General features: G+C 29.3%; 56 protein-coding genes, 5 tRNA genes and 1 riboswitch (1 of these 62 running past the window's edge). Of the genes, 56 read left to right on the forward strand and 5 right to left on the reverse strand.

Annotation, left to right across the window (positions count from 1 at the left end):
* Nucleotides 1-865 carry the 5' portion of a glycosyltransferase family 1 protein gene (locus tag H2684_RS09025; RefSeq protein ID WP_182089080.1) on the reverse strand. The gene continues 260 nt to the left of window position 1, outside the view, so the window shows 865 of its 1125 coding nt (coding positions 1-865); the start codon lies at nt 863-865; its stop codon lies beyond the left edge, outside the window.
* A gap of 166 nt (nt 866-1031) precedes the next feature.
* Here H2684_RS09025 and H2684_RS09030 point away from each other — a divergent pair, with 166 nt between their 5' ends.
* Genes H2684_RS09030 through H2684_RS09045 form a run of 4 tightly spaced genes read left to right on the forward strand, consistent with a single transcriptional unit; the run spans nt 1032 to nt 4085 of the window.
* Nucleotides 1032-2039 (forward strand): CotS family spore coat protein, encoded by a 1008-nt coding sequence (locus H2684_RS09030; RefSeq protein ID WP_182089081.1) that lies wholly within the window; start codon nt 1032-1034, stop codon nt 2037-2039.
* Nucleotides 2040-2060: 21 nt separating this feature from the next.
* Nucleotides 2061-2252: a hypothetical protein gene (locus tag H2684_RS09035; RefSeq protein WP_182089082.1), complete on the forward strand. Its 192-nt coding sequence runs from the start codon at nt 2061-2063 to the stop codon at nt 2250-2252.
* 37 nt (nt 2253-2289) lie between these two features.
* Nucleotides 2290-3030 (forward strand): spore coat protein, encoded by a 741-nt coding sequence (locus H2684_RS09040; RefSeq protein ID WP_182089083.1) that lies wholly within the window; start codon nt 2290-2292, stop codon nt 3028-3030.
* 35 nt (nt 3031-3065) lie between these two features.
* Nucleotides 3066-4085 (forward strand): CotS family spore coat protein, encoded by a 1020-nt coding sequence (locus H2684_RS09045; RefSeq protein WP_182089084.1) that lies wholly within the window; start codon nt 3066-3068, stop codon nt 4083-4085.
* A gap of 51 nt (nt 4086-4136) precedes the next feature.
* Here H2684_RS09045 and H2684_RS09050 read toward each other — a convergent pair whose 3' ends face one another.
* Nucleotides 4137-5267 (reverse strand): glycosyltransferase family 1 protein, encoded by a 1131-nt coding sequence (locus H2684_RS09050; RefSeq protein WP_182089085.1) that lies wholly within the window; start codon nt 5265-5267, stop codon nt 4137-4139.
* A gap of 114 nt (nt 5268-5381) precedes the next feature.
* Here H2684_RS09050 and H2684_RS09055 point away from each other — a divergent pair, with 114 nt between their 5' ends.
* From H2684_RS09055 to spoIIR, 10 genes are all read left to right on the forward strand, one after another.
* Nucleotides 5382-6389 (forward strand): CotS family spore coat protein, encoded by a 1008-nt coding sequence (locus H2684_RS09055; RefSeq protein WP_182089086.1) that lies wholly within the window; start codon nt 5382-5384, stop codon nt 6387-6389.
* A gap of 146 nt (nt 6390-6535) precedes the next feature.
* On the forward strand, nt 6536-7417 hold the full coding sequence (yabG, locus tag H2684_RS09060; protein ID WP_182089087.1) for a sporulation peptidase YabG: 882 nt from the start codon (nt 6536-6538) through the stop codon (nt 7415-7417).
* A 202-nt stretch (nt 7418-7619) separates the two neighbouring features.
* Nucleotides 7620-7856, forward strand: coding sequence for a Veg family protein (locus H2684_RS09065; RefSeq protein ID WP_182089088.1), 237 nt, complete (start codon nt 7620-7622; stop codon nt 7854-7856).
* Between the two features lie 268 nt (nt 7857-8124).
* Nucleotides 8125-9678 (forward strand): SPOCS domain-containing protein, encoded by a 1554-nt coding sequence (locus H2684_RS09070; RefSeq protein WP_182089089.1) that lies wholly within the window; start codon nt 8125-8127, stop codon nt 9676-9678.
* 131 nt (nt 9679-9809) lie between these two features.
* Nucleotides 9810-10616: a cyanophycinase gene (locus H2684_RS09075; RefSeq protein WP_182089090.1), complete on the forward strand. Its 807-nt coding sequence runs from the start codon at nt 9810-9812 to the stop codon at nt 10614-10616.
* A gap of 15 nt (nt 10617-10631) precedes the next feature.
* Nucleotides 10632-13262, forward strand: a complete 2631-nt coding sequence (gene cphA / locus H2684_RS09080; protein WP_182089091.1) for a cyanophycin synthetase — start codon at nt 10632-10634, stop codon at nt 13260-13262.
* 173 nt (nt 13263-13435) lie between these two features.
* The gene (ispE, locus tag H2684_RS09085; protein WP_182089092.1) at nt 13436-14278 is read left to right on the forward strand and encodes a 4-(cytidine 5'-diphospho)-2-C-methyl-D-erythritol kinase; all 843 of its coding nucleotides are present in this window, start codon (nt 13436-13438) and stop codon (nt 14276-14278) included.
* Between the two features lie 173 nt (nt 14279-14451).
* Nucleotides 14452-15909: a spore germination protein gene (locus H2684_RS09090; RefSeq protein WP_182089093.1), complete on the forward strand. Its 1458-nt coding sequence runs from the start codon at nt 14452-14454 to the stop codon at nt 15907-15909.
* Between the two features lie 21 nt (nt 15910-15930).
* A complete protein-coding gene (locus tag H2684_RS09095) occupies nt 15931-18147 on the forward strand; it encodes a Ger(x)C family spore germination protein (protein WP_182089094.1) in 2217 nt (738 codons plus the stop codon).
* A 98-nt stretch (nt 18148-18245) separates the two neighbouring features.
* Nucleotides 18246-18920, forward strand: coding sequence for a stage II sporulation protein R (gene spoIIR / locus H2684_RS09100; protein ID WP_182089095.1), 675 nt, complete (start codon nt 18246-18248; stop codon nt 18918-18920).
* A gap of 36 nt (nt 18921-18956) precedes the next feature.
* Here spoIIR and H2684_RS09105 read toward each other — a convergent pair whose 3' ends face one another.
* On the reverse strand, nt 18957-20210 hold the full coding sequence (locus H2684_RS09105; RefSeq protein WP_182089096.1) for a glycosyltransferase: 1254 nt from the start codon (nt 20208-20210) through the stop codon (nt 18957-18959).
* 350 nt (nt 20211-20560) lie between these two features.
* Here H2684_RS09105 and ypeB point away from each other — a divergent pair, with 350 nt between their 5' ends.
* The 5 genes from ypeB (at nt 20561) to rho (ending at nt 26598) form a co-directional block, all read left to right on the forward strand.
* A complete protein-coding gene (gene ypeB / locus H2684_RS09110) occupies nt 20561-21925 on the forward strand; it encodes a germination protein YpeB (protein ID WP_182089097.1) in 1365 nt (454 codons plus the stop codon).
* 87 nt (nt 21926-22012) lie between these two features.
* A complete protein-coding gene (locus tag H2684_RS09115; RefSeq protein WP_182089098.1) occupies nt 22013-22429 on the forward strand; it encodes a DUF1934 domain-containing protein in 417 nt (138 codons plus the stop codon).
* A gap of 139 nt (nt 22430-22568) precedes the next feature.
* Nucleotides 22569-22877 (forward strand): ribose-5-phosphate isomerase, encoded by a 309-nt coding sequence (locus tag H2684_RS09120; RefSeq protein WP_182089099.1) that lies wholly within the window; start codon nt 22569-22571, stop codon nt 22875-22877.
* A 207-nt stretch (nt 22878-23084) separates the two neighbouring features.
* The gene (locus tag H2684_RS09125) at nt 23085-24692 is read left to right on the forward strand and encodes a CTP synthase (RefSeq protein ID WP_182089100.1); all 1608 of its coding nucleotides are present in this window, start codon (nt 23085-23087) and stop codon (nt 24690-24692) included.
* Nucleotides 24693-25050: 358 nt separating this feature from the next.
* Nucleotides 25051-26598: a transcription termination factor Rho gene (gene rho / locus H2684_RS09130; protein ID WP_182089101.1), complete on the forward strand. Its 1548-nt coding sequence runs from the start codon at nt 25051-25053 to the stop codon at nt 26596-26598.
* Nucleotides 26599-26655: 57 nt separating this feature from the next.
* On the opposite strand, the gene rpmE is transcribed toward rho, so the two are convergent.
* Nucleotides 26656-26868, reverse strand: a complete 213-nt coding sequence (gene rpmE / locus H2684_RS09135; RefSeq protein WP_182089102.1) for a 50S ribosomal protein L31 — start codon at nt 26866-26868, stop codon at nt 26656-26658.
* A gap of 232 nt (nt 26869-27100) precedes the next feature.
* On the opposite strand from rpmE, the gene H2684_RS09140 reads away from it, so the two are divergent.
* The 29 genes from H2684_RS09140 (at nt 27101) to H2684_RS09280 (ending at nt 51932) form a co-directional block, all read left to right on the forward strand.
* Nucleotides 27101-27724, forward strand: coding sequence for a thymidine kinase (locus H2684_RS09140; protein ID WP_182089103.1), 624 nt, complete (start codon nt 27101-27103; stop codon nt 27722-27724).
* Nucleotides 27724-28656 (forward strand): DUF1385 domain-containing protein, encoded by a 933-nt coding sequence (locus H2684_RS09145; RefSeq protein ID WP_182089104.1) that lies wholly within the window; start codon nt 27724-27726, stop codon nt 28654-28656. Before H2684_RS09140 ends, H2684_RS09145 begins: the two co-directional genes overlap by 1 nt.
* A 36-nt stretch (nt 28657-28692) precedes the next feature.
* Nucleotides 28693-29574 carry a peptide chain release factor N(5)-glutamine methyltransferase gene (gene prmC, locus H2684_RS09150; protein WP_182089105.1) on the forward strand — a complete coding sequence of 294 codons (882 nt, stop codon included), beginning with the start codon at nt 28693-28695 and terminating at the stop codon, nt 29572-29574.
* Between the two features lie 80 nt (nt 29575-29654).
* A complete protein-coding gene (gene prfA, locus H2684_RS09155) occupies nt 29655-30725 on the forward strand; it encodes a peptide chain release factor 1 (protein WP_182089106.1) in 1071 nt (356 codons plus the stop codon).
* Between the two features lie 42 nt (nt 30726-30767).
* Entirely contained in the window at nt 30768-31412 is a 645-nt protein-coding gene (locus tag H2684_RS09160) for a hypothetical protein (protein ID WP_182089107.1), read from the forward strand.
* 53 nt (nt 31413-31465) lie between these two features.
* Complete coding sequence (locus H2684_RS09165; RefSeq protein WP_243159309.1) at nt 31466-32188, forward strand: ZIP family metal transporter; 723 nt, start codon at nt 31466-31468, stop codon at nt 32186-32188.
* Nucleotides 32189-32221: 33 nt separating this feature from the next.
* On the forward strand, nt 32222-33274 hold the full coding sequence (locus H2684_RS09170) for an L-threonylcarbamoyladenylate synthase (protein WP_182089108.1): 1053 nt from the start codon (nt 32222-32224) through the stop codon (nt 33272-33274).
* Nucleotides 33275-33310: 36 nt separating this feature from the next.
* On the forward strand, nt 33311-33769 hold the full coding sequence (locus H2684_RS09175) for a low molecular weight protein arginine phosphatase (RefSeq protein ID WP_182089109.1): 459 nt from the start codon (nt 33311-33313) through the stop codon (nt 33767-33769).
* A gap of 84 nt (nt 33770-33853) precedes the next feature.
* Entirely contained in the window at nt 33854-34303 is a 450-nt protein-coding gene (gene rpiB / locus H2684_RS09180; RefSeq protein WP_182089110.1) for a ribose 5-phosphate isomerase B, read from the forward strand.
* A 46-nt stretch (nt 34304-34349) separates the two neighbouring features.
* A complete protein-coding gene (upp, locus tag H2684_RS09185; RefSeq protein WP_182089111.1) occupies nt 34350-34979 on the forward strand; it encodes a uracil phosphoribosyltransferase in 630 nt (209 codons plus the stop codon).
* Nucleotides 34980-35123: 144 nt separating this feature from the next.
* Nucleotides 35124-35537: a dCMP deaminase family protein gene (locus H2684_RS09190; RefSeq protein WP_182089112.1), complete on the forward strand. Its 414-nt coding sequence runs from the start codon at nt 35124-35126 to the stop codon at nt 35535-35537.
* 30 nt (nt 35538-35567) lie between these two features.
* Entirely contained in the window at nt 35568-36596 is a 1029-nt protein-coding gene (locus H2684_RS09195) for an MraY family glycosyltransferase (RefSeq protein ID WP_182089113.1), read from the forward strand.
* Nucleotides 36597-36637: 41 nt separating this feature from the next.
* Nucleotides 36638-37804: a UDP-N-acetylglucosamine 2-epimerase (non-hydrolyzing) gene (gene wecB, locus H2684_RS09200; RefSeq protein ID WP_182089114.1), complete on the forward strand. Its 1167-nt coding sequence runs from the start codon at nt 36638-36640 to the stop codon at nt 37802-37804.
* Between the two features lie 234 nt (nt 37805-38038).
* Complete coding sequence (locus tag H2684_RS09205; RefSeq protein WP_182089115.1) at nt 38039-39223, forward strand: acetyl-CoA C-acetyltransferase; 1185 nt, start codon at nt 38039-38041, stop codon at nt 39221-39223.
* Nucleotides 39224-39477: 254 nt separating this feature from the next.
* Nucleotides 39478-39843, forward strand: coding sequence for an ATP synthase subunit I (locus tag H2684_RS09210; protein WP_182089116.1), 366 nt, complete (start codon nt 39478-39480; stop codon nt 39841-39843).
* Nucleotides 39844-39869: 26 nt separating this feature from the next.
* Entirely contained in the window at nt 39870-40553 is a 684-nt protein-coding gene (locus H2684_RS09215; RefSeq protein WP_182089117.1) for a F0F1 ATP synthase subunit A, read from the forward strand.
* 41 nt (nt 40554-40594) lie between these two features.
* A complete protein-coding gene (gene atpE, locus H2684_RS09220; protein WP_182089118.1) occupies nt 40595-40840 on the forward strand; it encodes an ATP synthase F0 subunit C in 246 nt (81 codons plus the stop codon).
* A gap of 54 nt (nt 40841-40894) precedes the next feature.
* Nucleotides 40895-41374, forward strand: coding sequence for a F0F1 ATP synthase subunit B (locus tag H2684_RS09225; protein WP_182089119.1), 480 nt, complete (start codon nt 40895-40897; stop codon nt 41372-41374).
* Between the two features lies 1 nt (nt 41375).
* Nucleotides 41376-41915 carry a F0F1 ATP synthase subunit delta gene (locus H2684_RS09230; RefSeq protein WP_182089120.1) on the forward strand — a complete coding sequence of 180 codons (540 nt, stop codon included), beginning with the start codon at nt 41376-41378 and terminating at the stop codon, nt 41913-41915.
* A 10-nt stretch (nt 41916-41925) separates the two neighbouring features.
* Complete coding sequence (gene atpA / locus H2684_RS09235) at nt 41926-43440, forward strand: F0F1 ATP synthase subunit alpha (protein WP_182089121.1); 1515 nt, start codon at nt 41926-41928, stop codon at nt 43438-43440.
* A gap of 24 nt (nt 43441-43464) precedes the next feature.
* Nucleotides 43465-44316, forward strand: coding sequence for an ATP synthase F1 subunit gamma (gene atpG, locus H2684_RS09240; protein ID WP_182089122.1), 852 nt, complete (start codon nt 43465-43467; stop codon nt 44314-44316).
* 12 nt (nt 44317-44328) lie between these two features.
* Nucleotides 44329-45723 (forward strand): F0F1 ATP synthase subunit beta, encoded by a 1395-nt coding sequence (gene atpD, locus H2684_RS09245; protein ID WP_182089123.1) that lies wholly within the window; start codon nt 44329-44331, stop codon nt 45721-45723.
* A gap of 32 nt (nt 45724-45755) precedes the next feature.
* Nucleotides 45756-46154 (forward strand): F0F1 ATP synthase subunit epsilon, encoded by a 399-nt coding sequence (locus tag H2684_RS09250; RefSeq protein ID WP_182089124.1) that lies wholly within the window; start codon nt 45756-45758, stop codon nt 46152-46154.
* A 211-nt stretch (nt 46155-46365) separates the two neighbouring features.
* The gene (locus H2684_RS09255; protein WP_182089125.1) at nt 46366-47124 is read left to right on the forward strand and encodes a hypothetical protein; all 759 of its coding nucleotides are present in this window, start codon (nt 46366-46368) and stop codon (nt 47122-47124) included.
* 58 nt (nt 47125-47182) lie between these two features.
* Nucleotides 47183-48439 (forward strand): UDP-N-acetylglucosamine 1-carboxyvinyltransferase, encoded by a 1257-nt coding sequence (gene murA, locus H2684_RS09260; RefSeq protein ID WP_182089126.1) that lies wholly within the window; start codon nt 47183-47185, stop codon nt 48437-48439.
* 110 nt (nt 48440-48549) lie between these two features.
* Entirely contained in the window at nt 48550-49566 is a 1017-nt protein-coding gene (gene spoIID, locus H2684_RS09265; RefSeq protein ID WP_182089127.1) for a stage II sporulation protein D, read from the forward strand.
* A 103-nt stretch (nt 49567-49669) separates the two neighbouring features.
* Nucleotides 49670-50389: a M23 family metallopeptidase gene (locus H2684_RS09270; protein ID WP_182089128.1), complete on the forward strand. Its 720-nt coding sequence runs from the start codon at nt 49670-49672 to the stop codon at nt 50387-50389.
* A gap of 164 nt (nt 50390-50553) precedes the next feature.
* Nucleotides 50554-50808: a sporulation transcriptional regulator SpoIIID gene (spoIIID, locus tag H2684_RS09275; RefSeq protein WP_182089129.1), complete on the forward strand. Its 255-nt coding sequence runs from the start codon at nt 50554-50556 to the stop codon at nt 50806-50808.
* Nucleotides 50809-50903: 95 nt separating this feature from the next.
* Nucleotides 50904-51932, forward strand: coding sequence for a rod shape-determining protein (locus H2684_RS09280; protein WP_182089130.1), 1029 nt, complete (start codon nt 50904-50906; stop codon nt 51930-51932).
* A gap of 51 nt (nt 51933-51983) precedes the next feature.
* Here H2684_RS09280 and yyaC read toward each other — a convergent pair whose 3' ends face one another.
* Nucleotides 51984-52523: a spore protease YyaC gene (yyaC, locus tag H2684_RS09285; RefSeq protein WP_182089131.1), complete on the reverse strand. Its 540-nt coding sequence runs from the start codon at nt 52521-52523 to the stop codon at nt 51984-51986.
* Between the two features lie 311 nt (nt 52524-52834).
* On the opposite strand from yyaC, the gene H2684_RS09290 reads away from it, so the two are divergent.
* The 8 genes from H2684_RS09290 (at nt 52835) to H2684_RS09325 (ending at nt 57433) form a co-directional block, all read left to right on the forward strand.
* Nucleotides 52835-52910 (forward strand) — tRNA-Thr (locus H2684_RS09290).
* Between the two features lie 5 nt (nt 52911-52915).
* Nucleotides 52916-53000: transfer RNA gene (locus tag H2684_RS09295), tRNA-Tyr, on the forward strand.
* A 5-nt stretch (nt 53001-53005) separates the two neighbouring features.
* Nucleotides 53006-53081, forward strand: a tRNA-Val gene (locus H2684_RS09300).
* A gap of 30 nt (nt 53082-53111) precedes the next feature.
* Nucleotides 53112-53187 (forward strand) — tRNA-Thr (locus H2684_RS09305).
* A 5-nt stretch (nt 53188-53192) separates the two neighbouring features.
* Nucleotides 53193-53277: transfer RNA gene (locus tag H2684_RS09310), tRNA-Tyr, on the forward strand.
* 40 nt (nt 53278-53317) lie between these two features.
* Nucleotides 53318-53415: riboswitch (SAM riboswitch) on the forward strand.
* A gap of 68 nt (nt 53416-53483) precedes the next feature.
* A complete protein-coding gene (gene metK, locus H2684_RS09315) occupies nt 53484-54659 on the forward strand; it encodes a methionine adenosyltransferase (protein WP_182089132.1) in 1176 nt (391 codons plus the stop codon).
* Between the two features lie 112 nt (nt 54660-54771).
* Complete coding sequence (locus H2684_RS09320; RefSeq protein WP_182089133.1) at nt 54772-57018, forward strand: ATP-dependent RecD-like DNA helicase; 2247 nt, start codon at nt 54772-54774, stop codon at nt 57016-57018.
* Complete coding sequence (locus H2684_RS09325) at nt 56987-57433, forward strand: hypothetical protein (RefSeq protein WP_182089134.1); 447 nt, start codon at nt 56987-56989, stop codon at nt 57431-57433. Before H2684_RS09320 ends, H2684_RS09325 begins: the two co-directional genes overlap by 32 nt.
* The last annotated feature ends 72 nt before the right edge of the window (nt 57434-57505 follow it).

The raw sequence follows: 57505 nt of genomic DNA on the forward strand, positions 1-57505 counted from the left end.
GTGGTGGGAGTCCAAATCCTTCATAAAGAGATGGATAGACAAATAAATCAGATGCATTATAAAAAATTGGCATTAATGAATTTGATACAAATCCAGTAAATTTTATGTTTTTTTCTATATCTAGAGTTGAACAATATTCTTTTAATTTTTGAGAATCATCTTTATTTGATCCAACTATAACTAAATCATAATCTCTATCTAAATTTTTGTGAACTTTGGAAAATGCATCTATTAAAAAAGAAACATTTTTTCTAGGGCTAAAGCCTCCTATATACAGTATAAATGGCTTATCTATATTGTACTTGGATTTTATTTCATTTTTACACAGAGTTTTGTCTAAGGGTTTATATTTTTTATCCGCTGCTAGTGGAGTGACGAATATTTTGTTCTCATCTATGGGAAAAAATTTAAGTATATCTTTTTTTGAACATTCGGATACGGTTATTATTGCATCAGCTATATTCATAATTTTAGGCATTTCTTTAAGAAATTTTGTAAGATATCCTCTGCCAACAGTTTCAGGTAATATATATGGTATTAAATCATGGACAGTTATCACTTTTTTGCAATTTATATTTTCTGAAATACCTATCCCGTTTTGAGGTATATGATATATATCTACAGATTCTTTTTCTATATTCCTTGGAAAATAGTACTGTTCAAAAAATCTATGTTGTCTTTTAGACGCCATTATTATTTTAGTATTTTCTTTATTAAAATTTTCATATTTGTTTCCAGACCAATATATATGATAAAAGTTTTCACTATGATTTTTTAGCATATATGTCAATATTCTATTTGTATAAGTACCTATTCCAGTACCTTTATACCAGTTAATTCCCCTTGCATCAATGGCAATTTTCATTAATTTTACCTCCATAATAAAGCAGACTGAAAAGTAATTGAGCCTTTGGGTTAAGACACTATAATATATACTATTGTTTTATATATAAAAAGGTGAATTTTAAGATTTATCACATACATAAATATTTATTCATATACTACTATATAGTGATTTTGGAGGGAAAACTTTGGATATTTTAATGGTACAGAAAAGCGTTGAGAGAAATTATAATATCCACATTGAATATATTGAAAAAATAAAAAATGTATATAAAATTAATACACAGTATGGAAATTTTTGTTTAAAAGTAATAAATTATGACATTGGACATTTTTTGTTTATTATTTCTGCCATGGAGCATTTACAAATGACTGGATTTAAAAGTGTACCTAAAATAATAAAAACAAAATATGGAACAAAATATATAGAGCTTGAGAATAAGTTTGCTTATTTGACATTATGGATTGATTCAAGAATAGCTGATTATAATGATAAATCTGATATTTATATTGCAGCTTTAAAATTAGGACAGCTTCACAATAAAAGTTTAGGGTTTCAATTAACAGAAAAAATGAATCCTAGAGTGGGATGGTTTAAATGGATAGAAACATTTAATACAAGAAAAAATGAAATACTTGACTTTAAAAATAGAATTTTAAAGAAAGACAAGAGAACAGAATTTGATAATCGATATATTAAAAAAATAGATGATGAAATTGAAAAATGTAAGTATTCCATTAGAAATATTGTAAGTAGTAACTATCTTGAAAAAATGAAAGTGGAAGTTTTGAAAAATGGATTTTGTCATCATGATTATGCAAATCATAATATACTCATAAGTTCTGATAGACAAGTAAATATAATAGATTTTGATTATTGTATTTTAGATACACATCTACATGATTTGGCCAGCTTACTTATAAGAACAATGAAACATGGTAAGTGGAGTATTCGTATGGCAGAATTTATATTAGACACTTATTCTTCTGAAAATACAGTATATCAGGATGATTTACCTGTTATGGCTGGATTTATGGAATTTCCACAGGACTATTGGCAAATTGGAATACAGTACTATTGGGAAGAGAAGCCATGGGGGCAGGATGTATTTTTAAAGAAGTTACAGAAGATATTTGAAGATGAAGAGCAAAAACAGCAGTTTATAGAAGAGTTTAGAAGAAAAAAATATAATTAAAATTTAAAGGAGGAAACTTCTATGTCTCATAAAAAGAAGTCTAAAAGTAAAGAGGAAATAGAAAATCAAGATTTAGGATATTATGAAAATAAAGTAAATAGTTTAAAGAAAACAGTAAAACAGCTTGAAAAGATAAAAAAAAGAAGAAAGGAAGTTCAGGAGTTAGAAAGAAAGAAGAGAAGGATAATGAAAAAAATGAAAAAACGTCATTGAGAATTTTGTTATAACTATAAAATGAGGTGATTTCTTAGTGTATTATGATAACCTTGATTCATGTTTTAGTAAATATCTTGAAGATAAAAATATAATTAAGGTAAATAATTTTCAGAAACAAAAAAAAGATATAGATGTATCAAAAATAGAAGAACAAATAGAAATAATAAATGAATTTCATAATAGAATGATTGGTTATACAGGTCATATGAATAAAAGGCTTACAAATAGTCTTGGTAGAACGGTAGAACAATATAAAATTTATATCAAATGGCTCAGTAGAGATATAGATAGGATAAAACATAATGGATCAAATACTGAATTTGAAGAGATACTTGAAAACAAAGGAGAAGATTATTTAGATCGTGCTAATAAATGTATAGAAGATATATATAATAATAATTATATACATCTTCTGAAAAGAAGTATGGTTAGGAATGAAGTGTGTCTTAAAAATGTATATTTTAATAACTTAAGGAAAGTAGAAGATGTAATACAAGTAATTAATATAAATGGTTGCTCTTATAACATGATAGAAATGGATGAAGTTAATTTTTTAAAGAAACTAAAGAAAAAAATATTGAATATGGATCCTAGTAGATTTGTATTAAAATTTTGTGATATATCAAATTTAGATAAAGATAGTTTCAAATTTATAATTTCTATGTATAACTATCCATATGAATTTATGAAATGTTGCAATAAATATAGATATAAAAGGGAACTTATTGGAGAAGAAGAATGTGTTAATGAATTAAAGAAAATTGTACAAACTTAGATTTATTTTATCAATTTAATTTGGAGGTATTATTTGTGTCATACAGATACAGTGATAGAAAATGTCTTACTGAGTATGAACTTTGTGTTGAACTTTTTAATAGCTTTAATTTGAAGGCATATGATGTAGTACCTGTGAGAAATGTCTATATGGTATCAACTGATAAAGGTGAAAAGATATTAAAAAAGGTTGAATATACTATAGAGGAGCTTAATTATATATATGATGTTATAACATATATAAAAAAGAAGTTTAACAGAGTAGTAAATTTTTTGAAGAATAAAGATGGGAATATATATACTATATGGAATGGGGATATGTATTGCATAATGGATGTAGTTGATGGAAAAGAGTGTAATTTTAACAATCCTATAGACCTGACATATGCATCTAAATCATTAGGAGAGATGCATAGAGCTTCACAGGGATTCAAAACTGATTTAACAGGAAAGTATAATAATGGGAAAATAATCGATACATTTAATAGAAGAATTCAAGAAATGGAGTTTTTCAAAAACATTGTAGGAATACATGAAAATAAAAATGAATTTGATGAAATATTTATAAAAGATGTGGATTACTATATTGATCAAATAAAAAATAGTATAGATATGCTAAATGATGCAGGGTATTATAAGCTATGTAGCGAAGATGATAAGATAGTTGTGTGCCATAATGATTTAGCTTACCATAATATATTGATAAACGGCGGTGAAGCATATTTTATTGATTTTGACTATGCCATAATAGATATCAAGGTACATGATCTTTGCAATTTTATAAATAAAGTTATAAAAAACTTTGCTTTTGATATTAGTAAAGCTGAAATTATTATAGAAAACTACTGCAAAACTAATACTTTAGATAAAAGAGAGATGAAAATTTTAGATGCAATGTTGAATTTCCCTTATGATTTTTATACTATATCCCGTGATTATTATACTAGACGTAAAGAATGGGATGAGAGTGTATTTTTAGATAGGCTCAAAAAGAAGGCTGCTTATAAAGATGATAGAGAGGAATTTTTAAAGAATTTTCATAAAATTTCATTTTAGATTATGGTTTAATAAAAAAAGTTTGTGCCAATATATGCACAAACTTTTTTGTTAAGTTTTATTTATTATCTTTCCATATATATTCAAGGTTTGTTCAGCAGTTTTTTTCCAACTGAATTGTTTAGATCTTTCTATCCCAGATTTAGATAGCTTATCATAAAGTTTTTCATCAGATATTATATTTATCATAGCCTCGCATAATTCTTCATAATTTTCAGGGTCTATTAAAGCAGCATTTTCTCCTACAACTTCAGGTATAGAGGTTCTATTTGAAGTTATAACAGGTATACCGCAGGCCATAGCTTCAATAGTAGGCAGACCAAAACCTTCATAAAAAGAAGGATAGACAAAAAGCTTAGCGGCATTATATATATAAGGTAGATGTTTTATTGATATAAAGCCTGGAAATATAACTTTATCTTGTATATTTAATTCCTCTGCACACTTTTTATATAAGGCATAAGATTTCCCTTTATTGCCTGCAATAACAAGCTTTATAGGCTTCTTATATAGTGAAATAAATTTACTAAAGCTTTTAATAATTCCTATTATATTTTTCCTTGGACTGAAACCACCAACATATAGTATAAAATCTCCTTCTATAAAGTAATATTTTTTAGCTATATACTTGCTTATATATTTGTTGAGGGGTTTATATATATCTTCACTTGCAAGAGAAGTTACATATATTTTATCCTCTGGAAAATCAAAAGCTTTCATTATGTCCGCTTTAGAGAAGTTAGATACTGTAATTATTCCATCGCATTTAGGTATTATTTTAGGAATATATTCTGAAAATAATTTTAGATATCTATCACTTACGGTTTCGGGCATTCGATATGGAATAATATCGTGAAGAGTTATAACGAATTTGCAATTACACTTAGAAGATAGGCCAACTCCATTTTGAGGAATATGATAAAGTTGTACCTGTTCATTTTTTAAAATATTTGGGGTAGCTACCTCATCCCAAAAAGTATCTTTACTATTACTGTATTTAATATCATTAAGTTTAAAGTTTCTTTTTAATCCCATTTCAGATCTTGAGTCTTCTGGCATAAATACAGTGTAATTATTTATCCTATCTATTTTATTTAGACAATTGATTAGTTGGTAAGTATAAGTACCTATGCCAGTACCCCTATACCATTTGGCAGCACGTCCATCAATTCCTATTCTCATGATAAAATTCCCCATAAAATTAGTATATTCTATTATATTAAACTGCTATGAAAAGTGTTAATATTATTCTAAATTAATATGCCTACTCATATAAATATATAGAGGTGATTGAACATGATGCGAGAATTTGAAATAGAAAGGCAGTTTAATATTAAAATTGAGTCAATGAAGCCTAATAGGGGAGTATATTTGTTAAAAACTGATAAAGGCCCTAAATGTTTAAAAAAAATAAACTATGGTACCCAAAAGCTTTTGTTTGTATATGGTGCAAAAGAGCATCTTATTAAAAATGGGTTTCCAAGAGTGGATAAGTATTCCCTTAATATAAATGGGAATCCCTATGCTCTTGTTAATGAGGATATATACACATTATCTGAATGGATTCCAGGAAGGGATTGTGATTTTAAAGATGATGTAGATATCAAAAATGCAGCAAAATGTCTTGCAAATCTCCATGAATCTTCTAAAGGGTATATTCCACCTGAAAATAGCAAGTTAAAAACTGATCTTGGAAGATGGCATCATCTAATGGAGAAGAGAGTTAGATCTCTTGATAAGATGAGAAATATGAGTAGGAAAAAAAGTAATAAGGGAAAGTTTGATATGAATTATATAAAGGAGGTAGAGTTTTATAAAGATTTTGGTAAAAGAGCTATAAAAGTACTTAATAATTCAAAATACGATGAATTATGTGAGATTACAGAAGAAGAAATGAGTTTTTGTCATCATGATTTTACTTATCACAACATAATCATAGATAATAATAATAATGTAAATGTAATAGATTTTGACTATTGCAAAAGGGAAATAAGAGTATATGATATCTCAACTTTTATGATAAAAGTTTTAAAGAGAGTAAATTGGGATATTGAATATGCTAAATTAATAATAGATTCTTACAATGAAGTAAGTGAACTTAAAGAAGAAGAGTATACTGTTTTATTTGCTTTTTTGTTATTTCCACAAAGATTGTGGAGGCTTGCTAATAGATATTACTATAATGAAGTCAATTGGCCTGTAAATACTTTTAACAATAAGATTGAACAATTGATCTCAGAAAAGGAAAAATATATAGAATTTATTGATAAATTTAAGGATGTTTATAATTTAAAAGAAGTATGATAAATATAATTTTTACTATGAAAGGTTTCTTTAGTTATTGAATTTATAAGCTAAAGGAACCTTTTACTTTTTTTGATTTTATCATGCACTTAAATCAATGGATTTCATATTATAGGTATTATAACTAGTTGTGCGGAGATGGAGATATGAAAATAGGGGACATGGTTGTAAGAAAATCCTATGGTAAAGATATAACTTTTAAAATAATAGGAATTGATAAGATAAATGGGAATTTTTTATATACGTTAAAGGGAAGAAATCTTAGAATAATAGCTGATGCTTCTGAGGATGATTTAGAATTAGTTTCAGATGATTCACTTACTGACAATGAAAAGATATTTACTAAAAAGATTAATAAATCAATCACAAATATATTAATAAGTAGAGGTGGCTTTAGAGGGGAAAGGGGTGGAGAAGGTAAACTTTTAAGATTAAATCAAAGTAGTTTTAAAAATGAACTTGCTTTTGGTAGACCAGGTAAGATACTTCATGTAGATGGAGATGCAGAATATCTTGAGATATGTCTTAAAGTATATAAACAGCTTATGTTAGATGTAGTTGGTGAAAATATACCTGAAAAGGATCAGCCAGATAAAGTATTGGAACTTGTAAAGAGAATAAAACCAGATATTGTGGTTATTACAGGTCATGATTCAATTGCAAAGGAGAGTAGAAATTACACAGACTTAAATAATTATAAAAATTCTAAATACTTTGTAGAAACAGTGTCAGCACTTAGAAATTACGAACCTAATTATGATGATTTAGTTATATTTGCAGGGGCATGTCAATCTTGCTATGAAAGAATTTTAGATTCTGGTGCAAACTTTGCAAGCTCACCAAGTAGGGTTTTGATTCATTGTTTAGATCCAGTTTTTCTCTGTGAAAAAATAGCCTATACAAATATAGAAAAGGTAGTTTCTATACAAGAAGCATTAGAGAATACAGTAACGAGAACTAATGGAATAGGTGGATTGCAGACTAGGGGGAAGTATAGAGAGGGTTTTCCAAAATCACCTTATGTATAAAATTATTAATATTGTAGATAATAATGTATATATAAGACAATATAAGAAAAATTAATGAAAAACAGCTTAAATTATAGAACTTTACCTGTGTTTACAAAAAATTAATATTGACAAACTGAATTGTTAATTGTATAATAAAATATTCACTTGACAGTATACCCATAAGGGTATATAATATAGTAGTGGAGAGAGGGTGTTTAATATGGCAAAGCCAAATGTTTTGGCTTCTATAAGAAGAAATATTGAAGGCCATGTAGGCGATGAAGTTACGTTGAAAGCAAATGGTGGTAGAAGAAAGGTTTTCGTAAATGAAGGCGTGATAGAAAAAGCTTATCCTAGCATATTCGTGATAAGATTAAAAAATGACACTCAAAGAAAAGTCACATATAGCTATTCAGATGTTTTGACTAAGACAGTTCAGCTAGTATTTTCAGCATAATATAATTATATAAGATTTTATATTCCAATCAATAATATTCAGTTTATACATTGTAAAATATGAATTAAATAATAGTTATTTTTTTGTGTACTCCATCCATTTGGATGGAGTAATTTTGTATACAATATATTAAAATTACAATTTAATTATACTTTAAACTTGATGTAAATTCAAATTTATTTAAGATGATTTTATTTTTATTTTTAGCATAATTTTCATAGTTTATCTATATAAATAAATAGTAGATCTTATGAGGAGGATAAACTGTATGAGTATAGATTTGATTAAGGAAAATATAGAATGTGAACAACTTCTTGCTGAGAATTTTTGTGATACCATAATAAAATCTGAATATGTAATACCTGATACTCACCCAGATGTTTCTAATATTTTAGTACTTGATGCATCGCCAACAATAACAAGTACAGAAGTTATGCAAGATAAGATACTTATAGAAGGAAAAATTGATTATAATATACTGTATTTAGCACAGGAAAATGATGAGCAAGGAGTATATAGCGTAAACTATACAGGTGATTTTTCAAATTATGTAGAAATACCTGGTGCAGAGCATACTATGAGTTGTGATTCAAACTGCTATATTGAACATATGGATTGTATGATAGTTAATGAAAGAAAAGTTCAAGTTGAAGGAATTGTAAAACTAAAAGCAGAAGTTTATAAAAATTATAATTTTGAAGTAATAAAAGATATAGATAGTCAAGATGATATACAAATGCTAAAAAATCCAGCTACTTTAGATAAAATAATGGGAACAGTTTCTGGAAATTTAATAGCAAAGACAGAAATTCAAATGTCTTCGGATAAACCCCAGATAGGAGATATATTAAAAGTTAATACAATCATTCATAAAAAAGATGTGAGCATACTTGAAGATAAAATTCAGCTATCGGCATATGTGCTTATTAAGTTTATGTATAGGGGGAAGGATAGCAATGAAATTGTATCAATAGAAGATGATATACCAATAAATAAGGAACTTGAATTAAGTGGAGCAATGCCAGCTATGGATAGTTTTACAGATTTCAATATGGATGGAATAGAATATACAGTAAGGGAAGATGATCTTGGAGAAGATAGAATAATAGAAGTAGAGGCACTTGTTAAATCCAACACGAAAATTATGTATAAAGAAGATATGGATATAATAGAAGATGTTTATTCACCAGAATCTCTTATGGATATTGAAAAAAAGGATTATGAATTGAATGTTATTCATGGACAAAATACCGTTCAAAATATAGTTAAATCAAATATAGAATTAGATGATAATGAGAGGCTTCAGAGTATATATATGTGTGATGGTGATGTATGTGTAACAGATAAAAAAATAGTTGAAGATAAAGTGATTGTAGAAGGAGTTCTTAATGTAAAAGTTCTGTATAGCAACTCAAATGGGAGCATAAAAAAAGCTAATGAAGAGATACCATTTACATGTTCAGTTGATGTACCGGGGAGTAAAATTGATATGAAGTGTATTGCAAAAGCATCTATTGAAAGTATAGACGCAGATATAGAAGTAAATACTATAGCTGTTAAAGCTATAGTAGAAGTTTATGCAAGAGTTAACTACATTACTCATAAAGAATTTTTAGTTAATGTAGATAATATTGATGAAGAAATTCCAGAGAAGAAATCAAGCCTTACTATATATGTAGTTCAAAATGGAGATACTTTATGGAAAATAGCAAAAAGATATTTTAGTACTATAGAAAATTTAGTAAAGTTAAATAATATAGAAGATCCAGACAACATAAAAATAGGAGATAAACTTCTTATACCTGGAAGAGCTATAATTTAAATTTATATTGTAAGTATTTTATTTGTGAATTTATATAAACTTCAGTGGTTTTTAGCTGGAGTTTTTTTGTATGCATAATTATCATAAATTTGGTAAAAATATTACATATACATAGGAAGGGATGCGTCATTTTGGAAGAAAAATTAGAAGGAAATTTAATAGTAATAGGAGGAGCTGAAGATAAAAAAGGTGATAAAAGTATACTGAAAGAGGTATGCAATAAATTAGATAAAGATAATGATGTATTAGTTATTGCAACAATAGCTTCTCAAGTGCCAGATCAGCTTGGTAGCGAGTATAATAGTATATTTAAGAATTTAGGAATAAAGAATATAAAAATATTGAATATAGAAAAAAGAGAAGATGCTTATAAAGAGGAATGTATAGAAAAAATTAAGAATGCTTCATTGGTGTTTTTCACTGGAGGAGATCAATTGAGGATAACTAGCTTAATTGGAGGCACACCATTATGCCTAAAAATAAATGAATTGTATGAAAAAGGATGTATATTTGTTGGAACCTCAGCTGGTGCGTCTGTTATGAGTGAAACAATGATAGTTACTGGACCAGATGATGAATCTCCTAAAAAGTGTACATTAAAAATGGCACCAGGCCTTGGACTTATAAAGGGAGTCATAATAGACCAACATTTTGCCCAAAGAGGTAGAATAGGAAGACTTTTAGTTGGTATTGCTGAAAATCCTGAAAGTTTAGGAATAGGGATAGATGAAGATACTGCTATTGTAATAAAAGACAGTGGTGAATTTAAAGTTATAGGATCTGGAGCCGTTTATGTAATAGATGGATCAAATATAAGTTACAGCAATGTTTCAGAACAACATCCAGAAGAAGTATTGTCAATTTTTGATGTAAAATTGCATGTACTTAAAGACGGAAATAAGTTCAATATAATAAACAGATTGCCACAGAGTAATTAGGAGGATTTAATAAAAATGAAAATAGACGATATTAAAGTTTTTGATGGAAGAAATATATATTCACATAAAAGATGTATTAAGATGTGTGTGGATTTAGAAGGATATAGGGATATCCCTACTAAAGATATAGAAAACTTTAATGACAGATTACTTAAAACTATACCTGAATTAAATGAACATAGGTGTGGAATTGATAAAGAACATGGATTTAGAATAAGGTTATACCAGGGAACGTATCTAGCTCATGTTTGTGAACACATTATAATTGCACTTCAAAATATGATTGGCATAGATGTAGCTTACGGAAAGTCTAGGGAAATAGAAGGCGACAAGTATTATATAGTATTTCAATATGTTTATAAAAATGTAGGAATACAAGCAGGAAAAATAGCAGTGGAGATAATAAATTCATTTATAAACAAAGAAAAATATGATTTTAATAAATCGATAAATTCACTAAGAGATACACTAAGGTATGAAGAAATAGGTCCTAGTACTGCATCTATAATAGCAGAGGCTAAAAGAAGAGGGATTCCTATTACTAGAATAGGAGATAATAGCGTATTTCAACTTGGATATGGTAAATATAGTAAAATTATAGAGGCTACTATATCTTCCAATACAAAAGCTGTAGCTGTTGATATATCTTGTGATAAATTGCTTACAAAAGAGATATTAAAAAATCAATGTCTTCCAGTGGCATTAGGAGATTTGGTAAAAGATGAAGAAGATCTTATTGTAAAAGCTGAAGAAATAGGATATCCTGTTGTTTTAAAGCCTAGGAGGGGAAATCAGGGAAAAGGTGTATTTATAAATCTAAAAAATAAAAGTGAGGTTATAAGAGCGTATAAGGATTTATCTAAATATTTTACAGATATAATTATAGAAAAAAATATATTTGGAAATGATTATAGAGTTTGTGTTGTAAATGGGAAAGTTGTAGCGGTTTCTCATCGTATTCCCCCATATATTATTGGAGATGGAATAAGCACTGTAAAGAAACTAATAGAAGATGTTAATAATGATATCATGAGAGGATATGGCCATGAGAAACCTCTAACAAAGATAAAAATCGATGAGCACCTTATAGAATATATTGGTAAGAAGAATTGTAAATTAGATAGTGTGCTAAAAAAAGGACAGAAACTTATTTTAAGGGAAAATGCAAATTTATCTACAGGGGGTAAGGCTATTGATTGCACAGATAGAATATGTAAAGAGAATATAGATATATGTGAAAGAGCAGCTAAAGCCATAGGATTGGATATCTGTGGTATAGATTTATGCTGCATGGATATAGGTAAATCTGCTTTAAAAAATGGTGCAATACTTGAAGTAAATGCAGCTCCTGGAATAAGAATGCATCATTATCCAAGTATGGGTAAGCCTAGGGATATATCAAAAGCAATAGTAGATAGTATGTTTGAGAAAGGTAATACTAATATACCTATTGTATCAATTACAGGTACTAATGGTAAAACTACAACAACAAGACTTGTTGCACATATTCTTGGAAAAGCTGGATATAAGGTGGGAATGACAACAACAGGAGGAATATATATAAATAATAAATGCATATATACTGGAGATACTACAGGATACTATAGTGCAAAGGCTGTATTGAATAATCAAGAGGTTGAAGCCGCAGTCCTTGAAACAGCTAGAGGTGGAATAATAAAAAAAGGTCTTGCATATGATACTGCTGATGTTGGAGTCATAACAAATATTACAGAAGACCATTTAGGAATAGATGGTATAGAAACTATGGAGGATTTAGCATTTGTTAAGGCACTTGTTGGAGAAGCGGTAAAAAAAGATGGATATGTAGTAATGAATGCAGATGATTTAGTGAGTATGAGTATAATAAATAGAATGAAAAGTAACATAATAATGTTTTCGAAGGATAAATACAATACTATGCTTAGAAATAATATAAACAAGGGAGGATACGGTGTTTATATTCATAATGATGTTATGTATGTTGAAAAACAAAATAATGTAGTACCTATAATAAAAGTTAAAGATATAAAAGTATCTCTTGGTGGGAAGTTAATGTATAATGTAGAGAATGCAATGGCTGCCTGTGCAGCGGCTATAGCTTTAGATATAAGTTATGATAATATAAGTAATGGGCTTAAAACATTTTATGGAAATGCATTTTTTAATCCTGGAAGATTTAATATATATGACTTAAATGGAGCAAAAGTTATATTAGATTATGGTCATAATATTGAAGGCTATAAGTCTGTTATTCAGGGAATTAAGAATATTCCTCATAAGAGGTTAGTTGGAATAATAGGTGTACCAGGTGATAGAACGGATAAAAGTGTTGAAGAAATAGGTAGAATAGCAGGGGAAAGCTTTGATTATATATATATTAAAGAAGATAAAGATAGAAGAGGTAGAAAGCTTGGTGATATAGCATCTATTTTAAGGAGAGGAGTGCTTAAGACAGGATTTAACATAAAGAAGCTTAGAACTATTTTAGATGAAGAGAAAGCATTAGAAGAAGCTTTGAATAATTTAAAAAAAGGAGATATAGTAATAATATTTTTTGAAATTTTAAAACCTCTCCAAAAGCTAGTTGCTCAAAAAATAAATGAAGAGAAAACAAATAAAATCCAGAGTTCAAAGATTATGGTTTAATATATTTTTGCATTATAATCTAAATTTTAATAGCAAATCTAGAGTTTTAATGAGAATTGTAGTAGAATATAACAAGTACAATATAATTAAAAAGTATAGTGAATTATAGTATGTGTCATTATATAGAATACATATTGTAATTACATAGATTAAACTCGGATTTGGAGGATAGTATGTTGGTAAAAGCCTATGCCAAAATAAATTTGTCATTGGATGTAGTAGGAAAAAGAGATGACGGATATCATTTACTAAAGACTATAATGCAGACTATAGATTTATATGATGTTATAAAAATAAATAAAATAAGTAGTGGAATAGTTATAAATTGCAATAAGGAGTATGTACCATCAGATAATAGAAATTTAGCTTATAAAGCAGCGGAATTATTTATTAACACTTTCAATATAAAAAGTGGTGTTAGTATAAATATACAGAAAAATATACCAGTATCTGCTGGCCTTGCAGGTGGAAGTACAGATGCAGCTGCTGTTTTGAGAGCTATGCGAGATATGTATAAACCGAATTTAAGTGATAGAGAGTTAGAAAAAATGGCATTAAAGATAGGAACAGATGTAGTCTATTGTATTACAGGTGGAACTGCATTGTGTGAAGGAATTGGAGAAAAGGTCACAAGAATTTCACCATTTAAAAATCATATTTTAGTACTTGTTAAACCTGCTTTTGGTATATCATCCAAGGAAACATATGCAAATCTTGATGTAAACAGGATAAATAAACATTTAGATATAAAAATGTTAATAAAGATAATAAAAAACAATGACATAGTGAAATTGGGAAAGAATATGAGAAATGTATTAGAAAATGTTACATTGAAAAAACACTTTATATTGAGACAAATAAAAAAAGAAGCTATGGCTTTAGGCTCAATAGGTTCGCTTATGAGCGGAAGTGGACCTACTATATTTTCATTTTTTAATGATATATTAAAGGCACAAGCTTATTATGACAAGATGAAATGTAAATATAAGGAAGTATTTATAACTAGAACAATTTAAGTATATAGCTTAATATATAATATTAAATGGGTATTATAAGAGTTTGTTATTCTTATAATACCCATTTAATATTGCAATATTATAAAGACAAACTTAATGAATAACTAAAACTTAAAAAGCAAAGGATATTTATTAGTGTTATCAAAACTTAATTCTTAAGGAAGTGATGGTTTTTGAAAGAGATAATCGAAAATTATGTATCTCCTAAAATTAATGAAAATATGGAGTATGTTAAAAAGTTACTTGATAAAAATTCAGATATGATATTTAGAAACTTCTATATAGATAACATAAAAGTTTCAATTGTTTATATAGATGGAATGGTAGATAGAACATTACTCAATGACCTCATGAGAGGTATCATGATAAAAAGTCATCATATAGAGAACAAAAGTGAAATAAAGGATAGAATTTTAACAATTTCTGATGTAAAAGAATTTGATGACTTGGAAAAGGGTGTAAATCTTGTACTTGCAGGAGAAACAATGATGTTTGTAGATGGACTTAAGAGTTTCTATATAATAGCTACTCGAAGCTGGCCAGCTAGAAGTATATCAGAGCCATCTTCTGAAACTGTTATTAGAGGTTCTAGGGATGGTTTTACAGAAACAATTAGATTTAATACTGCTCTTATTAGAAGAAGAATTAGAGATAGCAGGTTAAAAATTGTGTCAAATACAATAGGAGTGAGATCTAAAAGTGATGTTGCAATTGTATATATAGATGACATAGTAAATGAAACTGCTTTAGATGAACTGAAATCTAGACTTGATAACATAAAAATAGATGCTATTTTAGACAGTGGCTATGTAGAACAGTTAATAGAAGATAATAAATGGTCTTTATTTCCACAGGTGCAAAGTACTGAAAGACCGGATGTAGTAGCTGCAGCATTATATGAAGGAAGAATTGCAATACTTGTAGATAACTCTCCTTTTGCCATAATAGTTCCAACTACTATGCCTAATTTGTTTCAATCTCCAGACGATTACTATCAAAGATGGATATACACCTCTACTGTAAGAATTATAAGATTTTTATCTATGATTATATCTGTTATAATGCCTTCTTTGTATGTGGCTGTTACATCTTTCCATACAGGAATAATACCAACAAAGTTTGCATATTTTATTGCTGCGTCAAGAGAAGGTGTGCCATTTCCTGCTTTTATAGAGGCTATAGTTATGGAAATTAGTTTTTGGCTTCTACTTGAGGCTACAGCAAGACTTCCTAAAGCTATTGGGACTACAACGGGTATAGTTGGAGGACTTATAATAGGGCAAGCGGCAGTTCAAGCTGGTATTGTAAGTCCGATTATGATAATCATAGTTTCTATTACAGCAATAACTAGTTTTACTGCTCCTAGTTATGAAATTACTTCCGCATTTAGACTTATAAGATTTTTACTTATAATTGCATCTGCTATAGCTGGATTTTATGGCATTATGATAGGTTTAATAATAACATTGATACACCTTGTAAAGTTGAGGAGTTTTGGAATTCCATATTTATCTCCTATGGTAAATGAAAATAAAAATGACTTTAAAGATATGTATATAAGATTCCCTATTCATATGTTGAAAAGAAGACCAAGGTACATGAATACTCAAGATAAAATAAGACAGAAATAAGGAATAGAGGTGATGTAAAATATGCAGGATAAAAACTTTATTAGTAGTTTTGGACTATTTAGCACTATCATAGTAACTGTTATTGGAATTGGAATATTCTCTTATCCACAACAGGTAATATCAATCATAGGTACAGATTCCTGGATTATAACCATTCTAGGCGGAATTTTAGTATATATTTTATTATATATTATATGGTTTATAATAAAAATGAATGGATACAATAAGTTTTATTTTATATTGAAGAATAGTTTTGGGAAAATTTTAGGAAGTATATTTGCTATTATTTTTATAATATATAATATTATATCTATATCATTTGGCATGAGGGTATTTACAGAAGTAATAAAGATGTATTTATTGGAGAAAACACCTACAGAATTTATATTTATCGTTACAATTTTAACTTCAATATATCTTATAACAAGTGGACTAAAGAATGTAGTGAAATTTAATGAGGTATCATTTTGGATAATGTTTGTACCAATAATTATTGTATTAACACTCACCTTAAATCAAGTTGATTTTAGTAATATACTTCCCGTGTTTATTGCTGATAATCCACATAGATATCTTGAATCATTGAAGACTAGCATATATAGTTTTTCAGGTATAGAGATTATATATGTAATGGCACCTTTTATAAAAAAGAATTTTTCTCCAGCTAAAACTTCCGCAAAAAGTATGATATTTATAACCTTATTTTATACAGTTGCAGTTATTATAGTGTTATCTATTTTTTCATCAGGAGAAACTAAAATGCTTTTATGGCCTACAATGACTATGATAACATCTATAAGTGTTAACTCTATATTCATACAAAAGTGGGAAGGAATAGTTATGGCTCTATGGATTATGTTTTATTTTACTACATTTTCAAATGTGTATTATTTTTCTTGTGATATATTGAAAGATGTATTTAATTTAAAAAGTATTAAGATACCTTGTATTGCTTTAGGAGTTTTAATTTATGAAGCTGCATTATATCCTAAGAATATAGCATCTGTATACGATATTGGTAATAGGTACTTTTTAGCACTTTTTGTATTTAATATAATTATACTCCCTATAATAATATTTTTATTCACAAAGTTCAGAAAAAAATCATTAAAAAGAATAGTGCCATTAATATTAATTTGTGTATTATTTACAGGATGTTGGGATAGAACTGAAATAGAGAATAAAGAGATGATTTCTATAATTGGGGTGGATTCAGGAGAGGATATAGATAAAAGTGGAGAACAATATTTAAAAAAAATTCATCTCACTTTTGGAATGCCGGATTTAAGCGAACTTGGACCAGATAAAGGAAAACAGTCAGAGGATAAATATATAGATTCTGAGGGATATTCATTCCAGGATGCAGTTAGCAAAGCTAGACTTAAAAGTAGTAGATCTATAAAGTTTAGTCATACAGGATTACTTGTGTTTAGTGAGGACATTATCAATCATCCTGATGTATTTAAACAAGTTTTAGATTATCTCCATAGAGAGCCTTCTTTAAATAGAAATATGTATATAGTTCTTGCAAAAGGAAGTGCAGAGGAGTGTATAAAATCTAAAACTGATCTTGAAAAGAATGCGGAAACTTATATAGGTGGATTGATACAAAATGATTATAAAAATAGTCAGGTAATTCCAGTAACTTTAAACGATTTTTTAATTCAAATGAATGAAAATGGTAATAGCCTTTTGCCGGCAATTGTCATTAATAAAACAAGTAAAACCTTAGAAATTCAAGGATCAGCAGCAATTAAGAATTTTAAAGTTAAGGGATTTTTAAATCCAGAGGAAACGGCAAACTTAGAATTGCTTAGAGGTAAGTTAGAAGGAAGTAACAAGACAATATACTTAGATAAATATCCAGTGGATATTGATATTAATAATACTAGCAGAAAAATTGCTGTAAGTGAGAAAGATGGTAAATTAATATTTAATGTTAAATTGAATATAGAATCTCAATTAAAAGATTATTATTTAGATAAAAAAGTATTTTCTATTAATAAGTTAAATTACATTCAAAAAAAGTTTAATAGTTCTATAAAAAAGGAATGTGAATATGCACTTGATGTATCCAAAGATCTTGAAATAGATCCTGTAGGATTTGATAATTATTTAAAAAAGTATCATTATAACATATGGAAAAAAGTAAAAGATAGTTGGGATAAAAATTATAAAAATTCGATAATTGATGTGGAGGTAGATACGCAAATAAGAAGAATTGGTATTGTAAAATAATATATTTATAAAAAGATGAATATAACCAAAATATCTGTCAATACTCATTATTAGAAACAAAATTAACTTTGATTATAAAATAAGGGGGATTAATCAATATGAAAAAGTTTTTCCAAATATCTATATTAAGTGTTTTGGTTGTATTCATTATAAATTTTACTGTCAGTTCAAATAATTATAATCCAAATAATCAGCAGGATTTGCAACAAAGTATAGCATCTAAGATCATAAGATTCCATGTTATAGCTAATAGTGATACAAAATATGACCAAGCTCTTAAACTAAAAGTAAGGGATGCAATACTTGATTACATAGCTCCAAAAATGAAGAATTGTAAAGATATAAATGAATCTAGAAAAGTGTTATTGGAAAATAATAAATATATCTTATCTATAGCACAACAAGTGATAAACAATGAAGGATATAATTATGGAGTTAAAAGTACATTCTCTAAATTTAATTTTCCTATAAAAACTTATGGAAACATTACTCTTCCTCAGGGTAAATATGAAGCTTATAGAGTAGTAATAGGACAAGGCAAGGGGCAGAATTGGTGGTGTGTTATGTTTCCTCCACTCTGTTTTGTAGACATTTCAAAAGGTGAGGCATCTTATGAAAAAACAGAAAGGGAAATGAAAAGTGTATTGAATCAAAAAGAATATAATTCAATAGACAATCAAAAGGAATATCTAAAAAATAACGATAATAATTCCTATAAAAAAGTAAAGATAAGATTTAAAATAGTAGATATTCTTAAAAGTATTAAGTTTTAAATAAAACCTAGGGTTTTATCCCTAAGCTATATTAAATTAATTACCATCAAATAATTTGTTGGCAGTTTTTAAAAAATATTCTCCAGCTGATTTAACTAGTGTTTTTATATCTTCTTTTTCATAAGATTTACTATGGCCTATAATGTGATTATTTATACTGGAGTTAATTTTATTATTGTCAATAAGCAAATGAATTAGTTTTATAATGTTATATCCAGCATTTGATTTTGCAAACTTAGCACAGTTTTTTGACATATTATTTAAACTGTCTTTAGATTTTAGAAGTTTAGAAATATTTTCACCACACTTTGAAATATCAGTTAAATTTATAGCAAGATTATGTTTAAAAAGAAATTGAGCATTCTTTTCTTCTTGTCCTGGAATTGGAGAAAATATTCCAAGTGGTAGATTACATATTAATGCTTCAGTGATTGTAAGACCACCTGGTTTAGTTAAAAGTAGATTACTTGATTGCATATATTTATTTACATTATCTGTATAGCCGATTATACAAGTATCTTTTAAAGAAGACTTATTAAGCTTTGAAAGATGAGAATATAATTTCTTGTTTTTACCTGTTATTATTATCATCTGTATATTGTAATCTATTTTGTCTAATTGTTCATATATATCTATTATTTTTCCCATTCCAAGACTTCCACCCATAATGAGTATTGTAAATTTTGAAGGAGATAGATTTAATTCTTTTAAAGTTTTTTCTCTAGGATATTCTTTTTTAAATTCAGGTTTAACAGGTATACCAAAGTCGTATATGTTTTTTCTTTCTATTCCTTCTGATACCATTTTTTCAATCATATCTTTATTTGATACTATGTAGGCGTCTATATATGGATGAAGCCATGTACTATGAGAATAGAAGTCAGTAATAATAGACATGCATGGTATATTTAAGTTATATTTAAATTTTAATACTGACAGCATTTCTGTAGTAAAAGGATGAGTAGATATTAATATATCTGCTTTAAAATCATCTATTAAAGGAATGAGTTTGCATGTTAATGCTTCTATTAATTTTGAAGCTAAAGTAACAGCAATTGGATCATTTCCTTCAGAGTAGAAAAATAATTTTCTATAAAGAAAAGGTGTAACTTTCAAAGCTTTTAAATAACTACCTATTACAACCTTGTCTATTACTGGGTTTATATATTTTAAAGTATCTATTATTTCTACTTTTGAATTTGAATTTTCAAGTTTGATGTAATCTTTTATGGCTTCTGCTGCATTAAGGTGACCTCCGCCGGCAGAAACTGAAAAAATTAACGCTTTCATTTAATCACCTTCTGATTAATTATGTATGAATTAAAAATAAAAAAGTTTTTATGATTACTGGATTTACTTAACATTATATAAAAAGTAAATGTAATAATAAACTGATTTAATTAACATTTAAGAAAAATTTAATATTAAACCTAATTTTAAATAATTGAGAATATGAACTTATATAAGTTATTATACCAGATAAATTGTTTATGTATGTGGTATACATAAGTAAAATATTTTTAAACTGCATTTATGAATATTATATGGAAATAATACTAATACTAAATTTATATTAAAATATAAACAATTAAACAGAAGGAGGGAGAGTCTTCCAGCTTTAAATTTGGAAGGTATAAATAATGAGAACATCTAAAAAGAGGATTATATATACAACTATAGTGACTTTAATTGTTGTATTTTCAAGTACATTTGCTATTCTTATGACTTTAGAGAGAAATGATTATAGAAATTATCTACAAGGTGAATATGGGAAAAATATGTTTGAACTTATAAATTCAGTTCAAAATATAAGAGTAAATTTAGCAAAGGCAGAAGTAGTAGGTTCTAGAGAACAAGGAATAGCTGTATTTGGAGAAATATTTAGGTATTCCAGTATAGCCACAGATAAGCTGCACTCTCTTCCAGTATCTCAAGAAGCAATATCAAATACAAGTAAGTTTTTAACTCAAGTTGGTGACTTTTGTTATACTTTAGGTCAGGCAGCTAGTAAGGGAGAAAACCTTACAGATAAAGATTATGATAATATAGATAGGTTAAAAGAAGAATCCTCTAAATTGGAAACTCAATTGGCAAGTGTATCAAATAATATAAATGAGGGACGTATTAAGTGGGGAGAAATAAGGAAAAAGGTTACAGGAGTATTTGCAAAGAATGATTCAGATATGGTAGGAAGCGAATTTGAAAATATTCAAAAGCAGGTAGCTCAGTATCCGTCTTTAATTTATGATGGACCATTTTCCGACAATGTGCTTTCAATAAAGCCCAAGATAATTTCGAAGAAAGAAGTTACTCAAAAACAAGCAGAAACACTTGCAAAAAAGGTTATGGGAAGCAATAAAATTAACAATTTAAGTGTAAAGAATATAACTGAAGATGGAGGTATAAAGGTTTATAGATTTACTGCTAATTTAAAATCAGATGAAAAAAAGAGTGTGATTTGTGAGATAAGTAAAAATGGTGGGCAGATACTATACCTCATGAATGAAAGAACTATAAATAACTCTAATATGGATACAAAAAAGGCAATTCAACTGGGAGAAAAGTATTTAAATAGCTTGGGATATAAAAATATGGTGGCAACATATAGTTTAAGATATTCAAATGAAGCCATAATAAATTATGTGTATAAACAAGGCAATATAATTATGTATCCCGATCAGATAAAATTAAAAATAGCTTTAGATGATGGAGAAATTATAGGGATAGAGGCAAAGAAGTATTTAGTCGCTCATGAAGATACAAGAAATATAAAAGATCCAAAAATAAGTTTAGATTCAGCTAGAAAAAGAATTGCAAAAAGATTAAATATAACAGGAGAAAAATTAACTATGATTCCTACAGAAAGCAATAAGGAAGTATTGTGTTATGAATTTTCAGGAAATTATAAAAAGGATAACTTTAAAATTTATATAAATGCATATACAGGATATGAAGAAAGAATAATTCAAATAATAGATACTCCAAATGGTGAACTTACAATGTAGTTAGCTTGCATCATATTATTGTTCTGATATAATAAATCTATGATTATTAATAATTTATTATTTTGGGAGATTTCGGGAGGAATATTTATGAGTAAAAAGGCTGTTATATCGGTGGTAAGTACTAGAGAAAATGAAGATGATACTATAGAAGTAGTAACTCCAGGCAGCTTTTATAAAAAAGATAATTCATATTATGCAAAATATAAAGAAACAGAAATATCAGGCATGGAAGGAACTGACACAACTTTTAAAATAGATAAGGATACTTTTTCACTTATGAGAGTAGGAACTACCAATACGAGTATGGACTTTAATAAAAAAAGAAATACAATTTCTGTTTATGATACTCCTTATGGAATTATTGAACTTAAAATAAAGACAAATAAATTGGATATAAATGTAGATGAAACGGGAGGAAATATATTTATAGATTATAATTTGAGTATATCTGGACAAAAATATCAAAATACAAAATTGAAAATTAATATAAAAACGGAAATGTAATTTATTTTTATGGTAGTTAGTTTTTCTAATAATTATATTTATCAACTTAAATATGTGTTTAGATTTTAATATATTGGATATTAATAATAACAGGATATAATAGTTTAAAGTATAAATTAATTATTAGGGAAGTTGAATAATGAATAAGTATTTTAATAATAAGAAAAAATTATATATGACTATTGTTGAGATATTGTGTGAATATAAAGGACTAACTAAAGATGATTTATTTAAAATATTAAAAGATAAGAATTGTAAATACCTATTTTTTCTTTTAATTAAAAAATATGAATGTTTTGACTTAGATATATTAAAAGAGGATTTGCCAAATATTAATAAAAGCAAGATTACAAATAATATGAAAAGGGCTGAGAAAAAATTACTATTTAATAGAAAAATAAGAGATATGTATTTCGAAGCTGAAAATTTAATAGATAAAATAAAATAACAAAAAAAAGTCTAGCATATATTAATATAATGTGTTATTATATTAGGTATGTTAAAAAAATTAAAAATTAATATTAAATTATAATAATAAATACATTATTTGAGTAATTTTTATTATAATACTTAATAATTTTTTTGTCAATAATAAGTTTATATAAATTTGAAAAACACAACCAGGGGGTGAATGCTGCTGCAAAGCAGAAATTTTATGAGTACAAAATATATATTTGTAACTGGAGGAGTAGTATCTTCACTTGGAAAGGGGATAACTGCAGCTTCTTTAGGAAGACTATTGAAAAATAGAGGACTTAAGGTTTCAATTCAAAAATTTGACCCATACATAAATGTAGATCCAGGTACTATGAGTCCTTATCAACATGGAGAAGTTTTCGTAACTGATGATGGAGCAGAAACTGATTTAGATTTAGGACATTATGAAAGATTTATAGATGAGAGTCTTGGAAAAAATAATAATGTAACTACAGGTAAGATATATTGGTCCGTAATATCAAAGGAAAGAAAAGGCGAATACCTTGGAAGTACTGTACAAGTAATTCCACATATAACAAATGAAATAAAATCAAGAGTTTATAAGGTAGCAAAAGAAAAATGTGAAGATGTTGTTATAACTGAAATTGGTGGAACTATAGGAGATATAGAATCACTTCCTTTTTTAGAGGCTATAAGACAGATAAAATATGATGTTGGAATAGAAAATGTATGTTTTATACATGTTACTTTAGTTCCATATTTGTCTAAGTCAGGAGAATTAAAAACTAAACCTACTCAACATTCTGTTAAAGAACTTAGAAGTATAGGAATACAGCCTGATATAATAGTTTGCAGATCTGAAAAAGAACTTTCAGAAGACTTAAAACAAAAAATAGCTCTTTTCTGTGATGTGGACAAGGATTGTGTTATACAGAATCTAGATGCTGAAAATTTGTATGAAGTTCCTCTTATGCTTCATAAAGAGGGTTTGGATAATTTAGTATGTAGAAAGTTGAATTTAACTTGTAATGATATAAATAATGATGAATGGATAGATATGGTACATAGAATAAAAAATTTATCCAAAGAAGTAACTATAGGACTTGTAGGTAAGTATGTAGAATTGCATGATGCATATATATCGGTAGTCGAAGCGCTGAATCATGGAGGATATGCCAACAATTCTTCTGTCAATATAAAATGGATTAATTCTGAAGATGTAACAAGAGATAATGCAGAAGAATATTTGAAAGATGTAGATGGAATTTTGGTACCTGGTGGCTTTGGTGATAGAGGAATAGAAGGAAAAATAGAAGCTGCAAGGTGGGCTAGAGAAAATAAAGTTCCATTTTTAGGCATATGTTTAGGCATGCAATGTGCTGTAATAGAGTTTGCTAGAAATGTAATGGGATATAAAGGAGCACATAGCTCTGAAATTGATCCTAACACCAAATACCCAGTAATAGATTTAATGGCTGATCAGAAAAAAATGGAAAAAAAAGGTGGAACTATGAGGCTTGGAGCTTATAAATGTAAGTTAATGGATGGAAGTAATTCATTTAAGGCATATGGTAAAAAAGTTATTTATGAAAGACATAGACACAGGTATGAATTTAATAATGAATATAAAGATAAGTTTTCTAATGCAGGGCTTGTATTTTCAGGAATCAATCCAGATTCAGGGCTAGTGGAAATTGTTGAAATCAAAGACCATCCTTGGTTTGTAGCTGTACAATTTCATCCAGAATTAAAATCAAGACCAAATAAACCTCATCCTTTGTTTAGAGATTTTATTGAAGCATCTTTAAAGACTTCTCTTAAATAAAATATTAGGTTAGGATAGAATATATTTATATCCTAACCTATTAGTTTAAATATCTATTTAATGTAAATGAATGTATAATCAATGTATTATGTATAATTTCTATATTGAAAATTGTATATTTTTTAATCTAATAGTTGATTATTTAGTATGATAATAATATTATATAATAAGTGGAATTTATATAACATCAGTTTTCCCTATAATTATGGATTAAAAATTTCTATAAGGTTATAATATAATATATAGTATATTGCCCTTCAATATGAAAATTTCTTAGCATAGAATTTAATTTATTTTCGATTCCCTTTTGAGTTTTCCCAAATAATTACATAAAGTTAATAATGAGAGGTGTTATTTTTTGATTAGTAAAGATAAAGAACTAGGCACTATGAAGCTAATAGAGCTTAAAGAACTTGCAAAGGATTTAGGAATGAAAGATTACTATAAATATAGGAAGGCAGAGTTGATTGAAAAGATAAAGATGTTATCTCCTGCTTGTATAAAAAAAGATGGAATTGTACTTAGAGAGAAAATAAGTCCTAAAGGTGAAAATACAAATAAAAATGAAATAATAGAAGAAGACAATGATAAATCTTTAGGAGTAAAAAAAGTAGAATCATTAAATCAGAGAAGTCAAGAAGATCAGAAAAATCATGAGGAATCAAAACAAAAAGATATTTATAAAAATCAAAATTATAAGAAAGATGACCATAATAAGGAAAAACTAAAGGAAATGATAAATGAGTCTGATAGTGCAAAGGGAGTTCTTGAAATTATAGAAAATAATAATTATGGATTTTTAAGAGGTAAAAATTACTTAACTGGGCCGAATGATATATATGTATCACCATCTCAAATAAGAAAGTTCAACTTAAAAACAGGTGATGAAGTTATTGGTAAAGTTAGGATTCCAAAAGAGGGAGAAAAATTTAAAGCACTTCTTTATGTTCAAAAAATAAACGGAGAAAGTCCTGAAAGAGCTATAGGTAGAAGTCGATTTGAAACACTTACACCTATATATCCAAATGAAAGAATAAAACTTGAAACAGGAAGAGCTGATTTATCTACAAGACTTATGGATATAATGTCACCTATAGGAAAGGGACAGAGAGGAATTATAGTTGCTCCGCCTAAAGCCGGGAAAACCACACTTCTAAAAAAAATAGCTCAAAGTATATCTATAAATCATCCTAAAATAAAATTAATAGTAGTGCTTATAGATGAAAGACCAGAAGAAGTCACTGATATGCAAAGGTCAATTCGAGGAGAAGTAATATATTCTACTTTTGATGAGGAACCTGAACATCATACTAAAGTGGCGTATATGGTTCTTGAAAGAGCAAAGAGAATGGTTGAGCAAGGACAAGATGTAGTAATACTTTTAGACAGTATAACAAGACTTTCAAGAGCATATAATTTAACTATAACTCCTACAGGTAGAACACTTTCTGGAGGACTTGATCCAGGTGCTTTAATAATGCCAAAAAAATTCTTTGGTGCAGCAAGAAATATAGAGGAAGGTGGAAGTCTTACTATTCTTGCAACGGCTTTAATTGAAACTGGTAGTAGAATGGATGATATGATATTTGAGGAATTTAAAGGGACTGGTAACATGGAAGTTCATTTAGATAGAAAACTTCAAGAGAGGAGAATATTTCCTGCTATTGATATATATAAATCTGGAACAAGAAGAGATGACCTTTTATTTAAAACACAAGAAGAAAAAGATGCTGCATTTAATATAAGAAGAATTTTATACGATGAAAATAATAATCAAAATATAACAGAACAACTTATAAATCTTTTAATGAAGACTAAAGATAATAAAGAATTTATAGGACTTGCAAGTAAGATTGATATGAATATAAAGCGACTTGATAAGGATAAAAAGATAAATAACCTATAAAGATAAAAAACCTGACCTAATAAAGGACAGGTTTTAATAATCTAAGCATAAAATATCTTATTGTTCATTTTTTAAGTTGAATTTCTTTAAGAATTTATCAACTCTTCCACCTGCATCAATCATCTTCTGTTTACCAGTGAAGAACGGATGGCATTTAGAGCATATTTCCACTTTCAGTTCTTTCTTAGTTGATCCAGTTGTGAAAGTGTTTCCACATGCACACTTAACTACAGCATCATGGTAGTATTCTGGATGTATGCCTTTTTTCATATTTTCCACACCTCTTTCGAATTTAAACACAGTTTATATTAACTATTTGATTATATCATGTGATTTACATCAAGTCAATAAAGGCAGAATATGAAGTAATCTTATATTAAAATAAATACTTTAATAAATCATTAAGTTTTGTTAAAATAATATTTGATTGAAAAATATTTTAATTTTTTAAAAAATTTTAAAATGATTAGTGGATAATAAAAAATTAGAAGAAGGAAGATCTATGAGTAAACTATATTTTAGATATGGAGCTATGAATTGTGGCAAGTCTACAAATTTGCTACAGGTAGCACATAACTATGAAGAAAAAGGTATGAAAGCTGTTATAATAAAACCTTTAACTGATACTAAAGGAGGAGACAAGGTAATATCAAGATTAGGTATTTCTAAAAAAGTAGATATATTAATCGATAAAAATGACGATATAAGATGTATTATAAATAAATGGAAGAGAGATAATGGAAGAGTAGATTGTGTACTTGCAGATGAGTCACAATTTTTTAAAAAAGAGCATATAGATCAACTATTTAAAATAGCTGTGCTGGACGATATACCTGTAATATGCTATGGAATTAGAACTGACTTTAAAATGAATGGTTTTGAAGGAAGTGAAAGATTACTGCTTTTAGCACATAGTCTTGAAGAGTTAAAAACCATATGTAAGTGTGGAAAAAAAGCTATATTTAATGGGAGAAAGATAAATGGTAAGTTTGTGTTTGAAGGTGAGCAAGTTGTTATAGACAATAAAGATAATGTAGAATACGAAGCCTTATGTGGAAATTGCTACTTAAAGTATAAAATTGACTATGAAAATTCTAAAAATAAGGCCAAAAATGAGGTGATGTAATGTCAAGAGTTACGTCGGTTGGAGGACAGGCTGTTATAGAAGGAGTTATGATGAGGGGACTCAATGGAATTGCTACTGCGGTTAGGAAACCAAATGGAGAAATTACTGTTGATAGAAAATATGTCACACCATATAATAAGAGAAACAGTTTCTTTTCCCTTCCTATTATAAGGGGATTTTTAGGACTTATAGAATCACTTGTTATAGGAATAAAGACACTTGACTATTCTGCATCTTTTTTTGAGGAAGATACAGAGGTACCAAGTAAATTTGATATATTATTTAAAAGAGTATTTAAGGATAAAAGTGAAAATGTGTTACTTTTTATAACACTTTGTATGTCTATTTTAATAGCTGTAATTTTATTTTTTATATTTCCTACTTTTTTAGCAAATATATTTAAAAAGTTTGGAATAAGTAGTACTATTGAATTAAATATTATAGAAGGAATAATAAGGGTAATCATATTTTTGGCATATATATATATAATTGGTACGATACCTGATATAAATAGACTTTTTCAATATCATGGTGCTGAACATAAAACTATATTTTGCTATGAAAATGAAGTTGAACTAACTCCACAAAATGCTAAAAAATTTGGAAGACTTCATCCAAGGTGTGGTACTAATTTCTTGTTTTTAGTTATGATAATAAGTATAATATTGTTTTCACTTACAGGATGGGACAACATTTGGAAAAGAATATTGTATAGAATTGTTTTATTGCCACTAGTTTCAGGTATAACTTACGAGGTTATAAAATGGATGGGATGTAGTAAAAGTATGTTTTCAAAAATATTGGCATATCCAGGTCTTATGTTGCAGAAGCTTACTACAAGAGAGCCAGATTATGATCAATTAGAAGTTGCAATAGTGGCTTTAAAATTTGCAGAAGGAATAGAAGATGCTGAAAATAAAAAAACTCTATAAAAAACAAATTTAATTTATTTGAAACGGAGAATTAAAATGGAAAAGGTAAGAACTACAGAAAAGGTAAGAACTACAGTAGGTGAACTTTTAACTTATGGATATGAAAGGTTAAAATTAAAAGATATAGGCAGTTATAAACTTGATACTGAATTAATTCTTGGAAAAGTTTTAAACAAAGACAGATTATTCTTGTTTATAAATAGAGATTATGAAATGGACAGCGAAGAGATAAAAAAGTATTATAAACTCCTAAATTTAAGGGAAAAAAGAGTACCTGTTAAGTATCTATTAGAGGAATGTGAATTTATGGGACTTAATTTTTATATAAGGGAAGGAGTTCTTATTCCAAGGCCTGATACAGAAATTTTAGTTGAAAAAGCAATTGAAAAGATAAGAGAAAATAAGTTCATTAAAGTATGTGATGTATGTTGTGGAAGTGGTGTTATTGGTGTATCTATAGCTAAATTTATTGAGAATGTTAAAGTGACATGTTGTGATAAATTTGTTGATGCTTGTGAGGTTACAAGGGAAAATATAAAAAGATTTTCTCTTGAAAATAAAGTTGCTTTAGTAAGAAGTGATTTATTGCAGAGTTTTATATTAGAAGGTGAAAAATTTGATATTATAGTTTCCAATCCACCTTATATAAGAGAAGATGTAATTCCAACTTTAATGAAGGATGTAAAAGATTATGAACCATATGATGCTCTCTGTGGTGGAAAAGATGGACTTAAATTTTATAGAAAAATAGTAGCACAAAGTATAGGTCTTCTTAATAAAGGTGGAATGATTATGTTTGAAATAGGCTATGATCAAAGAGAAGCCGTAGAAAATATTTTAATGGAAAATGGGTTTTATGATATTGGAAGTGTTAAAGATTTAGCTGGAAGAGATAGAGTTGTATTTGGAAGATTTTAAATGGACTTAAAATTGCTGAGAATAAAAATAGTATGATATAATAATAAGTTGTGAAAATATTTATACGGAGTGATAAAAATATGTTGGAAAGACTTGATTTTATAGAGAATAAATACGAAGAGTTATCTATTAAAATAAGTGATCCTGAAGTTATGAAGGATCAAAAAGAATGGCAAAAGTTATGCAAAGAACATGCAGAGTTAGAGGAAATAGTTGGAAAATATAGAGAATACAAAAGTGTAAAGAAAGAACTAGAAGACAATAAGGAAATGCTCAAGAATGAAACAGATAAAGAAATGAAAGAAATGGAACAAGAAGAGATAAAAGGACTTACCGAAAAGATAGAAAAAATACAAGAGGAATTAAAGATATTGATTTTGCCTAAGGATCCTAATGACTCTAAAAATGTATTTGTGGAAGTAAGAGGTGGAGCAGGAGGAGAAGAGGCAGCTTTATTTGCTGCAGATCTTACAAGAATGTATACGAGATATGCAGAAAGAAAAGGTTGGAGTGTAGAAACAATAAGTTTAAATGCTACGGATATCGGTGGATTTAAGGAAATAGTATTTATGGTTAAGGGAAAAGGTGCTTATAGTAGATTAAAATATGAAAGCGGTACACATAGAGTTCAAAGGGTACCTGATACAGAGTCAAGTGGAAGAATTCATACATCCACTTCAACAGTAGCAGTGCTTCCAGAAGTTGATGATGTAGATATAGTAATAGATCCAAATGATATAAGAATAGATGTTTTTAGGGCTTCTGGACATGGTGGACAGTGTGTAAATACTACTGATTCTGCAGTTAGAATTACACATATTCCTACTGGAATTGTAGTGTCTTGTCAAGATGAAAAATCTCAACTTAAAAATAAAGAGAAAGCTATGAAAGTTTTAAAATCCAGACTCTATGAAGCAGCTGAAGCTGAAAGAAATAAAAATATAGCTGAAGATAGAAAAAGCCAAGTTGGAACTGGTGATAGAAGTGAAAGAATAAGGACATATAACTTTCCACAAGGAAGAGTTACAGATCATAGAATAGGGTTGACACTTTACAAACTTGATTCATTTTTAGATGGAGATATTGATGAGGTTATTGATGCTCTTATAACAGCTGATCAAGCAAAAAAAATGGAAGCTATGGGTAATTAAAAGAGAGGAGTTGAAAACCGTTATAAAAATTAACGGGAAGTAATGAATATAGATAAAGCCATAAGAAAGCGAAAAAAATCTTATAAAAGATTTATGCTATCTATGAGCTTTATTTTTTTTATTCTTCCAATTGCATTTATACTATCAGGAAAGTTCTATTTGTTTTATATAATTTATTTAATAATTATAGAAATACTTATATTTTTGGTATCTATAATTAAAATGAGTAACGAATCTTTAAAATTTTATTGTGATGGATATAAATTAAAAATAATATTTGGAATAAAAAGAGATAGTATTAAAATAATTTGCGAGAAAGTAATATTGGTTCATGTTGAAAAGTATGAAAATCAAAATAAGAATAAAATTAAAGATATTGATGATTTTAAAATCATAATTTTGGCAACTTCTAAGTTTAGAAATAATAGAATGATTGCAGTTGATTTAAACTTTTTAAAGAGGTATCCTTATGTTGCAGATCACTATATTAACTTAAAATCTATATATCCAGAAAAGAATTTTTATTACACAGTAATTAAAAGAGCTGGTATAAAAAAATATCCACTTTTAGATTGTATATATAAAAATTGTGTTTATGCACATTTTACAGATGATTTTATAAATAGGTTAAAATTTTACAGAGAAAATTCTGAAAAATATAATTTAACTAAGAATAATTATAAATGAACGTAAATTAGCATAAGTATAAAACATAATTAATTAAATATATAGGTGGTATTTTGAATATAAGTATTACGGATATAGTAGTAATAGGAAGTGTCGTATCTCTTCTGGGAACTATGATTGGAGCTTCTCTTGGTATAATTGTGAGAAAACCTTCAAATAGATTTATTGGAACTATAGTGGGATTTGCAGCTGGATTGATGCTTTCAGTTGTGGTATTTGATTTAATACCTGAAGCAATCATTACATGGAATTTTGCGAGTACTATAATATGTGCAGTTATAGGGTCACTGATTATTGCAGTAATTGACAGTAAAATTAGCATAGGAAATATAAACAAGCATGTTAAAGTTGCATTTATGACTGCACTTGGCCTCATGATTCATAATTTACCTGAAGGAATAATAATGGGATGTGGATTTAGGGCAGGGGGAAGCCTTGGAATAAAGATGTGTCTTATAATTGCAATTCATGATATACCAGAAGGACTTGCTGTTTCTGCTCCTCTTATGTCATCTAATATAAAGAAAGTAAAAATACTTTTATATGCCTTTATTACAGCATTTCCAACAGCTATAGGAACTTTTTTTGGAGCTTTTATAGCTGGCATATCAAAAAATGTTCTTGGAATTTGTCTTTCTTTTGCAGCAGGTATAATGCTCTATGTAGTATGCGGTGAAATGATACCTGAGTCTTCTAAATTATGGGAGGGCGTGACTAGTACATTAGGTGTTTTAGCAGGGATAATTTTGGGACTTGTAATTGTACATGTATTGTAAAAGATTAATTTTAAAACAAAGGGTGATAATTTTATGGACACAAAAATTTATATGCTAAATGAGAAAAATATTGATAAAAATATTATAAAAATAGGCGCAGAAATTATAAGAAAGGGTGGTCTTGTAGTATTTCCTACGGAAACTGTATATGGCCTTGGAGCTAATGCACTAGACGAAAATGCAGTAAAAAAAATATTTGAAGCTAAAGGAAGACCCCAAGATAATCCTCTTATAATACATATATCAAATCTAAATCAAATCAATTCTTTAGTAGAAAATATATGTGAATCTGCAAAGAAGTTCATGGATAAATTTTGGCCAGGTCCTATGACTCTAATACTTCCAAAGACAGATTTAGTTCCAGGTGTTACAAGTGCAGGACTTCCAAGCGTTGGAATAAGAATGCCATCTAATAATATAGCTAGAGAACTTATAGAAGAAGCAGGTGTTCCTATTGCAGCACCTTCTGCTAATATATCAGGACGACCTAGTCCTACTGATGTGGAAAGATGTATTGAGGATTTAAATGGAAGGGTTGATTGCATTTTAGGTGGAGATATGTGTGAATTTGGAGTGGAGTCTACAGTTATTGATTGTACAGTAACTCCAAGCTGTATATTAAGACCTGGTAGAATAACTCTTGAAATGTTAAGAGAAATTGAAAGTGATGTTTATATTGATCCTGCAGTTATGAAAAAACCTGATAAAAATATTAAACCAAAGGCACCGGGAATGAAATATAGACATTATGCACCTAAGGCAAAGGTAAAAATAGTTAAGGGAAATTTGAAAAAAACTATTGCAAAAATTAATAAAATGGTGCATCATTATATAGATGAAAATAAAAAGGTAGGTATAATTGCTACAGATGAAACTAAGGATTATTATAAAGATGGGTTTGTAATATCCTTAGGAAGCAGAAAAGATATGGTACAAATTTCGAGAAACCTGTTTGAAACTCTTAGAAGTTTTGACGATAACAATGTTGATATCATAATTTCAGAGGCATTTTCTGAAGAAGGAGTAGGAGTTGCAGTTATGAATAGACTTCAAAAGTCTGCAGGTTTTGACATTACAGAAGTTTAATTTTATATTATTGTTAGGGAGTTGGTGATTGTTTTGATGAAAGTTTTATTTGTATGCACAGGTAATACTTGCAGAAGCTGTATGGCAGAAGCAATATTTAATACATTTTCTAATACAGATAATATGATTGCATATTCAGCAGGAATATCAGTAATACCTGGTAGCATGACATCTTTCAATTCCGCACAAGTTGTTAAAAAACATCTTGATTTAGATATAAGCAAAAGGAAAGCAATTCAACTCACTGAAGATATAATGAAAAGTGTAGACTTAATTTTTACTATGACAAAATATATAAAGAATACACTTACTCATACATTCCCTGAATTTGAATATAAAATATTTACTTTAAAAGGATTTGTTTCACACAAAGATGAAGATGTAGTAGACCCTTTTGGCGGCAATATAACTGACTACGAGTTTACATATAAAGATCTTAAAAATAGTATTTTTACATTGCTAAATAAATTAAAAGAAGATATAGGCATTGTTTGATGTTTTTATCTTCTTTTTTTGCGAATTGGGTTTATGAAAAATTAATTTTTATTTGGTATTATAATAAGAAGTGGAGGTATTTTTATGAAAATTGCTTTAGGAAGTGACCATGCTGGATTTCCTTTAAAAAAGGAAATAATGAAACATTTAGAGGAGAGAAACATAGAATTTAAGGACTTTGGAACATTTTCTGAAGAATCATGTGACTATCCAGATTATGGACAGAAGGTTGCAGAAGAAGTAGCGTCTAAAAACTTTGAATTTGGAATAATAGTTTGTGGAACAGGTATAGGTATAAGCATATCTGCAAATAAAGTTCCAGGAATAAGGGCTGCCCTATGTGGAGATACTTTTAGTGCAAGAGCAACTAGACAACATAATGATGCAAATATATTAGCACTTGGCCAAAGGGTTGTAGGACCAGGACTTGCACTTGATATAGTTGATGCATTTTTAGATGCAAAATTCCTAGGTGGAAGACATAAAAGAAGAGTAGATAAAATCTCTAAAATAGAGGAAAAATATTATAAATAAAAAATACACCATTAATTATATAGTGTATTTAATTAGGAGGAATATAATGGGTAAATTAACACAAATAACACATCCACTTATACAGCATAAATTGGCACTTATAAGGGATAAAAATACAGGATCAAAGGATTTCAGAGAACTTGTAGAAGAAGTAGCTATGCTTATGGCCTATGAAGTAACACGAGATTTGCAATTAGAGGATGTCAAAATAGAAACTCCTATATGCACAACAACATGTAAAATGCTTTCAGGTAAAAAAGTGGCTATAGTTCCAATACTTAGAGCAGGTCTTGGAATGGTAGGAGGAATGTTGAAACTTATTCCAGCTGCTAAAGTAGGACATATAGGACTTTATAGAGATGAAAAGACTTTAAATCCGGTAGAATACTTTTGTAAATTACCTCAAGATATTGGTGATAGAGATGTAATTGTTACTGATCCTATGCTTGCTACAGGTGGATCTGCTACAGATGCAATAACTCTTTTAAAGAAGAGAGGAGCAAAAAAGATAAGGCTTATGTGCTTAATTGCAGCTCCTGATGGTGTAGAAAAGGTTAAAAAAGTTCATCCTGATGTAGATATATATGTAGCAGCTTTGGATGAAAAATTGAATGAGAATGGATACATAATACCTGGACTTGGAGATGCAGGAGATAGGCTTTACGGAACAAAATAGGTTTGATTTAAATTTAAGACTCTTGATATGATTCAAGGGTCTTAAATTTTTTAAAAATTGACCGTTTCTTTAAAAAAGTGACTTTATAGTTTATAATATATATGTTTGAGCTTAAGGATATGTTTGAACTAAGGAGATAATTTTATGAGAAAAGATTGGGATAATTATTTTATGGATATTGCATTTAAAGTTGCTGAGAGGAGTACATGTCCAAGATTGCATGTCGGAGCTGTTTTAGTTAAAAATAGAAGAATTAAGGGAACTGGATATAATGGCAGTCCTAAAGGATTACCACATTGTGATGATGTAGGGTGTTATATGAAAAATAACCATTGTAGAAGAACTATTCACGCAGAAGTTAATTGCCTGCTTGAAGTTGCACCTCCAGATAGAGAAGATGCTTCATTATATGTTACACATATGCCATGTCCTGAATGTCAAAAACTTATAATAACTTGTGGTATAAAAAGAGTGGTATTTTGTGAAGAATATTCTCCAGAAATTGATTGGTTTAAATATGCACCACAAATTCAATTAGAACGTATAGAGAGAAAGTAACTTAAAGATGATAACGAGGAAGGTTAATTCATGGATAATATGTACATATTGGCTATAGTTTCAACTGCCATTTCTGCCATACTTACACCATTTGTTAGAAAATTTGCAGTAAGGTTTAATGTGATTGATGTGCCAAAAGATCATAGACGAGTGCATAATAAACCTACACCTCTTTTAGGAGGATTGGCTATATATTTTTCTTTTGTAATAACACTTATATTGTGTAAAGGAGCTTTAACTAATTCTGAAATTGGATTGATTATAGGCGCTACTATAATAGTTATAGGTGGAGTTATAGATGACAAATATAATATAAGGCCGTGGGAAAAATTGCTATTTCAAATATCAGCAGCACTAGTATTAATATTTTTTGGAGTGAGTATAAATGTTATAACTAATCCTATAAGCAATATTTATGAGTTTATAAATATAGGATATCTGTGTATTCCACTTACAATAATATGGATAGTTGGAATAACAAATGCTGTTAATTTAATCGATGGATTAGATGGCCTTGCAGCTGGAATATCACTTATAGCATCTATTACACTTTTTATAATATCAATTCTTAATAGCAGAAATGAAGCTGCCACACTTATAATAATATTTTCCGGAGCAATACTTGGTTTTTTGCCTTATAATTTTAATCCAGCAACAATATTTATGGGAGATACTGGATCACAATTATTAGGGTTTATGTTAGCAGGTATATCTATAAGAGGCGCAATAAAATCAGCTGTGGCATTTTCTATTGCAGTTCCAATACTTGCACTTGGTATACCCATATATGATACTCTGTTTGCTATGATAAGAAGGAAAATAAATGGTAAACCGATTATGGCACCAGATAGAGGGCATTTACATCATAGACTTCTTGATATGGGGCTTACTCAGAAGCAAGTAGTTGCAATAATGTACATAATAAGTGCAATTCTAGGAACATTCTCTATAATTGCTATGGAAATTAATCCACAAAAATCCTATTTTGTCTTATTGGCAGTGATGATAGTATTGATTTTAATAGCATGGAGAGCTGGATTTTTTAAACATAAGGAATGAATATTGTCACAAAATTCAATCCATAAAATGGAGGAATATATATGAAAACATTAAAAACTATTACTATATTTGGAACAAGACCTGAAGCTATAAAGATGGCTCCATTAGTTAAAGAGTTGGAGAGAAGAAATTCTATAGAAAATAAAGTTTGTGTTACAGCACAGCACAGACAAATGTTAGATCAAGTTCTTGACTTGTTTGATATAAAGCCGGATTTTGATTTGAACATAATGAAAAATAAACAGACATTAACTGGAATAACAACTAAAGTATTAGAAGGGCTTGAAGAAATATTTGAAGCAGAGAATCCGGATTTAGTTCTTGTTCATGGAGATACTACAACTACCTTTGCAGCATCACTTGCTGCATTTTATAAGAAAATAAAGGTAGGTCATGTTGAAGCTGGACTAAGGACATACAATAAGTATTTTCCATTCCCTGAAGAAATGAATAGAAAACTTACAGGAGCCATAGCAGATTTACACTTTGCACCTACTGAAAGATCGAGAAATAATCTTCTTAGAGAAGGAGTCTGTAAAGATAATATATTTGTTACAGGTAACACTGTTATAGATGCAATGAAATTTACAGTAAATAGCAGTTATGAATTTAACAATAATGAGTTAAACAATATAGATTATAGGAATAAAAAGGTTATAATGGTAACTGCTCATAGAAGAGAAAATTGGGGAAAAGGAATAAAAAATATTTGTGAAGCTTTAAAGACAATAGTTAGGGAAAATAAAGATGTTGAACTTGTATACTTAGTTCATCTCAATCCAATTGTTAAAAATATGGTATATGATATACTTGGAAAAGAGGAGAGAGTACATCTTCTAAAGCCTCTTGATACAGATGAAACCCATAATTTAATGAATAAATGTTACATGGTTATGACAGATTCAGGAGGACTTCAAGAGGAAGCTCCTCATCTTGGCAAACCAGTTCTTGTTTTGAGAAATGTTACTGAAAGACCTGAGGCTGTTGATGCTGGAACGGTTAAATTAGTAGGAACCTCTAAAGAAATAATAGTCCAAAGTGCAAATGAACTTCTTAGATATAAGGATAAATACGAAAAAATGAGCAGGGCAATAAATCCATATGGAGATGGAAAGGCTTCTATAAGGATTGTTGATTCTATATTGGAGTATTTTGATATTGAAAAGGGAATATATAAGGAGTTTAATTACTCAAGTAAGAATTATTAAAATTAATTTTATATAATTTTTTAATTGAAGGTTGAAAATTATATACAAAAATAGTATACTTATAATATAAAAAAGTACATATGAGTTTTCATCTTGAAATCGTTATTAAATATATAGACTTTGTGTATTTTTTAACAAAAAATATTGATAAAATTTTAATTATCTAGTATAATGAAATTGTTAACAAGAAAGTTTGCAATTTATTAATTTTAGATAAATATAGGAGGATTAATCATGAAAGAAGTAGTTATTGCAAGTGCAGTAAGAACAGCTATAGGCAAATTTGGAGGAACATTAAAAGATGTTCCAGCTACTGAATTAGGTGCTATAGTTATTAAAGAAGCAATAAAAAGAGCAAATATAAAACCTGAAGATGTTGATGAAGTCGTAATGGGTAATGTATTACAAGCAGGTCTTGGACAAAACCCAGCAAGACAAGCATCCATAAAATCAGGAATTCCAAACACTGTTCCATCTTTTACTTTAAATAAAGTATGTGGATCAGGGCTTAGAGCAGTAAGCTTAGCTACACAACTTATAAAAGCTGGAGATGATGATATAGTTGTAGCAGGTGGAATGGAAAATATGTCTGCAGCTCCATATGTGCTTCCTACTACTAGATGGGGACAAAGAATGTTTGATGGAAAAGTAATTGATGCAATGGTAAAAGACGGACTTTGGGATGCTTTTTATGACTATCATATGGGAATGACAGCTGAAAATATAGCTGAAAGATGGGGCATAACAAGAGAAATGCAAGATGAATTCGCAGAAGCATCTCAGAAAAAGGCAGAAAAAGCAATAAAGAGTGGAAGATTTAAAGATGAAATAGTTCCAGTAGTTATAAAAGATAGAAAAAAAGGAGAAATAGTTTTTGATACTGATGAATTCCCTAGATTTGGAACAACAGTTGAAAAACTTGCAAAATTAAAACCGGCATTCAAAAAAGACGGTGGAACTGTTACAGCAGGTAACGCTTCAGGAATAAATGATGCAGCAGCAGCTTTTGTTATTATGAGTGCAGATAAAGCTAAAGAGCTTGGAATAAAACCACTTGCAAAGATAGTTTCTTATGGTTCAAAAGGACTTGATCCACAGATAATGGGATATGGACCTTTCTATGCAACTAAAGCAGCACTTGAGAAGACTAATTTAACTGTAGATGATATGGATTTAATAGAAGCAAATGAAGCATTTGCAGCACAGAGTTTAGCAGTTGCTAAGGATTTGAAATTTGACATGAGTAAGGTAAATGTAAATGGAGGAGCAATTGCTTTAGGACATCCAATTGGAGCATCAGGTGCAAGAATACTTGTTACATTGCTTTATGAAATGGAAAAGAGAGATTCAAAATATGGATTAGCTACTTTATGCATAGGCGGTGGAATGGGAACTGCTGTTGTAGTTGAAAGACAGTAATATTTAAATAGAACATAACAATATGATATAAGGATTTGGAAAAACCCGAAACTTTTAAAAGTTTCGGGTAAATTCTTTATTAATTTTATAATTATATTGAATGTTAAATATAGATTTATTGAGTAATTAAGATTAAATATGATAAAAATCGACTAAAACAAAATAAATACAGATAATTAAGCTAAAAATAAAACTTTTAGATTGTATTTTAAAGGTATATAATTTTATTAATTACTTTTAAGAGAGGCAATTTTATGAATAAAGATATTGTGAACATGGTAAAGAAGGTAAGTGCTATTAATTTATTAATTGGCATTTCATTTGCATTGGCTGTTCAAACATTATTTGATATGTATGGATTATTTGTTATAATTGGTATGGTAGTAGGTATATTTAATTTTTTTATTAATAGTGTAGTAGGTGGACTTATATTTGATAAACTAAAAGATTCTTCTGCAGCATTGTATATGATAAGTTTTATTTTGCGGATTGTAATTGCAGCTGTAATAGGATATATTATTTTTACACATAATAAATATGGGACAGTTGCTTATTTATTTGGCTATACTTCTCATTTATTGGGAATATATATATATTCAGCTATTAGTAATAATCAATAACATCAATTAAGAAAGGATGTGATGAAGTGGAGAATTTTCTTCCATTGTTTACTATACATTTGGGATCACTAAGTATTGGGATAACATCTAGTATACTTATTCAATGGATTATTATTGTACTCTTAGCTATTCTAGCAAAAGTTTTTACTGCTAATATGAAAAAGATTCCTGATAAGAAACAGACTGTGGTTGAAATGATTTTTGAATCAATACGAAATCTAGTTATTGATAATATGGGAAAAGAGTATATTAACTACATACCATATGTAGGTACTCTTGCTATTTATATTTTAGCTATAAATATTCTTCCACTAATTGTAGGGGTCAGGGCTCCAAGTGAAGACTTAAGTGTTGCTTTTGGACTTGCAGTTATAACTTTTGTATTAGTTCAATTCAATGCAATTAAAAAAATTGGTTTAAAAAGCTATTTTAAAGCGTATGCTGAACCAGTAGTACCGTTATTGCCACTTAACATCATAGAAAGGCTGGTACTTCCAGTTTCTTTGAGTTTGCGACTATTTGGTAATATGACTGCCGCTGCTGTAATTGTTGGTATGGTATATGGTGGCTTGGGTAATATAGCTTGGTTTGCGCAATTGTTAGTTCCAATTCCTTTTCATGCGTTTTTTGATTTGTTTGATGGATCAATACAAATGATAGTTTTTGTTATGCTAACAATGATGAATATTAAAGTTATAGCTGAACATTAATTTTAGTTATTCAATAATTTTATTTTAAGGAGGATTTTATTATGAATTTAGATGCACAATCATTTATATCAGGAATGGCAGCTATTGGAGCAGGTTTAGCTGCTATAGGATGCTTAGGAGGAGGTATTGGTGTTGGTACTGCAGCTGGAAAAGCAGTTGAAGGAGTATCAAGACAGCCAGAGGCAAGTGGTAAAATATTAAGCACATTCTTTGTAAGTGCAGCTTTATCAGAAGTAACAGCTATATATTCACTATTAATAGCTCTTATTTTGGTATTTAAGGTCTGATATAGTATACCTCACCAGTATATATGTATTTAGAGGGGAGGAAACGGATTAAAAATGCAAATAGTTTTAGTTAGAGTCATTATAACTATAATAAATTTTATTATATTGTATTTTGTTTTGAAGTATTTCTTCTTCGACACTGTAAACAATAGAATTACAAGTAGAGAAGAAGAAATTGCATTTAAAATTAAAAGTGCAGATGAAAATCAACAAAAGTCAAAAGAAATTTTAGCTAAACATAATAAGTTACTTACTAGTTCGAAACAAGAAGGTAAAAATATTGTTGAGGAATATAAAAATAAAGCTAGCAAAGTTTCTGATGACATAATAAAAGATGCACAAAAAGAGGCTCAGCTTATATTAAGTAGAGCTAAGACTGAAGCAGATAGGGAAAGAGAAAAAGCAAAAGACGATATAAAAAGCCAAGTTGTTAATTTGGCTATGTTAGTATCATCAAAGGCTTTAGAAGGTTCTATCGATGAAGAACAACATAGGAGACTTATTCAAGACTTTATAAGTAAGGTAGGTATCTGATATGTACGAATATTTGGACAGAAGATACGCTCTTGCACTTTATGAAATTGCAGAGGAAAAAGGTAAAGTAAAAGAATATCTGGATGAATTAGAAAGTGTTGTAAAAACTATAAAAAATAATTCTAAATTTCTTGAGATTATTGAACATCCTAAAGTAAGTACATCTCAGAAAAAACAGATCTTTACTGAAATTTTTAAAGACCGAATAGATGATGATGTCTTTTCATTTTTGATGGTTCTAATAGAGAAAAATAGAATATATGATATAGATGGAAAGCTTAGAGAGATGAAAAATATATATCTTGAAAAGCATAATACTGTTATAGCTAAAGTTAAAACTGTAGTTCCCTTAAAAGATGATGAAAAATCAGCTTTAATAGAGAAATTAGAAAATAAGTTTAAGAAGAAGGTTTTGATTGAAGAAGAGATAGATCCGACTATAATAGGTGGAGTTTATGTTGAAATAAACAATGAAGTTATAGATGGAACTATAAGGTCAAAACTCTCTGAAATGAAAAAAATAATGCTTAGGAAAGATTAGAGGTGAGCCTATGAATATAAAACCTGAAGAAATAACTTCAATTATAAAAGATGAAATAGAAAAATATGAAAAGAAAATAGAAACAGTTGATTCAGGTACAATAATTCAAATTGGCGATGGTATTGCCAGAGTTTATGGCCTTGATAAATGTATGGCTAATGAACTTTTAGAATTTCCAAATGGTGTTTATGGTATGGCATTAAACCTTGAACAGGATAATGTAGGTTGTGTGCTTTTAGGTTCTGAGAATGGTATAAAAGAAGGAGATACTGTTAAAAGTACAGGTAAAGTTGTAGAAGTACCAGTAGGAGAGGATGTTATAGGTAGAGTTGTAAATGCACTTGGACAGCCAATTGATGGCAAAGGTCCTGTTAAATCCTCAGAAAGTAGACCTGTAGATGTTGTAGCTCCGGGAGTTATAACTAGACAGTCTGTTAAAGAACCACTTCAAACAGGAATAAAAGCTATAGATTCAATGATACCAATTGGAAAAGGACAAAGGGAATTGATTATAGGAGATAGACAGACAGGAAAGACTGCTATTGCTATAGATACTATAATCAATCAAAAAGGAAAAGATGTAATATGTATATATGTAGCTATAGGGCAGAAGCAATCAACTGTAGCTCATATAGTTAATGATTTGACTGAAATGGGTGCTATGGATTATACAATAGTTGTATCAGCTACAGCTTCAGAACCAGCACCACTTCAATATATTGCTCCTTATGCTGGATGTACTATGGGTGAATACTTTATGAATAAAGGAAAAGATGTTCTCATAGTATATGATGATTTATCAAAGCATGCAGTTGCATATAGGGAAATGTCATTACTACTCCGTAGACCACCAGGAAGAGAAGCTTATCCAGGTGATGTATTTTATCTGCACTCAAGATTACTTGAGAGAGCTGCAAAACTGTCAGATAAATTAGGTGGAGGATCTCTTACTGCACTTCCTATAATAGAAACTATGGCAGGAGATGTTACGGCATATATACCAACTAATGTTATATCTATAACAGATGGTCAAATATTCTTGGAAACTGAGCTTTTCTATGCTGGACAAAGACCAGCTATAAATGCAGGAATATCAGTATCCAGAGTTGGTGGTAGTGCCCAAATTAAAGCCATGAAACAGGTTGCAGGTACACTTAGATTGGATCTTGCACAGTATAGAGAACTTGCATCATTTGCACAATTTGGATCTGATCTAGATAAAGAGTCAATGAGAAGACTTGAAAAAGGTAAGAGATTAACTGAGATATTAAAGCAAGATCAATATAAACCAATGCCTGTAGAAAATCAGATAATTATTTTATTTGCAGCTAGTAGAAACTATATAATGGATGTTCCAGTTGAGAAAATTACTGAATTTGAAAAAGAATTGCTTGAATATATGGATACTCATCATAAGGAGATAGGACAGGAAATATTAGAGAAAAAAGTTATATCCGATGAATTAAGTGAAAAACTTGGTAATGCTATAGATGAATTTAAAAAAATATTTTTAGCAGAGGTATAGTTGTTCCTTTGCGGGAGGTGAAATATGGCAGGAGCAGGACTTGTTGCAATAAAAAGAAGAATTAAGTCAGTAACTAGTACTCAAAAAATAACAAATGCCATGGCACTCATTGCTACTGCTAATCTTAGAAAAGTTAGAAAAAAGCTAGATACAAACAATGCATATTCTGAACTATTTGGGTCTATTGTAAATGAACTTATTCCAGAAGTTAATGGAAGAAATATTTATATAGATGGTAATGGAAGTAAAAAAAAGCTTTATATATGTTTAAATTCAGATACAGGATTGTGTGGAGGATTTAACAACAATGTTGTAAATGAATTGAGTGCTCATGTATCTAAAGATAAGGAAAATGCTATTTTAATAGCAGTAGGACAAAAGGGAAGAATGTATTTTAAAAGACTTCATTACACTGCTGAAGCAGAATATGTAGATATTCCTGACATTCCTACTATAAAGGAAGCAAATACACTAACATATAAAGCATTGGATTTTTATAAAAGTGGTAAGGTTGGAGAAATAAATATAGTATATACTAAATTTATTTCTACTATTAAGCAAGATGTATTTGTTGAAAAATTACTCCCTCTAGAAGAGAGTAAAACAAATCAAAAAAGAGTTATTGTAAAATTTGAGCCAGAAGTAGATTATATGATAGATGATATAGTTGTTTCACATTTGAAACAAAAGATTCTAAATTGCATGATGAATTCAAAAGCTAGTGAACAGGCATCTAGAATGACAGCAATGGATGGATCAACTAAAAATGCGAATGACTTATTAGAAACTTTGAATCTTAAATACAATAGAGAGAGACAATCTGCTATAACTCAAGAAATAACTGAAATAGTTGGAGGAGCAGAATCTCTTAAGTAAGGAGGGATACTAATGCCAAATATAGGCAAAGTTGTTGAGGTTATAGGACCTGTTGTAGATATTAAATTTAAGCCAGAAAACCTTCCTAATATTTATAATGCCATAAATATAAAATGTAAAGATAGAACATTGGTTACAGAAGTTTCCCAGCATTTGGGTGACGATATAGTTAGAACTATATCTATGGAAAGTACAGATGGATTAATAAGAGGTATGGATGCTATTGATACAGGAGCACCTATATCTGTACCTGTTGGAGATGTGGTTTTAGGAAGACTTTTCAATATGCTAGGTAAACCTATTGATGAAAAGGGAGATGTAAATGCAAATACATACTATCCTATTCATAGATCGGCACCAAGCTTTGAAGATCAATCTGTTAAGCCTGAGATGTTTGAAACTGGTATTAAAGTTATAGACCTTCTTGCACCATATCAAAGAGGTGGAAAGATAGGATTATTTGGTGGAGCAGGTGTTGGTAAAACAGTTCTTATACAGGAACTTATAAATAACATAGCAAAACAGCATGGTGGATTATCTGTATTTACAGGTGTTGGAGAAAGAACAAGAGAGGGTAATGACCTTTATTATGAAATGCAAGAGTCAGGCGTTATTAATAAAACAGCTCTAGTATTTGGTCAGATGAATGAACCACCAGGAGCAAGAATGAGAGTTGCTCTTACTGGACTTACAATGGCAGAATATTTTAGAGATAAAGGCCAAGATGTGCTTTTATTTATAGATAATATATTTAGATTTACTCAGGCAGGTTCTGAGGTTTCAGCGCTTCTTGGAAGAATACCTAGTGCAGTTGGTTATCAGCCAACACTTGCAACTGAAATGGGTGCTCTTCAAGAGAGAATAACATCTACAAAAAATGGATCTATTACATCTGTTCAAGCTGTATATGTACCAGCAGATGACTTAACTGACCCAGCACCAGCAACAACATTTACACATCTTGATGCAACTACAGTTCTTTCAAGATCTATATCAGAAATTGGAATATATCCTGCAGTTGATCCTCTTGATTCAAGTTCAAGAATATTGGATCCTAGAATTGTTGGTGAAGAACATTATAAAGTTGCATCTGATGTAAAACATATACTTGAAAGATATAGTGAACTTCAAGATATTATAGCAATCCTTGGTGTAGATGAACTTTCAGAAGAAGATAGGTTAGTAGTTCTAAGAGCAAGAAGAATTCAAAGATTTTTATCTCAGCCATTTTCTGTTGCAGAACAATTTACAGGATATAAAGGCAAATATGTTCCTATAAAGGAAACAATAAGAGGATTTAAAGAAATCTTGGAAGGTAAATATGATGATTTGCCAGAAACAGCATTCTTATTTAAGGGAACTATAGATGAGGTTGTTGAGGCTGCTAAGAAAATGAATAAAAATTAATATATTATGTTAATTTGTAAAAGGAGATTAGTATGTTGGAAGTTTTAAAATTGACTATCCTTACCCCTGAAAGAAACTTTTATAGTGGAGAAGTGGTAGAGGTACTAACAGAAAGTGTAGAAGGTAGTATTGCAATTCTTCCAAATCATATGCCTTTAGTTACCACACTCAGACCTACTGATACTGTGATTACACAAAAAGATGGCAAGAAGTTAATGGCCTTTACATCTACTGGTATACTTCAAGTTAAAAATAATGAGTTAAAAATTCTCTGTGATGATTGTGAATGGCCTGAAGAAGTAGATAAGAAAAGAGCTGAGGAAGCCAAAAAAAGGGCTGAGGAAAGGTTGAAAAACCCAGATGGAGGAATAGATGTAAAAAGAGCTCAGTTAGCTTTAGCAAGGGCTCTAGCTAGAATTAATTTAAAATAAAATACTATGTTTAAAATAAGTGTAGAGCAAATGCTCTACACTTATTTTTTATGGATTATATTCACAATTTAATTAAGTTAATTATATATTATTATTGAGTATATTAATTATTGTATGTGAAATAATTTCTATTTATGATAAAAATTATTATATAAAGTGAATATTATATTTATATATGTCCATACTCTTAAACAGGACAGGGGGATGGATTATGAAGAAAAAAATCTTATTTAATATTATGGTTTATATCGAATTTATAATATTTTTATCATCTAATATTTCTGCATACAAAGTTAATAATCAAACAAAAACTCATTTCAATAAAACACTTTTTCAAAGTCAAGAATTACCTTCAGATGATAAAGTTGATGTATTTAATAGCATAATTAAAAATACTCACTCTAAAACTGTGCAATATGGTGTTACAGCTCAGTTTAATACTTCTGATCCTAAAGAAAAAATAGTAAATGAATTATTTTATAAGTTAAATAAAGATAAAAAGCTGACTAAGGATTTCTCAAGTAATAAAGAAAATTATTCTTTAAACTTTAAGGGAAAATCTGTAAGCGGGTATATAGAAAGTACAAGATATGATAATTACAATATTGTAAAAATAGATATTGTAAAACAAAGCAATATATACGCTATAAATGAACTTAATCAACAAATGCATTCTATATTGGAAGAGTTTTCACATCATATTAAATATTTCCAATATGTAAAAGTAAAGGTGCTAAATGGCAGTGTAGAAGAAACCTATGATAAAGTGATAAAAACATTAAATAGCATAGGAAATAATGGTATAAGAACAGATTCTCTACAAAATGGATATACTTCCACTACTTGTACAGGACAATATAAAAGAATTTATAGTAATGGAGAACCTGTTGACTTTAATTTTGCCGTTGTAAAGTATTCTACAGGTGTTTATATCATAATGGGAACACCAGAAATTATGGAAACATACTGAAGATTTATTTTTAAATATGTAAGAAACATAACAGAAATTATAGAATGGAGGACAATTTATGAGCAAAATAGTAGTTAGAGGCGGTAATAAGCTTCATGGAGAAGTAAATATTAGCTCAGCTAAGAATTCTGTGTTGCCTATAATAGCTGGATGTATATTAAGTGGAGATAAATGTATAATTGATGATGTTCCTATGCTTGAAGATGTATTTGTTATAAGCAATATACTCAAAAGTATTGGAGGAGAAATAAATATAGATAAACAGTTAAATAAAATAATAATAGATAGTTCAAATATTAAAGATTCTATGCCGGATAGTAGTTTAGTAAAAAAGATGAGAGCTTCTTTTCTCATAATGGGGCCTATGCTGTCTAGATTTGGACATTTTAAGCTTTCACTTCCTGGAGGATGCAATATAGGAACAAGACCAATTGATCTTCATTTAAAAGGATTAAGTGCACTTGGTGCTGAGGTGAATGTAGGTCATGGTTATGTTGAAGCTAGGGCTAGTAAACTTATAGGGAATAACATATATTTGGATTTTCCTTCAGTGGGAGCTACTGAAAATATAATGATGGCAGCTGTAATGGCCGAAGGAGAAACTATAATAGAAAATGCTGCTGAGGAACCTGAAATAGGAGATTTAGGTAGATTCTTAAATAGCATGGGAGCAAATATAATAGGTGCAGGGACAGATACAATTAAAATAGTAGGAGTAAAAACTTTAAAGGGAACAACCCATAAACCTATAAAGGATAGAATAGAATGTGGTACTTTTATGGTTGCAGCTGCAATAACAAGGAGTAAATTAAAAATAAATGGAGTTAATTTAGAATATTTAAAGCCTTTAATTGCTAAGTTAACTGAAGCTGGTATATATATAAAACCAGAAAGTAATGGAATAATTGTTGATGGTAATAGAGAGTTAAGTCCTATAGATGTAAAAACTATGCCATATCCTGGTTTTCCTACAGATATGCAATCCCAGATAACAGGTCTTTTGTGCACAGTCCAGGGAACTAGTATTATAACAGAAACTATTTTTGAAAATAGATTTATGCATGTTGCAGAGATGAAGAGGATGGGTGCTAATATAAAGATAAATGGAAGAAGCGCAGTTATAGAAGGAGTCACTAGCCTTACAGGAGCGGAGGTTAGAGCTACTGACCTTAGAGCAGGAGCAGCTCTTATACTATGTGGACTTTGTGCAGAAGGTGAAACTGAAATATCAGATATATACCATATAGATAGAGGATATGTAAATATAGAAAAGAAACTTAAAGCACTTGGAGCTGATATTAAAAGAGTGGATTAATAGTTATTATATTTTGTAATATTATCTTAAATACTCTCATAAAAATATATATGTAATTAACATATACCTGCAGGATAGTTTACTGCAGGTATAATTATGAGAGGAGTCAAATGAATAAAAATATTCTATTTATATTAAAAAACATATTTATATTAATGATTATATGTTCGAGTTTTATAATAGTATTATCATTAATTATTGGTGGAAGTAAGAACGGTTTAATAAATTCAAGTGAGATAATTTCCAAAAATAAGAATAACCCAAAAATAAAAGTTTATATTACTGAGGAAAAGAAAATAGAGGAGATGAATTTAGAAGATTATGTTATGGGAGTAGTGGCAGGGGAAATGCCGGCAGCATTTTCAGAAGAAGCCTTGAAAGCTCAAGCTGTTGCAGCTAGAACTTTTGCAGTTGCCCATATGGAACAATATGGGGGAACACAGTATAGCAGTAATACAGGGGCAGATGTATGTGATACTTCTAAATGTCAAGTATATATGTCTAAAGAAGAGAGAATGAGCAAATGGTCAAGTAAAGATAGAAATATGTATTGGAGTAAAATAGAAAATGCTGTAAAGTCAACTAGTGGTGAAATTTTAACATATAAAGGTAAGTTAGTTATGGAACCATATTACTTTGCTGTAAGCTCGGGAGAAACGGAAAGTGCACTTTCTGTTTTTAATAAGAATATAGAATATCTTAAAAGTGTAAAGAGTTTTGGAGATGAAAGGTCTAAAAAATATGAAACCTATAAAAGTGTACCTGAAATGGAATTTATAAATAGTATAAATTCAAATTATAAAGATGCAAATCTTTCTGTATCAAATTTAAAAAGTTCAATTATAGTAAAGAGTAGAAATGAAGGCGGTTCTGTAAAAGAAATTAAACTTGGAGGAATAACTATATCTGGCACAAAATTTAGAGCATTAATGGGACTAAATTCATCAAATTTTAGCATAACATTTAAGAAAAATAATGTAGTAATTAAATGTCTTGGATATGGACATGATGTTGGAATGAGCCAGTGGGGAGCAGATGCTATGGCAAAATCAGGTAAAAGTTATAGTGATATATTATATCATTATTATACAGGTGTTAAAATAGATAAACTTGATGATTTATTTTAAAGTTAAACATCAGCAAATGCTGATGTCTTTTTTTTATAAAAAATTTATAAAAATATGTATTTTTTTCTATCATCTGGACAAACTACAAAAAGGAGGTGTTGATATGGATAAAAATTTTATTAAAAAGCCAATTGATTTTGTTAAGAAGGAGGGTTTTTACATAGTTTTATTTATCTGTTTGTGTGTTGTAGCTACAGCAGCAATTTTGACATTTAGAAGTGATGAGAATCAAAAAGTTAATCAAAATAAAACAACTATATCACAGCAAAAGAAAAATAGTGAAACTGCTATAACAGAGGATAAACATGATAATGCCCTTCAGGTAAAGCAAAACAGTAGCAAAGAAAATAGCAAAGAAAATACTAATGTACAGAAGCAGGAAGCTTCAAAATCGGTGTCAAGTTCGACTAGCATGGATTTTCAAAAACCTGTTGAAGGTAATATAGCTAGGGGATATTCCCAGGATCCTGTATATTGGGATTCTACTGAAAGTTACAGACCAAATTTAGGATATGAAATACAAGCTAAGATTGGAACACCGGTTTTTGCGGCTATGAGTGGAAAAGTTGAAAAAATAGATAAAAATACTCAAGACGGCGTGGAAGTTATTATAAATCATCAAAATGGATTAAAGACAATATACTCAAATTTAAACTCTAATTTGAAGGTTTCTGAGGGTCAAGATATATCAAAAGGTCAGGTAATAGGTGTTGTTGGAAATACTACTTTGAGATCTGCCTATGAGAAATATGGGGATCATCTTCATTTTGCAGTTTTAAAAGGAGATGAATTTGTTGATCCAGCAAGATATATAAAATATTAAGTTTTGGCCATTTCTCCAATTGATTATGAAGAAATGGCTAAAACAAGAATAATTACACTTATTAATATGATAAAGATTTGAATTTATATTAAAGTTCTACATTTAACATGATTTATTTAAGAGCATAGATTATAACTGTAAGCTAAATAAAGGAGTGATAACAGTTGAAAGATTATATAGAAGAAAGAGTTTTAGAAGTAGCTAAATATATAATAGGATCCAAAGCTACTATAAGAAAAACTGCAAAGGTATTTGGGGTAAGTAAAAGCACAATACATAAAGATATGACAGAAAGATTACCAAAAATAAATCCTCAAATTGCAAAACAAGCTAAAATGATATTGGATTATAATAAAGCTGAAAGACACATTAGAGGTGGTAATGCCACTAAAATGAAGTATAAAGCTATTGAAGGTTAAAAACATTCCTATTATAATTATAATATAAGTCCATTAATATAAATAGTAGAAGCTACATTATTAACCAAAAGCGGGAAGAGTAGGAGTGAAAAGGAATGTTTTTTAGTATAGGAACTGACATGGGAATTGATTTAGGTACAGCTACAGTGCTTGTTTATGTTAAAGGGAAAGGTGTAGTATTAAAAGAACCATCAGTAGTAGCAATAGATAAGAGTCAAAATAAAGTACTTGCTGTAGGTGAAGAAGCATGGCAGATGATTGGTAGAACTCCCGGAAATATTGTGGCAATACGTCCATTAAAAGATGGGGTTATTTCTGATTATGATGTAACAGAAAAGATGTTGAAATATTTTATAGAAAAAGCCTGTGGACGTAGGAAAACCACACCTAGAGTTGTAATTTGTGTGCCTTGCCAGGCTACTGAAGTGGAAAAGAGGGCTGTAATCGATGCAGCAAAAAATGCAGGAGCAAAGAAAGTATTTCTTATAGAAGAACCTTTAGCTGCAGCTATAGGAGCAGGCATTGACATAACTAGACCTGAAGGAAATATGGTAATTGATATAGGAGGAGGAACTACAGATGTAGCTGTAATCTCTTTAGGAGGGATTGTAGTAAGATCCTCAATTAAAGTAGCGGGAGATAAATTTGATGAGTCTATAATAAAATTTATAAGAAAAGAACGTAAGTTAATGATAGGAGAAAGAACTGCTGAAGAGTTAAAGATAAATATAGGATCTGCATTCAAATTAGATGAGGAGATTGAAATGGATATAAGAGGAAGAGATTTAATTACAGGTCTTCCAAAAAATATGACAATATCTTCAGCGGAAATGAGAGAAGCGCTTAAAGATACTATAAATGCTATAGCGGATACATCTCATGCAGTACTTGAAAAAACTCCCCCGGAATTAGCAGCAGATATTGCAAGTAAAGGAATTGTTATGACAGGAGGAGGAGCTCTTTTAAATGGTTTAAGTGACTTAATACATCATGTTACTAATGTACCTGTGTTTGTAGCAGAAGATGCTGTATCTTGCGTAGCACTTGGAACAGGTAAGGTATTAGAGTATTTGGACAAAATGGAAGTTACATTTAGTGGTGATGATATAACTCTAATTGATTAAGCTAAAGATCTAATTTATTAGTATGATTTTCTAATAAGTTAGATTTTTTAATCAATCTAATATATTATTATAGTGCAAGTAATATGCATGAATTAATGAATGAAGTATTACTTTTGACATAGATAGAACTAAATTAAGACGGATATTATTTGAACTACTAAACATATTTTTTTGTGAATTTGAATCAACTATGCCTATTATTGATGTTTCACCTACATTTGGCAGTGATTTTCCTACCCCTTTACCTGGATGTACAGGGACATCTCTTACTTGTATTTCACCTATGTTATTTGGGTCACCTAGACATGCATCTATTCCTATTATGTTACAGTTTTTATGTTTTGATTTTATTTTATCTAATTTGTTTTCTATATTTAGTGCATGTATTGGTTCATTTATTGTTCCATAAACAGGAAGCGGGAAATGTTTGTGTATAAGTAGTGTTCCAACCAAAGGACCTAGACAATCCCCTATATACCTGTCTGTACCTATGCAGACTATAACTGTATTTTTATTTATATAGTCTTTTAAAAAGTATGATAGCTTATAGTATGCCAATGAAGTTGTGTAATTAGCTTTTATTTTGTTCAAAGTATCACCTCTTGAATTATGTTTTCACTTTTTAAATTAATAAATATGTATTTAAAAAAGTCATATATAATCTATATGAGGATTGTTTTAAAAATAGAATAAAATAAAAGTGTATACTTCTAATTAAAAATTATATATGTGTTAATATAAAGTATTGATTTTGAGAGAAAAATAAAGAAATATAGAGTAAATGCACTGTAATTGCCATGATATGAAGAAAATGCTGTTTGAAAAAAAACATAATACACGGTATACTTACATACGTTAATGTGTTTGGTAATTGTTTTACAGGATATAAAAATATTGAATAAGCTGGCATAGCTCAGCTGGTAGAGCAACTGACTTGTAATCAGTAGGTCGTGGGTTCGATGCCTACTGCCAGCACCAAATGTGGAGGAATTCCCGAGTGGCTAAAGGGGGCAGACTGTAAATCTGTTGTCATTGACTTCGATGGTTCGAATCCATCTTCCTCCACCAATTATGGGCGCATAGCTCAGCTGGGAGAGCATCTGCCTTACAAGCAGAGGGTCATAGGTTCGAGCCCTGTTGTGCCCACCATTAACGATATAGTATAAAAATATTAAATAAGCTGGCATAGCTCAGCTGGTAGAGCAACTGACTTGTAATCAGTAGGTCGTGGGTTCGATGCCTACTGCCAGCACCAAATATGGAGGAATTCCCGAGTGGCTAAAGGGGGCAGACTGTAAATCTGTTGTCATTGACTTCGATGGTTCGAATCCATCTTCCTCCACCATGAAAACACTGAACAGTGTTTTTTATTTTACAATTTAAAACTCTTATCAAGAGAGGTGGAGGGAAAGGGCCCTATGAAACCCGGCAACCGGTAGAATTACTAAGGTGCCAATTCCTGCAGTTTCCTGCGAGATAAGAGAGTTGATAAGTTTATTAACCTCTTCTTATGAAGAGGTTTTTTATTTTATACAAATGGAGGTAAAATATATGAGAAAGTTATTCACTTCCGAGTCAGTTACAGAAGGACATCCAGATAAAATGTGTGATCAGATTTCCGATGCTATACTCGATTCCATATTGGAAAAAGATCCTGATGGAAGAGTAGCTTGTGAAACTGTAACTACTACAGGAATGGTTTTGGTTATGGGTGAAATATCAACTAAATGTTATGTAGATATTCCAAAGATAGTTAGAAAAACTGTTAGAGAAATAGGTTATACTAGAGCCAAATATGGATTTGATTGTGATACATGCTCAGTTATATCATCAATAGATGAGCAATCATCGGATATAGCAATGGGGGTAAATGAAGCATTTGAAGCTAAAATAGGAGAAATGGATAAAATAGATGCAATAGGAGCAGGAGATCAGGGAATGATGTTTGGATTTGCTACAAATGAAACACCTGAATATATGCCTCTTCCAATAACTATGGCACATAAACTTGCAAAGAGATTAGCTGATGTGAGAAAAAATGAAACCATTCCATATTTAAGGCCAGATGGAAAGACTCAAGTTACTGTAGAGTATGAAGATGATAAACCAGTAAGGATAGATACAGTTGTAGTATCTTCACAGCATGACTCACATGTAACACAGGAGCAAATAAGAAAAGATATAATAGAAAATGTTATAAAGCCTGTTATACCACCAGAACTTTTGGATGATAAGACAAAATATTTTATAAATCCTACAGGTAGATTTGTAGTTGGTGGACCTCAAGGAGATTCTGGTCTTACAGGTAGAAAAATAATAGTTGACACTTATGGTGGATATGGAAGACATGGTGGTGGTGCATTTTCTGGAAAAGATCCTACTAAGGTGGATAGATCTGCTACATACGCTGCAAGATGGGTTGCGAAGAATTTGGTAGCAGCCGGAGTCGCAGATAAACTTGAAATACAAATTGCCTATGCTATTGGTGTGGCAAAGCCTGTTTCTATAACAGTTGATACGTTTGGTACTGGGAAGTTTTCAGATGATAAAATAGTGGATATAGTAAAGAAAGTATTTGATTTAAGGCCAGGAGCTATAATAAGGGATTTAAAATTAAAAAGACCTATATATAGACAAGTTGCAGCATATGGTCACTTTGGAAGAACGGATATAGACGTACCTTGGGAAAAATTGAATAAGGTTGATGAAATAAAAAAGTATTTATAAATTGAAACACGTATCTATTAGATACGTGTTTTTATGATTTAAAATTATTTTAATGTGTTATAATTATTAATATATTAATAGTTTTAAATACTTTAAAAGGTAAGGGGATCTTATGCAGGAAATACAAGGCATTTTGGATGATGTGGTATTTCATAATGAAGACAATGGGTATACAGTTGCTAAGTTAAAAAGTAAAAATGATATGATAACTGTAGTAGGAAATATACCACTTGCTATGGAAGGACAAAGCTTAAAGCTAGTAGGAGAGTGGACTACACATCCGAAATTTGGGAAACAATTTAAAATTAAATATTCTGAAGAAGTGGAACCTAATACTACAGTTGGAATTGAAAGGTATTTGTCATCTGGAGCCATATCTGGTATAGGGCCTGTTACTGCACGAAAAATAGTTGATAAATTTGGAAAAGATACTTTGGAAATAATGGATAACAACATTGAGAGATTGAGGGAAATAGATGGCATAGGACAGAAGAAAATAGACTTGATATGCAAGTCCTATTCAAAGCAAAGTGAGATAAGAAATATAATGATATTTTTACAAACTTATGGGATAAGTGCAAATAAATGTGTGAAAATACATAAAAAATTTGGAGAAAATTCCATAAATATTGTAAAAGAAAATCCATATATACTTACTGATGAAATATCTGGAATAGGATTTAAAATTGCTGATAGAATAGCAATGAGTTTAGGAATAGAGGTAAATTCACCATTTAGGATACAAAGTGGAATAAGGTATATTGTAAATAAGTTTTGTAATTTTGGCAATACATATATGCCACTTGAAAAGCTTATAAAAGAAGCCGAAAATTTACTTGGAGCAAGTAAGGAAGAAATAGAGAAAAACATATATGATAGTTCAGTAGTTGGAAAGCTTAAATTAGAAAAATGCAAAGACAATATATGTGTTTTTTTACCTACATATTATTACTGTGAACTCAGTGTAACTAAGAAGATTTTATATTTGGAGTTTAGTAAATATAAAAAGTTAAATATAGATGTTGAAAAAGAAATTTCAGATTTCGAAAATAAAAATAACATAGAATTTGCGCCTTCGCAAAAAGAAGCTATAAAGGGTGCCTTTGAAAATTCAGTGGAAATAATAACAGGGGGACCTGGTACCGGAAAAACTACTATAATAAATTGTATAACGGAGATATTTGAAAAATTTAAGTTAAAAGTTTTAATGGCGGCACCAACGGGAAGAGCTGCAAAGAGAATGTCAGAATCTACAGGAAGAGAAGCAAAGACTATACATAGACTTTTAGAAATGGGAGTACCTAGGGACGAAGAATCTATATTCTTTTCAAGAGGAGAAGAAGCTCCTTTAGAGTGTGATGTTGTTATAATAGATGAAGCTTCAATGATAGATATAGTACTTATGAACAGTCTTTTAAAAGCAATTTCAATTGGCACACGAGTTATAATAGTAGGAGATGCTCATCAGCTTCCTTCAGTTGGTCCAGGCAATGTTCTTAGGGATTTTATAGATAGCAATTGTATAAAAGTAATAAGACTTAAGGATATATTTAGACAGTCTAAGGAAAGTATGATTATAGTTAATGCACATAAGATAAATTCTGGCGAAATGCCATTTCTCAATAAAAAGGATAAGGACTTCTATTTTATAAAATGCATAGATCAAAGTAAGATACTAGATATATTAATTCAGCTAATTGATATAAGACTTCCTAAGTTTAATAAGTCATGGAATAAGTTATCTGACATACAAATAGTTTCACCTATGAGAAAAGGAATTTTAGGTGTATTTAATCTTAATAAAAAACTACAAAATATATTGAATCCCAAAACAAAAAATAAAAATGAAAAGGAATTTAGAGATACTTTATTTCGAGTAGGAGATAAAGTTATGCAGACTAAAAATAACTACTCTTTAAAATGGACATCAATTTCAGGAAAAGAAGAAGGACTTGGGGTATTTAATGGAGATATTGGATATATAGAGGAGATAAATGATGAAAATAACACTATAACAGTGATATTTGATGATGAAAAGAGAGTTGTGTATGAAAGTCTGTATTTAGATGAAATTGAACTTGCATATGCTATGACAATTCATAAAAGTCAAGGAAGTGAATTTCCAGTTATTATAATGCCAATATTTATGGGATCCACTTTTTTAATGAATAGAAATTTATTGTATACTGCTATAACTAGGGCAAAGGAAATGGTAGTACTTGTAGGAGATTTTAAAGCACTTAAATTTATGATAGATAATAATAAAAGTTTTGAAAGGTATTCGTTATTAAAAAATAGAATAATGGATATAATGGAGAGTGAAGACAATGTTTCTTTGGGAAAAAGTGAGTCTATTTGAAGAAAAGAAAAAAATAAGTAAGATTATAATTAACTGGAGTAAAAGTAGTGATAAATTTTTAAATGTTATATCTATTCCATACAATTCTACAGAAATATTTGTTGGAGTTGTTGAAAAGTATATTTTGCAAAATAAAAAGATACTTTATATAACTGACGAAAATAGAGATAGAATAAATATAGTATCTAATATAAATAAATATACTAACTTTAAAAATTATATGTACATACACAATATGAATAAAAATAAAAACTCTAATTTAAAAATATGCAACTCTAATACTGCATATTTATTAAATGAAGACTTTGATCTTGTAATATATGACGATATAAGCAACTTTTCATTTCATAGTAAATTTGAAATATTAAATATTTTAAATAGACTATCAAATTTATCCAATAAGATTATTGTCTAGCCTTGAGCATAACTCTAAGACCTTCATTCTTCTAGCCCCATGAGGGCTATTTTTTTCTATCACTAAAATTTA

Origin of the sequence: Clostridium sp. cel8 (assembly GCF_014050525.1) — a bacterium.
Lineage (GTDB): Bacteria > Bacillota > Clostridia > Clostridiales > Clostridiaceae > Clostridium_B.

Bases quoted from the DNA above. Each gene is read 5' to 3' on its own strand.
- H2684_RS09035 (WP_182089082.1), top strand. From the start codon at position 2,061: ATGTCTCATAAAAAGAAGTCTAAAAGTAAAGAGGAAATAGAAAATCAA.
- H2684_RS09050 (WP_182089085.1), bottom strand. From the start codon at position 5,267: ATGAGAATAGGAATTGATGGACGTGCTGCCAAATGGTATAGGGGTACT.
- H2684_RS09055 (WP_182089086.1), top strand. From the start codon at position 5,382: ATGATGCGAGAATTTGAAATAGAAAGGCAGTTTAATATTAAAATTGAG.
- yabG (WP_182089087.1), top strand. From the start codon at position 6,536: ATGAAAATAGGGGACATGGTTGTAAGAAAATCCTATGGTAAAGATATA.
- H2684_RS09065 (WP_182089088.1), top strand. From the start codon at position 7,620: ATGGCAAAGCCAAATGTTTTGGCTTCTATAAGAAGAAATATTGAAGGC.
- H2684_RS09070 (WP_182089089.1), top strand. From the start codon at position 8,125: ATGAGTATAGATTTGATTAAGGAAAATATAGAATGTGAACAACTTCTT.
- cphA (WP_182089091.1), top strand. From the start codon at position 10,632: ATGAAAATAGACGATATTAAAGTTTTTGATGGAAGAAATATATATTCA.
- ispE (WP_182089092.1), top strand. From the start codon at position 13,436: ATGTTGGTAAAAGCCTATGCCAAAATAAATTTGTCATTGGATGTAGTA.
- H2684_RS09095 (WP_182089094.1), top strand. From the start codon at position 15,931: ATGCAGGATAAAAACTTTATTAGTAGTTTTGGACTATTTAGCACTATC.
- spoIIR (WP_182089095.1), top strand. From the start codon at position 18,246: ATGAAAAAGTTTTTCCAAATATCTATATTAAGTGTTTTGGTTGTATTC.
- H2684_RS09105 (WP_182089096.1), bottom strand. From the start codon at position 20,210: ATGAAAGCGTTAATTTTTTCAGTTTCTGCCGGCGGAGGTCACCTTAAT.
- ypeB (WP_182089097.1), top strand. From the start codon at position 20,561: ATGAGAACATCTAAAAAGAGGATTATATATACAACTATAGTGACTTTA.
- H2684_RS09115 (WP_182089098.1), top strand. From the start codon at position 22,013: ATGAGTAAAAAGGCTGTTATATCGGTGGTAAGTACTAGAGAAAATGAA.
- H2684_RS09120 (WP_182089099.1), top strand. From the start codon at position 22,569: ATGAATAAGTATTTTAATAATAAGAAAAAATTATATATGACTATTGTT.
- H2684_RS09125 (WP_182089100.1), top strand. From the start codon at position 23,085: ATGAGTACAAAATATATATTTGTAACTGGAGGAGTAGTATCTTCACTT.
- rpmE (WP_182089102.1), bottom strand. From the start codon at position 26,868: ATGAAAAAAGGCATACATCCAGAATACTACCATGATGCTGTAGTTAAG.
- H2684_RS09140 (WP_182089103.1), top strand. From the start codon at position 27,101: ATGAGTAAACTATATTTTAGATATGGAGCTATGAATTGTGGCAAGTCT.
- H2684_RS09145 (WP_182089104.1), top strand. From the start codon at position 27,724: ATGTCAAGAGTTACGTCGGTTGGAGGACAGGCTGTTATAGAAGGAGTT.
- prmC (WP_182089105.1), top strand. From the start codon at position 28,693: ATGGAAAAGGTAAGAACTACAGAAAAGGTAAGAACTACAGTAGGTGAA.
- prfA (WP_182089106.1), top strand. From the start codon at position 29,655: ATGTTGGAAAGACTTGATTTTATAGAGAATAAATACGAAGAGTTATCT.
- H2684_RS09160 (WP_182089107.1), top strand. From the start codon at position 30,768: ATGAATATAGATAAAGCCATAAGAAAGCGAAAAAAATCTTATAAAAGA.
- H2684_RS09170 (WP_182089108.1), top strand. From the start codon at position 32,222: ATGGACACAAAAATTTATATGCTAAATGAGAAAAATATTGATAAAAAT.
- H2684_RS09175 (WP_182089109.1), top strand. From the start codon at position 33,311: ATGAAAGTTTTATTTGTATGCACAGGTAATACTTGCAGAAGCTGTATG.
- rpiB (WP_182089110.1), top strand. From the start codon at position 33,854: ATGAAAATTGCTTTAGGAAGTGACCATGCTGGATTTCCTTTAAAAAAG.
- upp (WP_182089111.1), top strand. From the start codon at position 34,350: ATGGGTAAATTAACACAAATAACACATCCACTTATACAGCATAAATTG.
- H2684_RS09190 (WP_182089112.1), top strand. From the start codon at position 35,124: ATGAGAAAAGATTGGGATAATTATTTTATGGATATTGCATTTAAAGTT.
- H2684_RS09195 (WP_182089113.1), top strand. From the start codon at position 35,568: ATGGATAATATGTACATATTGGCTATAGTTTCAACTGCCATTTCTGCC.
- wecB (WP_182089114.1), top strand. From the start codon at position 36,638: ATGAAAACATTAAAAACTATTACTATATTTGGAACAAGACCTGAAGCT.
- H2684_RS09205 (WP_182089115.1), top strand. From the start codon at position 38,039: ATGAAAGAAGTAGTTATTGCAAGTGCAGTAAGAACAGCTATAGGCAAA.
- H2684_RS09210 (WP_182089116.1), top strand. From the start codon at position 39,478: ATGAATAAAGATATTGTGAACATGGTAAAGAAGGTAAGTGCTATTAAT.
- atpE (WP_182089118.1), top strand. From the start codon at position 40,595: ATGAATTTAGATGCACAATCATTTATATCAGGAATGGCAGCTATTGGA.
- H2684_RS09225 (WP_182089119.1), top strand. From the start codon at position 40,895: ATGCAAATAGTTTTAGTTAGAGTCATTATAACTATAATAAATTTTATT.
- H2684_RS09230 (WP_182089120.1), top strand. From the start codon at position 41,376: ATGTACGAATATTTGGACAGAAGATACGCTCTTGCACTTTATGAAATT.
- atpA (WP_182089121.1), top strand. From the start codon at position 41,926: ATGAATATAAAACCTGAAGAAATAACTTCAATTATAAAAGATGAAATA.
- atpG (WP_182089122.1), top strand. From the start codon at position 43,465: ATGGCAGGAGCAGGACTTGTTGCAATAAAAAGAAGAATTAAGTCAGTA.
- atpD (WP_182089123.1), top strand. From the start codon at position 44,329: ATGCCAAATATAGGCAAAGTTGTTGAGGTTATAGGACCTGTTGTAGAT.
- H2684_RS09250 (WP_182089124.1), top strand. From the start codon at position 45,756: ATGTTGGAAGTTTTAAAATTGACTATCCTTACCCCTGAAAGAAACTTT.
- H2684_RS09255 (WP_182089125.1), top strand. From the start codon at position 46,366: ATGAAGAAAAAAATCTTATTTAATATTATGGTTTATATCGAATTTATA.
- murA (WP_182089126.1), top strand. From the start codon at position 47,183: ATGAGCAAAATAGTAGTTAGAGGCGGTAATAAGCTTCATGGAGAAGTA.
- spoIID (WP_182089127.1), top strand. From the start codon at position 48,550: ATGAATAAAAATATTCTATTTATATTAAAAAACATATTTATATTAATG.
- H2684_RS09270 (WP_182089128.1), top strand. From the start codon at position 49,670: ATGGATAAAAATTTTATTAAAAAGCCAATTGATTTTGTTAAGAAGGAG.
- H2684_RS09280 (WP_182089130.1), top strand. From the start codon at position 50,904: ATGTTTTTTAGTATAGGAACTGACATGGGAATTGATTTAGGTACAGCT.
- metK (WP_182089132.1), top strand. From the start codon at position 53,484: ATGAGAAAGTTATTCACTTCCGAGTCAGTTACAGAAGGACATCCAGAT.
- H2684_RS09320 (WP_182089133.1), top strand. From the start codon at position 54,772: ATGCAGGAAATACAAGGCATTTTGGATGATGTGGTATTTCATAATGAA.
- H2684_RS09325 (WP_182089134.1), top strand. From the start codon at position 56,987: ATGTTTCTTTGGGAAAAAGTGAGTCTATTTGAAGAAAAGAAAAAAATA.